Origin of the sequence: Actinomyces bouchesdurhonensis, assembly GCF_963540955.1 — a bacterium.
GTDB lineage: Bacteria > Actinomycetota > Actinomycetes > Actinomycetales > Actinomycetaceae > Pauljensenia > Pauljensenia bouchesdurhonensis.
Map to the genome: position 1 here is coordinate 1 of NZ_CAUTSL010000010.1, position 52,444 is coordinate 52,444.

At 64.6% G+C, this 52,444-nt stretch carries 46 protein-coding genes; 9 read left to right on the forward strand and 37 right to left on the reverse strand.

Annotated features, from left to right (window positions below):
* Nucleotides 1-717 precede the first annotated feature (717 nt).
* Together RYL44_RS02875 and dinB are read right to left on the reverse strand one after the other, a co-directional pair.
* Entirely contained in the window at nucleotides 718-1,143 is a 426-nt protein-coding gene (locus RYL44_RS02875) for a DUF3040 domain-containing protein (protein WP_073983460.1), read from the reverse strand.
* Between the two features lie 66 nt (nucleotides 1,144-1,209).
* Nucleotides 1,210-2,550: a DNA polymerase IV gene (gene dinB, locus RYL44_RS02880; protein WP_314803578.1), complete on the reverse strand. Its 1,341-nt coding sequence runs from the start codon at nucleotides 2,548-2,550 to the stop codon at nucleotides 1,210-1,212.
* Nucleotides 2,551-2,597: 47 nt separating this feature from the next.
* Between dinB and RYL44_RS02885 the strand changes: the two genes are divergently transcribed.
* Entirely contained in the window at nucleotides 2,598-3,419 is an 822-nt protein-coding gene (locus RYL44_RS02885) for a spermidine synthase (protein WP_314975036.1), read from the forward strand.
* Between the two features lie 108 nt (nucleotides 3,420-3,527).
* Here RYL44_RS02885 and RYL44_RS02890 read toward each other — a convergent pair whose 3' ends face one another.
* Nucleotides 3,528-4,604, reverse strand: coding sequence for a PAC2 family protein (locus RYL44_RS02890; protein WP_073983458.1), 1,077 nt, complete (start codon nucleotides 4,602-4,604; stop codon nucleotides 3,528-3,530).
* 178 nt (nucleotides 4,605-4,782) lie between these two features.
* Between RYL44_RS02890 and RYL44_RS02895 the strand changes: the two genes are divergently transcribed.
* From RYL44_RS02895 to RYL44_RS02905, 3 genes are all read left to right on the forward strand, one after another.
* Nucleotides 4,783-7,056, forward strand: coding sequence for a HelD family protein (locus tag RYL44_RS02895; RefSeq protein ID WP_073983457.1), 2,274 nt, complete (start codon nucleotides 4,783-4,785; stop codon nucleotides 7,054-7,056).
* Between the two features lie 60 nt (nucleotides 7,057-7,116).
* Nucleotides 7,117-8,322, forward strand: a complete 1,206-nt coding sequence (gene serA / locus RYL44_RS02900; protein ID WP_314768171.1) for a phosphoglycerate dehydrogenase — start codon at nucleotides 7,117-7,119, stop codon at nucleotides 8,320-8,322.
* Nucleotides 8,323-8,408: 86 nt separating this feature from the next.
* Nucleotides 8,409-10,271, forward strand: coding sequence for an AMP-binding protein (locus RYL44_RS02905; protein WP_314975037.1), 1,863 nt, complete (start codon nucleotides 8,409-8,411; stop codon nucleotides 10,269-10,271).
* A 53-nt stretch (nucleotides 10,272-10,324) separates the two neighbouring features.
* Here RYL44_RS02905 and nrdR read toward each other — a convergent pair whose 3' ends face one another.
* Nucleotides 10,325-10,894, reverse strand: coding sequence for a transcriptional regulator NrdR (gene nrdR / locus RYL44_RS02910; protein ID WP_276738453.1), 570 nt, complete (start codon nucleotides 10,892-10,894; stop codon nucleotides 10,325-10,327).
* A 56-nt stretch (nucleotides 10,895-10,950) separates the two neighbouring features.
* The gene (locus tag RYL44_RS02915) at nucleotides 10,951-11,415 is read right to left on the reverse strand and encodes a LysM peptidoglycan-binding domain-containing protein (protein ID WP_073983453.1); all 465 of its coding nucleotides are present in this window, start codon (nucleotides 11,413-11,415) and stop codon (nucleotides 10,951-10,953) included.
* A gap of 185 nt (nucleotides 11,416-11,600) precedes the next feature.
* Here RYL44_RS02915 and lexA point away from each other — a divergent pair, with 185 nt between their 5' ends.
* On the forward strand, nucleotides 11,601-12,275 hold the full coding sequence (gene lexA / locus RYL44_RS02920; protein WP_314768165.1) for a transcriptional repressor LexA: 675 nt from the start codon (nucleotides 11,601-11,603) through the stop codon (nucleotides 12,273-12,275).
* Nucleotides 12,276-12,342: 67 nt separating this feature from the next.
* Here lexA and RYL44_RS02925 read toward each other — a convergent pair whose 3' ends face one another.
* The 3 genes from RYL44_RS02925 to hflX form a co-directional block, all read right to left on the reverse strand.
* The gene (locus RYL44_RS02925; protein WP_073983451.1) at nucleotides 12,343-13,332 is read right to left on the reverse strand and encodes an L-lactate dehydrogenase; all 990 of its coding nucleotides are present in this window, start codon (nucleotides 13,330-13,332) and stop codon (nucleotides 12,343-12,345) included.
* A gap of 101 nt (nucleotides 13,333-13,433) precedes the next feature.
* Nucleotides 13,434-15,374 (reverse strand): ATP-dependent DNA helicase, encoded by a 1,941-nt coding sequence (locus RYL44_RS02930; RefSeq protein WP_314975038.1) that lies wholly within the window; start codon nucleotides 15,372-15,374, stop codon nucleotides 13,434-13,436.
* On the reverse strand, nucleotides 15,371-16,894 hold the full coding sequence (gene hflX / locus RYL44_RS02935) for a GTPase HflX (RefSeq protein WP_314975039.1): 1,524 nt from the start codon (nucleotides 16,892-16,894) through the stop codon (nucleotides 15,371-15,373). Before hflX ends, RYL44_RS02930 begins: the two co-directional genes overlap by 4 nt.
* A gap of 86 nt (nucleotides 16,895-16,980) precedes the next feature.
* Between hflX and RYL44_RS02940 the strand changes: the two genes are divergently transcribed.
* On the forward strand, nucleotides 16,981-17,595 hold the full coding sequence (locus RYL44_RS02940) for a class I SAM-dependent methyltransferase (protein ID WP_314975040.1): 615 nt from the start codon (nucleotides 16,981-16,983) through the stop codon (nucleotides 17,593-17,595).
* Between the two features lie 69 nt (nucleotides 17,596-17,664).
* Here RYL44_RS02940 and dapF read toward each other — a convergent pair whose 3' ends face one another.
* Nucleotides 17,665-18,588 carry a diaminopimelate epimerase gene (gene dapF, locus RYL44_RS02945; protein WP_314975041.1) on the reverse strand — a complete coding sequence of 308 codons (924 nt, stop codon included), beginning with the start codon at nucleotides 18,586-18,588 and terminating at the stop codon, nucleotides 17,665-17,667.
* A gap of 47 nt (nucleotides 18,589-18,635) precedes the next feature.
* Nucleotides 18,636-19,625, reverse strand: coding sequence for a tRNA (adenosine(37)-N6)-dimethylallyltransferase MiaA (gene miaA / locus RYL44_RS02950; RefSeq protein WP_314975042.1), 990 nt, complete (start codon nucleotides 19,623-19,625; stop codon nucleotides 18,636-18,638).
* Between the two features lie 60 nt (nucleotides 19,626-19,685).
* On the opposite strand from miaA, the gene RYL44_RS02955 reads away from it, so the two are divergent.
* Entirely contained in the window at nucleotides 19,686-20,132 is a 447-nt protein-coding gene (locus RYL44_RS02955) for a histidine kinase (RefSeq protein WP_073983449.1), read from the forward strand.
* On the forward strand, nucleotides 20,125-20,676 hold the full coding sequence (locus RYL44_RS02960; protein ID WP_314975043.1) for a YbjN domain-containing protein: 552 nt from the start codon (nucleotides 20,125-20,127) through the stop codon (nucleotides 20,674-20,676). Before RYL44_RS02955 ends, RYL44_RS02960 begins: the two co-directional genes overlap by 8 nt.
* Before the next feature lie 379 nt (nucleotides 20,677-21,055).
* Here RYL44_RS02960 and miaB read toward each other — a convergent pair whose 3' ends face one another.
* The 23 genes from miaB to RYL44_RS03075 form a co-directional block, all read right to left on the reverse strand.
* On the reverse strand, nucleotides 21,056-22,594 hold the full coding sequence (miaB, locus tag RYL44_RS02965) for a tRNA (N6-isopentenyl adenosine(37)-C2)-methylthiotransferase MiaB (RefSeq protein ID WP_276738478.1): 1,539 nt from the start codon (nucleotides 22,592-22,594) through the stop codon (nucleotides 21,056-21,058).
* Between the two features lie 11 nt (nucleotides 22,595-22,605).
* Nucleotides 22,606-23,100 (reverse strand): CinA family protein, encoded by a 495-nt coding sequence (locus tag RYL44_RS02970; RefSeq protein ID WP_314768153.1) that lies wholly within the window; start codon nucleotides 23,098-23,100, stop codon nucleotides 22,606-22,608.
* Complete coding sequence (locus tag RYL44_RS02975; RefSeq protein ID WP_073983445.1) at nucleotides 23,100-23,732, reverse strand: regulatory protein RecX; 633 nt, start codon at nucleotides 23,730-23,732, stop codon at nucleotides 23,100-23,102. The genes RYL44_RS02970 and RYL44_RS02975 overlap by 1 nt, the downstream gene beginning before the upstream one ends.
* Nucleotides 23,733-23,735: 3 nt before the next feature.
* Complete coding sequence (gene recA / locus RYL44_RS02980; protein WP_314975044.1) at nucleotides 23,736-24,827, reverse strand: recombinase RecA; 1,092 nt, start codon at nucleotides 24,825-24,827, stop codon at nucleotides 23,736-23,738.
* Nucleotides 24,828-25,100: 273 nt separating this feature from the next.
* Nucleotides 25,101-25,325, reverse strand: coding sequence for a DUF3046 domain-containing protein (locus RYL44_RS02985; RefSeq protein ID WP_314975045.1), 225 nt, complete (start codon nucleotides 25,323-25,325; stop codon nucleotides 25,101-25,103).
* Nucleotides 25,326-25,328: 3 nt separating this feature from the next.
* Complete coding sequence (locus RYL44_RS02990) at nucleotides 25,329-25,643, reverse strand: helix-turn-helix domain-containing protein (protein WP_073983574.1); 315 nt, start codon at nucleotides 25,641-25,643, stop codon at nucleotides 25,329-25,331.
* Nucleotides 25,644-25,813: 170 nt separating this feature from the next.
* Nucleotides 25,814-26,518 (reverse strand): CDP-diacylglycerol--glycerol-3-phosphate 3-phosphatidyltransferase, encoded by a 705-nt coding sequence (gene pgsA / locus RYL44_RS02995; RefSeq protein WP_314975046.1) that lies wholly within the window; start codon nucleotides 26,516-26,518, stop codon nucleotides 25,814-25,816.
* Between the two features lie 16 nt (nucleotides 26,519-26,534).
* Nucleotides 26,535-29,384 (reverse strand): DNA translocase FtsK, encoded by a 2,850-nt coding sequence (locus tag RYL44_RS03000; protein ID WP_314975047.1) that lies wholly within the window; start codon nucleotides 29,382-29,384, stop codon nucleotides 26,535-26,537.
* 55 nt (nucleotides 29,385-29,439) lie between these two features.
* Complete coding sequence (locus RYL44_RS03005; RefSeq protein WP_073983573.1) at nucleotides 29,440-30,339, reverse strand: PfkB family carbohydrate kinase; 900 nt, start codon at nucleotides 30,337-30,339, stop codon at nucleotides 29,440-29,442.
* Nucleotides 30,340-30,463: 124 nt separating this feature from the next.
* A complete protein-coding gene (locus tag RYL44_RS03010; RefSeq protein ID WP_073983572.1) occupies nucleotides 30,464-32,155 on the reverse strand; it encodes a ribonuclease J in 1,692 nt (563 codons plus the stop codon).
* A 154-nt stretch (nucleotides 32,156-32,309) separates the two neighbouring features.
* Entirely contained in the window at nucleotides 32,310-33,206 is an 897-nt protein-coding gene (gene dapA / locus RYL44_RS03015; protein ID WP_073983440.1) for a 4-hydroxy-tetrahydrodipicolinate synthase, read from the reverse strand.
* A gap of 101 nt (nucleotides 33,207-33,307) precedes the next feature.
* Entirely contained in the window at nucleotides 33,308-33,841 is a 534-nt protein-coding gene (locus RYL44_RS03020) for a GNAT family N-acetyltransferase (RefSeq protein WP_314975048.1), read from the reverse strand.
* Nucleotides 33,838-34,578, reverse strand: coding sequence for a 4-hydroxy-tetrahydrodipicolinate reductase (gene dapB, locus RYL44_RS03025; RefSeq protein WP_314975049.1), 741 nt, complete (start codon nucleotides 34,576-34,578; stop codon nucleotides 33,838-33,840). The genes RYL44_RS03020 and dapB overlap by 4 nt, the downstream gene beginning before the upstream one ends.
* Before the next feature lie 81 nt (nucleotides 34,579-34,659).
* A complete protein-coding gene (locus RYL44_RS03030) occupies nucleotides 34,660-35,964 on the reverse strand; it encodes a M16 family metallopeptidase (protein WP_314975050.1) in 1,305 nt (434 codons plus the stop codon).
* Nucleotides 35,965-36,096: 132 nt separating this feature from the next.
* A complete protein-coding gene (locus RYL44_RS03035; protein WP_314975051.1) occupies nucleotides 36,097-38,442 on the reverse strand; it encodes a polyribonucleotide nucleotidyltransferase in 2,346 nt (781 codons plus the stop codon).
* Between the two features lie 183 nt (nucleotides 38,443-38,625).
* Nucleotides 38,626-38,895: a 30S ribosomal protein S15 gene (rpsO, locus tag RYL44_RS03040; RefSeq protein ID WP_073983435.1), complete on the reverse strand. Its 270-nt coding sequence runs from the start codon at nucleotides 38,893-38,895 to the stop codon at nucleotides 38,626-38,628.
* Nucleotides 38,896-39,137: 242 nt separating this feature from the next.
* Entirely contained in the window at nucleotides 39,138-40,127 is a 990-nt protein-coding gene (locus tag RYL44_RS03045; RefSeq protein WP_276738503.1) for a bifunctional riboflavin kinase/FAD synthetase, read from the reverse strand.
* A gap of 12 nt (nucleotides 40,128-40,139) precedes the next feature.
* Nucleotides 40,140-41,183 carry a tRNA pseudouridine(55) synthase TruB gene (gene truB / locus RYL44_RS03050; protein WP_276738506.1) on the reverse strand — a complete coding sequence of 348 codons (1,044 nt, stop codon included), beginning with the start codon at nucleotides 41,181-41,183 and terminating at the stop codon, nucleotides 40,140-40,142.
* Nucleotides 41,184-41,187: 4 nt separating this feature from the next.
* The gene (rbfA, locus tag RYL44_RS03055; protein WP_073983432.1) at nucleotides 41,188-41,637 is read right to left on the reverse strand and encodes a 30S ribosome-binding factor RbfA; all 450 of its coding nucleotides are present in this window, start codon (nucleotides 41,635-41,637) and stop codon (nucleotides 41,188-41,190) included.
* Nucleotides 41,638-41,733: 96 nt separating this feature from the next.
* Nucleotides 41,734-44,667 carry a translation initiation factor IF-2 gene (gene infB, locus RYL44_RS03060; RefSeq protein WP_314975052.1) on the reverse strand — a complete coding sequence of 978 codons (2,934 nt, stop codon included), beginning with the start codon at nucleotides 44,665-44,667 and terminating at the stop codon, nucleotides 41,734-41,736.
* Between the two features lie 136 nt (nucleotides 44,668-44,803).
* A complete protein-coding gene (locus tag RYL44_RS03065; protein WP_314975053.1) occupies nucleotides 44,804-45,091 on the reverse strand; it encodes a YlxR family protein in 288 nt (95 codons plus the stop codon).
* A 44-nt stretch (nucleotides 45,092-45,135) separates the two neighbouring features.
* Nucleotides 45,136-46,164 (reverse strand): transcription termination factor NusA, encoded by a 1,029-nt coding sequence (gene nusA, locus RYL44_RS03070; protein WP_314975054.1) that lies wholly within the window; start codon nucleotides 46,162-46,164, stop codon nucleotides 45,136-45,138.
* Nucleotides 46,165-46,429: 265 nt separating this feature from the next.
* Complete coding sequence (locus tag RYL44_RS03075; protein ID WP_073983430.1) at nucleotides 46,430-46,900, reverse strand: ribosome maturation factor RimP; 471 nt, start codon at nucleotides 46,898-46,900, stop codon at nucleotides 46,430-46,432.
* Nucleotides 46,901-46,972: 72 nt separating this feature from the next.
* Here RYL44_RS03075 and RYL44_RS03080 point away from each other — a divergent pair, with 72 nt between their 5' ends.
* Nucleotides 46,973-47,977 (forward strand): hypothetical protein, encoded by a 1,005-nt coding sequence (locus RYL44_RS03080; RefSeq protein WP_314975055.1) that lies wholly within the window; start codon nucleotides 46,973-46,975, stop codon nucleotides 47,975-47,977.
* Between the two features lie 93 nt (nucleotides 47,978-48,070).
* Here RYL44_RS03080 and RYL44_RS03085 read toward each other — a convergent pair whose 3' ends face one another.
* The 4 genes from RYL44_RS03085 to ilvN form a co-directional block, all read right to left on the reverse strand.
* Entirely contained in the window at nucleotides 48,071-49,120 is a 1,050-nt protein-coding gene (locus RYL44_RS03085; protein ID WP_314975056.1) for a 3-isopropylmalate dehydrogenase, read from the reverse strand.
* A 390-nt stretch (nucleotides 49,121-49,510) separates the two neighbouring features.
* On the reverse strand, nucleotides 49,511-50,773 hold the full coding sequence (locus RYL44_RS03090; RefSeq protein ID WP_314975057.1) for a glycosyltransferase: 1,263 nt from the start codon (nucleotides 50,771-50,773) through the stop codon (nucleotides 49,511-49,513).
* Nucleotides 50,774-51,015: 242 nt separating this feature from the next.
* Complete coding sequence (gene ilvC, locus RYL44_RS03095) at nucleotides 51,016-52,041, reverse strand: ketol-acid reductoisomerase (protein WP_073983426.1); 1,026 nt, start codon at nucleotides 52,039-52,041, stop codon at nucleotides 51,016-51,018.
* Nucleotides 52,042-52,043: 2 nt separating this feature from the next.
* On the reverse strand, nucleotides 52,044-52,444 hold a 401-nt coding region (ilvN, locus tag RYL44_RS03100; RefSeq protein ID WP_314975058.1), incomplete at its 5' end, for an acetolactate synthase small subunit.

Here is a 52,444-nt window from a genome sequence, read left to right on the forward strand (position 1 = left end):
CCCCCTCGCGACAGGGAAGAGAGCGGGAAACCCCGTGGGGCACGGTGGGGAGCGCGGTGGGGAGTCCGCGGCGAGGAGGAAAGTGGGGAGCGCCGTGGAGTCCGCCCGGGGCGGATGGGGGTTTTGCACCATTAGACGCATCGCTGCGGCGTGTCGCCGGCGTGTCGCGTCCCTATTGGTGCAATTCCCCCCTCGCGACAGGGAAGAGAGCGGGAAACCCCGTGGGGCACGGTGGGGAGCGCCGTGGGGAGGATTGTGGAGCGGGCCATGAGGCCCGCCCGGGGCGGATGGGGGTTTTGCACCATTAGACGCATCGCTGCGGCGTGTCGCCGGCGTGTCGCGTCCCTATTGGTGCAATTCCCCCCTCGCGACAGGGAAGAGAGCGGGAAACCCCGTGGGGCACGGTGGGGAGCGCCGTGGGGAGGATTGTGGAGCGGGCCATGAGGCCCGCCCGGGGCGGATGGGGGTTTTGCACCATTAGACGCATCGCTGCGGCGTGTCGTCGGCGTGTCGCGTCCCTATTGACGCAATTCCCCCCTCGCGGCGGCCGAAGAGCAAGAAACCCTGCGGACACGCCCAGGCGCAGCTCCCTCACCCGTGGAGCCCGGTGCCGAACACGCGGGAAGCACGGCAGGGAGGTCAGATCATGCCCTCACGGACAGCGAAGCGGGGGCGCGCCCACGCGCACCCCCGCCCCCAACCCGGCAGTCAGTCAGGTCAGTCATCGTTCTTTCGATCATCCCAGCGGCGCTCCTGATCCTGAATGAAAGAATCCCAGCCACCGGTCTCTTTCTCTTTGTCCTTCTTCTGCCTGGGTCGAACCCCGGCCTCGTCAGAAAGCGCCGAACTCGGCCTGGAAAGCGCGTAGAGGATGCCGCCGACAGTAAGTGCGAAGCCAACGACCCCCAGCAGGATCGACACGAGCGAATAGCCGAGGGACACAGCGCCAACGAGGACAACCATACCAAGGACCGCCCCACCAAAACCGAGCGCGATGCGTCGAGGGGCGCGGGGGCCTCGAGCGGGTTCAGCATCCTTCTCGGGAGCGGAGGTAGACATGTGCGAGGCGAGCGCAGGGTCTTCCTCGCGCAAAGACGCCTCCATCTGCTCAAGGACCTTCTTCTCATACTCAGTGAGAGCCATTGCATGCCCCTTTCGGACGACTACTGCCCAAGCTTAGCGTGTGCCTCCCACGGGAGACGAACCAGCTCACAGGAGAGTCCCCTGCTCGCCTTCACCGGCTCGCGAGCCGCTCGCGCGCCTGTCCGAGACACCGGCCACGCGGGTTCCACCAACACTCCCGGCTGCATCTATGCCCGAGGAACGCCTGCCGGGCAGTGTCTTGCCGAGAAGAGTTGCGGGAGCCAGAGCACCCGCACCGAACTTGGAACGAATCTGATCCATCGCACGTTCGGAAGCTGCGGGGCGCTCGTCACGGTCCAGTGTGACGGCGACACCCCCCGCACGCGACTGGAGTCCCTCGACACGCACACCGAAGAGGCGCACTCCCCCGATGGGCATGTCCTCACGGGCAAACAGCGATTGGGCGGCGCGGGCTATGTCACGCCCAGTGTCGGTGGGGGCGACCAGGCTCATGCTGCGCGTGATCGTGTGGAAGTCCGCACCGCGCATCTTGATACCGACGCTCCACCCGACGACATCCCCGGCACGCAGGCGTCGCGCACAGTCGTGGGAGGCAGCCAGAATGAACTCCTCAATCTGAGACCGCGAGCGCACGTCATCCTCGAAAGTTCGTTCCATGCCGACGGACTTCTCAGGTCGGGAGGTTGTGACCGTTCGGGGGTCGATGCCCCACGCTAGGTCATGGAGATGGTGGGCTGAGGCGACGCCAAGGAGCTTGGACAGGCGCGCGACGGGGGCATGAGCGAGGTCACCGATCGTATCGATCCCTTCACGATCGAGGATGGAGCCGGTGCGACCGCCGACCCCCCATAGTGCTCCGACGGGCAGGCCGTGCAGGAATTCCACCGTCGCGTCCTGCGGGATGAGGAGCAGGCCGTCGGGCTTTGCATGTGAGGAGGCAATTTTCGCCACCGATTTGGTGGCGGCGATGCCTACGGACGCGGGCAGGCCGACGCTTTCCCGAATACGGGCACGGATGATGCGGGCGATGCGAGTGGGTGGGCCGAGGCGACGTCTGGCTCCCGACACGTCGAGGAAAGCCTCGTCGATGGAGACCTGTTCGAGCACCGGCGTTATGGTGGCGAGGATCTCCATGACCTGCTGAGAGTAGTGCCGGTAGAGGGAGTGGTTGCCAGGGATGAACGCGGCCGCAGGGCACAGCGCGCGGGCGCGTGACGTGGGCATGCCTGCGCGCACGCCGAGGGCGCGTGCCTCGTAGGTTGCGGAAGTGACGACTCCTCGGCCGGAGGTTCCACCGACGACGATGGGGCGACCAATCAGACTGGGGTCCTCGCGCATCTCAACCTGAGCGAAAAAAGAGTCCATGTCCACGTGCAGGATCGGCGTGGCTGTATCGTCCGATCCCCAATCGCGTTTGGCGCGCGCATCCCTGGGAGCGTTTGACATGTCACCTCCTGACGCCGATGCCCCATCTCACGGTTACAGTGTCCACCATGGCACGCTCATCGTCGTCACGCGACATCTCCTTCGAAACGGATTTCAGCTCCGCGCGCATTCGCTGGGATGGTCCGCGCGCAACTCTCTTCCTGGACGGAGTGGAATCCTCGGCGGTGGACACGTCAGACCCGACGTACTTGGAGTTCGAGTACATGCAGCACATGAGCGTTATCGCGGACTCCTGGCTGGGGACCCTGCGCCGCTTTCGCGCGCTTCACGTGGGAGGTGCAGCGTGCGCGCTGGCGTGCGCGTGGTCCAGGCAATACCCTCAGTCGCGTCACGTCGCGGTGGAGATCGATGGGACACTCGCCGCGCGGGTGCGCCAGTACTTCCCAATCCCGAAGGCACCGCAGGTAAAAATTCGCGTGGGCGATGGACGTGTGGTTCTCGAGAGCACGCGAGAAGGGACTTTCGACGTGATCGTGCGCGACGCGTTTGCGGCCGGGGTGACGCCGGGGCATCTGCGCACGGTGGAGTTTGCCCGCCAGGTTCGCCGAGTGCTCTCTCCCTCGGGCGTCTGCCTGGTCAACTGCGCGCACGGTGGGCCGGCCAATGCTCGCCAAGATGTGGCCACCCTGCAGGAGGTCTTTCCCTTCGTGGCTACCATCCAGGATCCGAAGGTGGGGCGCGGCGGTCGGCGTGGTAACGTGGTCGCCGTTGCTTGCGCAGACGGTGTGGTGGATGCGGACAACATCGATCGTGCACTGCGCACGCTCGCGCTCCCTGCGCGCATCACCAGACCGACGGAGCTGAAGCGGTGGGTGGCGGGCTGCCCGCCCCTGATGGATGAGCAGGTCGGCTATCCGGCTTCTCCGTGACGGGGCCGCCCCACCGGCGCGTGCGCACCTGCTCGTGACAAGGGTCCCGGCACTCCCTTTGGGAGCGTTCCCTTCTCGAGCGTCAATGCTGCGGGGTAGCCTCGCCGCTTAAGCGCGGTGACGCGGCGCAGAGGGTCCTGGATTGCGTCCGTTGCGGCGCGCCTCAAGGCGGGCAAGTACGTCTTCGAGGGTATCGGGCTTGGCCGCTGGCTGCTGGCCGTCGACGCGTGGGGCGCGTTGGATGGACTGGGTCTCTTCCTCCTTGGCGCGCGAGACCTGGGCCAGGTAGGCCTCGATAACATCGCCAATGTCCTTAGCGCCCTTTTCTTCTCCCCGCGTAGTGGCAGATTGCCCCATGCCGGGCAGCGGAATCGCTCCGTCGCCTCCGTTCCAGGCGTCAAAGTGTTCTTCGAGGGCGCTCACTGTGTGGGAGATTTCGGGGCTACCCTCAACGAGCTTCTCGATGCTCTCCTGATCCTGAGCGGCCCCCTGTTCGAGGTCACCCACAGGCAAAGAGAGGTCCGCGAATTTGGCGAGGGAAGTGAGCAGGGCGGAAGAAGCCGCCGGGTAGCCGGTGTCCGCCATGTAATAGGGGACCGCTCCCAACAGCGCGAGTCCACCGATGCCTCGCTGCCCCATGCGAATCTGCACGAAGGTGGACAGCGGCGCGGGGAATTGCATGTGATTCGTGATCTTGGGGCCACTGGTCGGCAGCAGCGACGCGTCGGTGGCCTGCACGTGCACGGGAGTAGGGCGCGTGTGGGGTACACCGGAGGGTACTCCGTGCAGCGAGAAAGTGATCTCAACGCCCGCACGCTCGCAGATGTCGTTGATCGCCTCCGTGAAGGACTCCCAATGAGAGTCAGGCTCCGCGCCGTGAAGGACCAGGATCGGGTTGCCCATGTCATCCTCAACCAGGTCGAGGACAGTCTGGGGCATCACCATGTCCGGGGAGGAGACCCAGTCCTCGACCGTCACGATGGGACGGTGGGAACGGTAGTCCATGAGGGTGTCCGCGTCGAAGGTTGCGACGCGCTCATTGTGCAGTGAGCGCAACATCTGACCGATGGCCATGCGCCCGGCACCGCCGGCGTCAATCGCTCCGTCGAAGTGAATGAGGAGGATTTTAGCCTTCGCGCCTGCTGCAGGCCCATCCTCGTAAAGGTCAGTCGCGGTGATGCTCACGTCTCCTCCTCATCCTCAACCTTCTCCATCATGCTAACGTACCCGCGAGATGCCCAACTCGTCACGTGGGGACACGTTTTGAGCTTGCGGCGAAGTTACCTCGTCTCGTAGTGACTGATCGCAGCGCAGCGACCAAAAGTGAGGAACAATAGAAGGCCACCAACAACGAGGAGGACGTATGACGACGGGCGCGCATCAGGAGCCACGCACGGACCTTCCGTTGCCTGAACAGGACTTTGTCGACAGCGCGTACGCGCGCTTGGACGCGCTGCGCGCCTCTTACCGGGAGCGTCAGGGACGTATCCATTCGACGCACGGGGTTGGGAACGCTCAGGCATGGACGGAGCGAGAGGCTCTCTCCGCGCACCTGGGGGAGATGGCCGCACGCTTGGAGGGTGTCGAGGAGCGCCTCGTCTTTGGTCGCCTTGACATGACGGATTCCTCGACGCGTCACGTGGGTCGACTGTCTTTGTCCCACGAGGATGGCACTCCCCTGCTCGTCGACTGGCGTGCCCCGGCGGCGCGCCCCTTTTACCAGGCGACGTCGGCCAAGCCTGAGGGCGTTGTGCGTCGCCGCCACATTTCGACGCGTGATCGGCGCGTGACGGGGCTGGAGGATGAACTTCTCGATGCTTCTGCCGCGCAGGGACTAGAGCTGCAGGGCGAGGGAGCGCTCATGCACGCTCTCAGCGAGGCGCGCGACGGGCACATGGGCGACATCGTCGCCACCATCCAGTCCGAGCAGGACCGTATTATCCGCGCGTCCGATAAGGGCCTCCTCGTCGTCCAGGGAGGCCCTGGAACCGGCAAGACAGCCGTTGCCCTGCACCGCATCGCCTACCTCCTCTACGCCCACCGCGAGCGCTTGGAACGATCCGGCGTGCTGTTGGTGGGGCCCTCGCGCCTGTTTTTGCGCTACATCGAGCAGGTGCTGCCCTCGCTGGGTGAAACGGGCGTCGTGTCGGTGACGATGGGCGATCTGGTGCCCGGCGTGCACGCCCGGGTCAGCGAGGACGAGGCCGTGGCTCGAATCAAGGGACTGCCAGCGTGGGCGGCACTCGTCAAGGAGGCGGTTCGGGCGCTGGCGAAAGTCCCCAAGGAGGACCAGAAACTGCGCGTATGGAACCGGACGGTCACGCTGACGCGCGCGGACGTCGAAGGCGCCCGTCGCCGCGCCAAGCGCACGGGGCGGCCACACAACGTGGCGCGCGAATCGTTCGCGCGTGAGCTTATGGATGTCTTAGCACTGCGCTTGGCGCGTGAGGCAGGCGACGCGGACTCGAATGGGAACGTTGATCCCGATATTAAACGTTCGTGGCTGATCGAAATCCGCGATTCGGTGGATTGCCGCCGCGCGATCAACACGGCGTGGATGCCGACGAGCGCGCAGACGCTACTGCGCAGGCTCTACGCCAAGCCGGAAGTTCTTGCGGCAGCGAATAGGCGTGCGAAGTCTCCCCTTCGCCCCGACGAGCTAGCGCTCCTCGTGCGGCCACGCTGCGCGCCCTGGACGGTGTCGGATGTGCCGATCCTGGATGAGTGCGAGGAATTGCTGGGCCCCATGCCTCCCGCCTCAGCTCCCTCCCGGGATTCAGACGCCGACGCGATTGAGAGGGCGCGCGCCGCAATCGAGGGGCAAAACCTGGGCGGCGGAATCGTGACAGCTCAGATGCTCGCCGAGCGCAGCGCAGCGCAGGAAGCGTTGGTTCCTCTGTCTGAGCGCGCAGCGAAGGATCGCACGTGGGCCTACGGCCACATCGTGGTCGATGAGGCGCAGGAGCTGTCTGCTATGGCGTGGCGCGCTCTCCTGCGCCGCTGCCCGTCGCGTTCTTTCACGGTCGTCGGTGACCTCGATCAGCGCCGGGGCTCCAAGCGGCCCGCATCGTGGGAGAAGGCCCTGGGCCCCGCAGCACGCGCCTTTGCTGCCGAGTACGCCCTTACTGTGTCGTACCGGACCCCCGCCACGCTCACCGCTCTAGCAGAGGCAGTGGTGGCTCGCGCCGGAGCACCCGTCCTCTATCCGATGACTGCCGTGCGCGACGTGGAAGGATGCTACCGGGTGACCCACGTGGATGTACCCGAGGCCGCCACGGCCTCGTCCCCGCAGGCCGACCCTCTGTGGCAGGCCGCACGCGACGCCCAGCGAATTGCTGAGGAACGCCTCGATCGCGAAGCCGGAGCGTCGCTGGGCCGCATCGCCATCATCGTCGGCACGCAGCGCGCCCGCGCGTGGGGAGCCGATGCGAACGGCGAGAGCGCGCTATCCGAGCGTGTCGCCTTTCTGTCCGCCAACGCATCCAAGGGTCTCGAGTTCGATTCTGTCGTTCTGGTCGAACCCAACGAAATCTTGAGCGACGGCACCGGCGACCTCTTCGTCGCCCTCACGCGCGCCACCCACGACGTCCACGTCGTCCACGCCAGTCCTCTGCCCGCGGGCATGGAAGAGTGGTAGCGGCAGACCACACAGTGACGCGCCCACGCCGGCTTGGCTCCCATCTGCCATGATGGAAGCATGACACGCGCACTGCTACTGGAAAACTCACACCCCATCGCTGACGAGATCTTCGCGAAGTTCGGTATCGAGGTCACCCGCGTGAAAGGTGCTCTGTCCGAAGATAACCTGATCGACGCCCTCGACGGCGTGGACTACCTAGGCGTTCGCTCCAAAACCGAGGTCACCGAACGGGTCCTGCGCGCACGCCCAAACCTGAAGGCCATCGGGGCTTTTTGCATCGGCACCAACCAGATCGACCTGGCCACCGCCACCGACATGGGCATCGCCGTGTTCAATGCCCCCTACTCCAACACGCGTTCCGTCGTCGAACTCGCCATCGGCGAGATCATCGACCTGTCGCGCCGCGTGACCGTGAAGAACTCGCGCCTGCACCGGGGCGTGTGGGACAAGAGCGCCGATGGCGCGCACGAGGTGCGCGGTCACACGCTTGGCATCATCGGCTACGGCAACATCGGAACCCAGCTGTCCGTCCTGGCCGAGGCCATGGGCCTCAACGTCATCTTCTACGACGCCGCCGAGCGCCTGGCCCTGGGCAACGCCACGCAGATGCCCACCATGGAAGCGGTGCTGCGCGAGGCGGACATCATCTCCGTGCACGTCGACGGCCAGGAATCCAACACGAACCTGATTGGGCGCACCGAGTTTGAACTCATGAAGCCGGGCGCCCTGTTCATCAACCTCTCGCGCGGGCACGTCGTCGACGTGGAGGCCCTGCACGCCGCGCTCGTGTCCGGACACCTCGGCGGCGCTGCCATCGACGTGTTTCCCGAGGAGCCGCGCGCCAACGGCGATCCGTTTGCCTCGCCCCTAGCCACCCTCGACAACGTCATCCTCACCCCGCACATCGGCGGATCCACCGAGGAGGCCCAGTACGACATTGGACGCTTCGTGGCCGCGAAGATCGGCGAATACCAGGCAAGCGGCTCCACCGATATGAGCGTGAACCTGCCGAACCTGACGATGACCCCCGGCAAGCGTTCGCGGTACCGCGTGCGCCTCATTCACCGCAACGTCCCTGGTGTCATGGCGCGCGTCAACCAGATTTTTGCTTCCTCCGAGGCAAACGTCGACGCTCAGATTCTGGCCACCGTGGACGAGGTCGGCTACGTGCTCACCGACATATCTGCCGGCCTGGGCCGCGAGGCCCTCGAAGAGCTGACCCACCTGCCCGAAACGGTGCGACTCATCGCAACTCCGCTGTAAAACTGTCGTATTCGTCGCGTTCCTCAGTGGTCTAACAAGACCGTAACTTACGGTATCGTAAGGGGGACATCTCCACAGGAGGACAGATGGACCTGACGTCGAAGCTGCGCGCACTGTACGCGCCCGGAGTCGCCTACGAAATAGCCACTCCCGACCAGCCGATCCCCGACATGGTCATGGAGGTCGCCTCCCGGTATCCGAAGCGTGCGGCCATCGACTTTTTCGCGCGTCAGCTCTCCTACGAAGAATTAGCCGAACAGATGCGCCGGTGCGCGGGAGCACTGCACCAGGCGGGCGTGCGTCCCGGCGACCGCGTCGCCCTCGTCATGCCCAACTGCCCCCAGCACGCGGTCGCGGTGCTGGGTACGATGATGCTCGGCGCCATCGTCGTCGAGCACAACCCGCTTGCACCCTCCGGCGAGCTGCAGGGCGAGTACGAGCGTCACGGTGCCCGGGTCACCATCGCCTGGTCGAAAGCTTTGGAGAAACTGACGTTCCTGGGGCGGGGGCACACCACCTTCTCCATGGACCTCACGACGGCGCTTCCCACGGCCTCGAGGATGGCGCTTAAGCTCCCCTTGAAGGCCGCGCGCGCCAAGCGCGAACAGCTCGCGAGTCCGCGTCCCGCCTGGGCACGCTCCTGGACGCGCGCGATGCGCGCGGCGGCGCCGTGGGAGGGACAGTGTCCCTCCCACATGGACGACGTCGCCCTGCTCATCCACACGGGCGGTACGACGGGCGTACCGAAGGCCGCCGCCCTCACGCACGCGAACCTGCGCGCCAACGTCGAGGAATCCATCGCGTGGGTGCCCGTCCTCCACGAGGGTGCCGAGGTTTTCTACTGCATCCTGCCTCTGTTCCACGCCTTCGGCTTCACGATCGGTTTCCTGGCAGGCCTGCGCCTGGGTGCGACCGTCGCCATGTTCCCGAAGTTCGACACCGCCCTGGTCTTGGCCGCGCAGCGCCGACTGCCCTGCACTTTTTTCCTGGGCGTACCCCCGATGTATGAGCGGCTCTTGACTGCTGCCGAGGGCACGGACGTGGACCTGTCCTCCATCCACTTCTCACTGTCGGGCGCTATGCCCCTGTCTGCACCGCTGGCCCAGAAGTGGGAGGAGGCGACCGGTAGCCTCATGATCGAGGGCTACGGTATGACCGAGGCCTCCCCGATCCTCCTCGGCTCACCCCTGGCGTCCTCGAGGGCTCGAGGGGCGCTGGGTATCCCCTTCCCCTCCACGCAGGTGCGCATCGTCGACTCCGAGGATCCCGGGCGCGACGTCGAGGAGGGAGCGGTCGGAGAACTCATCGCGCGCGGCCCACAGGTATTCTCCGGCTACTGGAACCAAGACGATGAGACCGCGGAGGTCTTCACAGCCGACGGATGGCTGCGCACGGGTGACCTGGTCCAGGTACGCGACGGTTTCATCTTCATGGCAGACCGGCGCAAGGAGATGATCAACTCCTCCGGTTTCAACGTGTACCCCTCGCAGGTAGAAGAGGCCGTGCGCTCGATGCCGGGTATCGCCGATGTTGCTGCCGTGGGTGTCCCGGCTGGCGAGAGCGGCGAGGACGTCGTCGCAGCCGTCGTTCTCGAGTCGGGCGCGTCCGTCACGCTCACCGACCTACGCCAGTGGGCAGAAAAGTCTTTAGCGCACTACGCCCTGCCCCGACAGCTCGTCGTTATGACGGAGCTACCTCGCTCTCAGCTGGGCAAAGTCATGCGCAAGCGGGTACGCGAGCAGATCGTGGGGGCTCGCGGAGCGACTTCCGAGGCCGTGGCGGGGGCCCGCGAAGCGGTGTCCGAGGCCGTGGCGGGGGCCCGCGAATCCGTGTCTGAGAAGGTCGCCGGGGTCCGAGTGGCCGCGTCGGAAGCATCCAGCGAGGCAACGGCTGCCGTGCGCAAACTCGCGACGCATACGAGTGAGCGTTTCACGAAGGGTAACAAGTAGGACCAGCGTTATCGCTTGGACGATTCCTCCCGTATCCCTTGTGGACGCGGATGCTACTGGTCTCCAAGCAGGGTTGGGCCAACGGCTGGCCGCCTGCGGTTCGCGCGCGTCTTGCGAGCCTTCTTCGGGGCGACAGGCTCCTCGCCCGGTTCTTCCTGGGTTCGAGAAACGACGCCCTGGGAGCGTTCGCGCAGAGCACGAATTGCTTCTTCGAAATCTTCGAGCGTGTCGAAGGCCCGGTACACGGACGCAAAACGCAGGTAGGCGATGACATCCAGGTCGCGCAGGAAGGGCAGGATCGCCTTACCGACTTCGTTGGTCGATACGTTTGATACGCCGGTCGAACGCAACTTCTCTTCCACTTGCTGGGCGAGAATCGCGAGCTGGTCGTCGGAAACCGGCCTGCCTTGGCATGCCTTTTTCACGCCGGAGACAACCTTATTGCGGGAGAAAGATTCGACGACGCCCGAGCGCTTGACGACCTGAAAGGACGATGTCTCCAAGGTCGTAAAACGCTTCTTACAGTGCGTGCACTCGCGACGGCGCCGAATCGACGCACCGTCGTCGGCGATGCGCGTATCGACGACGCGCGAATCAGGGTTATGACAGAAAGGGCAGTGCACCCTTCAACGGTACACGTTGAAGTCCACCCTTGTCACAAGAGTCCCATCCGCCACCGCTATCGAACGGGCACAACGATGCGCTGTCCAGGCTGAAGAGCACCGTCAATGTCGTTGAGGCGCTCAATGTCCGCAACAATGTCCTCGAGCGGTCGCTCGCTTCGAACAGACTGTGCGAGCGACCAGACGGAGTCCCCACTAACCGCCGCCTTAATGACTGTTGGCCCATCGTACGCTGCGGGCTGAAGGGCCAATCCCAGGGCCCCTGCCCCCACCGACAGAGCGATCGTGGCGAGGACCCCCACCACAAGGGTACGACGGGAGGCACGCACCACGCGACGAGGTGCCACAGGTGCACGAAGGAAGGAGGGGTCATCCGCGCGCTGGGCTTCGACGCGTCGGCGCGCGGAAGGAGCGGTGGAAATGTCTCTCACCGTCGCTAGGGGCGCATCCGTCACAGGCCGCTTCGATGAGCGACGCGCGGGGAAGGAAACGGTGGACGTGGCAGCGTAGGAAAGACTCATGGCAACCTCCAGAACGACGGATCGAACACATGTTCGTCGAACACCTGTACGATAGCATGCGCGGGCGACAATGTCGAGGCACACTCGAACATATGTTTCATACTCGCGCATTTACGGCTTAAACTTGACATCACCAGTGGACAACCACCCATGCACATCTGCATCCGCCCACACAGGAGGACCCCATGACCGACCGTCCAATCACCGATCGGCACCGCGCAATCCTGCGAGTTATCAACGACAAGCTGGAGGCCAGCGGCTTCCCTCCTTCAGTGCGCGAAATCGCATCCGCAGTGGGCCTCGCATCCCCTTCCACCGTCAAACACCACCTCGACGCACTCGAGGCGCAGGGCTACCTCGCACGCGAACCCGGCCTACCGCGCGCCCTCGACCTAACCGACAAGGCGCGCAGCGAGCTCGGCATCGAGGTGCCCGCCCCCTCCCCCGTCGTCCGCATTGAAATCCCCTTCTCCCACGTGGCGGAAGAGGGCACGGCGATCCCGCTCGTCGGCCGCATCGCTGCGGGTTCACCCATCACTGCCGAACAGCACGTCGAGGACGTGTTCCATCTACCCACCTCCATGACGGGGCACGGAGACCTCTTCATGCTCGAAGTCAGCGGGCAGTCCATGATAGACGCCGGCATCTTCGACGGTGACTACGTCGTCATCCGCTCCCAAAACGATGCGCGCAACGGAGAATTCGTGGCCGCCATGATCGACGGCGAGGCCACCGTCAAGGAACTGTCCATCACGGGCGGCCACGTGTGGCTCCTCCCCCACAACCCGGACTACTCTCCCATTCCCGGCGACGAGGCCACCATCCTCGGCAAGGTCGTCACCGTCATCCGCTCCCTCTGACCCCCCGCACATACCAATGGCGCCGACCCCAGACGGGGTCGGCGCCATTAAGGAAAGCGAAGAAGGCTCAGAAGCCCAGGTCGCGGGCCACCTGACGCAGGCGCTCGGCCGAGGCGGTCAGGCCGTCGCGCTCGTTAAGGGTCAGCGGCGGATTCAGGACTCGTCCCGCGCCGTCGCGTCCAACGATCGTCGGGGCGGCCATGACGACATCCGAGATGCCCTCCCAGTCCTCGAGCAGCGTCGAGATAGTGAGGACGCGCTGCTCATCGCGCAGTACCGCACCCGCGATGTTCGCAGCGGACAGGCCGATCGCGTAGTTCGTTGCTCCCTTGCCTTCGATGATCTTGTAGGCGGACTGGACGACCTCCTGCGCAATGGAGTCGCGCATGGCCGAGTCAAAGACGCGACCGCTCAGCGTCGGACCCCACTGGGAGAGCGGCACATTGCCGATCTCGGCGCTGGACCACAGGGCAACCTCAGAGTCGCCGTGCTCACCGGCCACGTATGCGTGAATGTTTTGCGTGGCTACGCCGGTCTCACGCGACACGAGGTAGCGCAGGCGAGAGGTGTCCAGCACAGTGCCAGAACCGAAGACCTGGTTGCGGGGCAGACCGGTCAGCTTCAGCGCCACGTAAGTGACGACATCCACCGGGTTGGTCACGAACATGAAGCGAGCGTCAGGAGCCACATTCTGCAGGTTCGGAACGATCTTCTTCATCAGGTTGACGGTCGAGCCGGCCAGCTCCAGGCGGGACTGCCCCGGCTGCTGCTTCGCGCCAGCCGTCACGATAATGAGGTCGGATCCGCGGACGATCTCAACATCGTCGGATCCTTCAATGGAACCGGCTGGGGTGAACTGGATGCCGTGGGCCATATCGAGGGCCTCGGCCTCAACCTTAGGCTTGTTGATGTCCTGGAGGACGATCGAACGCGCGTCGCCACGCATCGCACACGCGTACGCGACAGCGGTACCAACGGCGCCAGCACCGATGATGGCGATCTTTGAGGGTCGTCCAGAGGACTTCGAGGGGTACAGGGTCTGCGCTTTGTTTTCCACGTGTCTCTCCTAGTGTGAGCAGGCGCTTCCGTTGTTGCAGGTCATGGAAGGCCTGATGGCTAATTTACACGATTTTTCGCGTGCGCGAAACCACTTGCCACCTATTGATCACCGGCACCATTTAAACGTCGGAGTGCTCCTCGCACGACGTGCGGATCCGTGGTCGGCCACAGAGGAGGTAGCGACGCCAGGATGAAGGCGCCGTAGCGCTTCGTCAAAGCACGTGGGTCGAGAATGGCCACGACTCCGCGATCCTCGGTTGAGCGCAGCAAGCGCCCTGCTCCCTGCGCCATCATGAGGGCCGCATGAGTGAGGCAGACAGACATGAAACCATTACCCCCTCGGCGCTCAACGGCCCTGGAGCGGGCACGCGAAACAGGGTCATCCGGTCGCGGAAACGGAATCTTATCGATCACGACAAGCCGACACGCATCCCCAACAACATCAACCCCCTGCCACAGGGACATGGTTCCCACCAGACACGAATCGCGTTCCTCACGGAAACGCCCAATCAGCTGTGCGAGCGTCTCCTCCCCCTGGAGGTAGACCGTCAGCTCGGTACGCTCGCGCAGCGCCTGCGCCCCCGCCTGAGCACCCCGGAGCGAGGCGAAGAGCGCCAGGGCCCCGCCCCCCGAGGCCTGGGCGAGCTCAACGAGTTCGTCCAGTAGTTGCTCCGAGGGGCCGTCGCGTCCCGGCGGAGGAAGGTGCCTCGCCACGTAGCGGATACCCTGACGGGCGTGGTCAAAGGGCGACCCCACGTCGATGCCATGCCACGGCACGCCCGTCAGGGCCATGCCCGTGGCTTGGGCCATGTAGTCGAAGCTGCCACCCAGAGCCAGGGTTGCGGAAGTCAAAATCGCGCCGCGCTCACCGATGCCGACCCCGCCGATCGCCCCGGACACGTCGAGGGGTCCCACCGTCAGGCGGGCGTTATCGGCATCGTCCCTGGTGATGTAGGCAATCGACTGATCGGGGTCGCGTCCCCACGCATCCAGCGCACCAATCAGCTCATCGATGGCTGCTCGTGCCAGCTGTTTTGCGGCTCCATCCCCCTGCGCTTTGCCCACCTCAGTACTTGCGCGACGAGCCGCATCATCCAGGACCGTCATCGCGTCCAGGAGCGCAGAGGGGCGGTACTCCAGGAGTCCCTCCTGCACAGGTGCCATCGCTGCGCCCAGCCCAGCCCCGGCCTCGTCCAAGTCCGTGGAGTCGATCGACAGATTCGAGCGCAGGGAACGCGCCACGCGACTCACGCGCGCCACCGACAGGTCGGCGGCCGCCTGGGAGCGCACGCGGTCGGCCAGCTCGTGGGCCTCGTCGATGACGACGGCATCGTACTCGCCGAAAAGCTCGCCCTCCCCGCACGCGTTGATACCGAACAGTGAGTGGTTCGTGACGACCACGTCGGCCTCGGCGGCCTCCAGGCGCGCGGCCTGCGCGAAGCACTCGTCGATGAGCGGGCAGTGCTTGCCCAGGCACTCGGGCTTCGCGACCGACGCGTGATGCCACGCCCGATCCGACACGCCTGGCACTAAATCATCGCGGTCCCCCGTCGTGGTTTCGCTGATCCAGTCGCGGATACGCAGAATTTCCTCGCCGAGTTCGCCCGTGGGTCCTGCTCCGATGTCCCGGTCTTCGAACAAGGTGCCCTCCGTGGGGTACCCGCCGTCCAGCTTGTGCAGGCACGCGTAGTTCGACCAGCCCTTGAGCACCGCGACCTTCAGGCGCACGCCCGTCGCCGAGGCGACCGCGTCGACGGCCACCGGCGCATCCTTGACGAGGATCTGGCGCTGCAGCGCCAGCGTCGCCGTCGAGACGAGACCGCGCGCACCACTCACCGCGCAGTGCGTCAGCAGGGGCACCAGGTAGCCCAGCGACTTGCCCGTGCCGGTGCCCGCCTGCACCAGCAGGTGCTCGCGGTCCTCCAGCGCGGCGGCCCCTTCGGCGACCATCGATGCCTGCCCCTCGCGCGCGGACCCGCCCATCGAGGAGACGACCGCGTCGAGGACGCGCCCCGAAGCCTCGACCAGGTCCCGGCTCACTGCCCACTCACCGTCGCATCACCCACGGTGCCGCCCACCGCCGCGCGGGCGATGACGGCTGCTAGCGCCTCGTCGACGCGAGCCACGATGCGGGTTCCGGCGTCCACGTATTCCTCGCGCTCCACCTCGCCCTCCTCGTGGATCCTGTGCACGAGGGAGCCCGCCGAGTACGGCAGGACCGCGTCGACGGCGACCCGAGGCCGGGGCAGCATATCCTCCAGCGCAACGCGCAGCGCGTCCACGCCCCATCCGGTGTAGGCGCTCAAGGGAACCGCGCCGGGGAAGACCGTGCGCAGCAGGGCGATCTGCTCGGGCGATGCCAGGTCGGCTTTGTTCAGGGCGATCAATTCGGGGATGTCCGAGGCCCCCTCGATCGTGTCGATGACGGCGCGCACGGCCTGCACCTGAGAGACCGGGTCGGGGTGCGCGGCGTCCACGACGTGGAGGATCACGTCGGCCTGGCCCACCTCTTCCAACGTCGAGCGGAAGGCCTCGACCAGCTGCGTGGGCAGGTTGCGCACGAATCCGACCGTGTCGGTGAGCGTGTACTCGCGCCCGTCGGCGGCGCGTGCGCGCCGCACGGTCGGGTCCAGGGTGGCGAACAGCGCGTCCTGGACGAGCACCCCCGCATCCGTCAGGCGATTGAGGAGCGTCGACTTGCCGGCGTTCGTGTACCCGGCGATCGCCACCGACGGCACGCCCCCGCGCCGACGCGAACCCCGCTGCGTGCGCCGGGCCGGCTCCATGCGCGCGATGTCCGCGCGCAGCTTCGCCATGCGCGTGCGGATGCGGCGCCGGTCGAGCTCGATCTTGGTTTCGCCCGGGCCCCTGGAACCGATACCCGCACCGCCCGCGACGCGGCCACCGGCCTGACGGGACATCGACTCGCCCCAGCCGCGCAGACGCGGCAGCAGGTACTCCAGCTGGGCGAGCTCCACCTGCGCCTTGCCCTCACGGGACTTGGCGTGCTGGGCGAAAATGTCGAGGATCAGGGCGGTGCGGTCGACGACCTTGGCGTCGACGACGTCCTCCAGGCCGCGGCGCTGGGAGGGGGCCAGCTCCTCGTCAACGATGACGGTGTCGGCCTCCACGGCGCGCACGATGTCGGCCAGCTCGCGCGCCTTACCCGACCCCAGGTAGGTCGCGGGGTCCGGCTTCATGCGGCGCTGGATGATGCCGTCGAGCACGCGCGAACCCGCGGTCTCCGCGAGCGCGGCGAGCTCGCGCAGCGAGTTCTCCGCCTCCTCCTCGCTCTGGGTGGTGCGCAGTCCCACGAGGACGACCTTTTCGAGTCGCACCTGGCGGTATTCGACCTCGGAGATGTCCTCGCGGTCGGAGGCTCCCGTGTCGACGCGGCGCGTTCCCGCGCGGGCCTCGCGTTCGAGCGCACCGGCGTCCCCCGAGCTGTCCTGCCCCGCGGTCGATGCGAGCGCCGTTCCCGAGCGCGCGAGGATGCGCGCGACGACGTCGTTGACGCGCTGGTCGCGTTCCGCGGTCGAATCGGTGGGGGTCGTGTCCATGTCCGTCCTTCACGTGGGGGGCTTCCAGTGTCGCACGACGGGCCCTCATCTGCGTCTGCGCGCGCGGGCGCGATAGGCTTTCTTTCGTGGATGAACAGTACTTCACCGACTCTGCCCCCGCGAGCGCCGACGAGACTCGCCTCATCGAGGTGAGCGCGCGGGGTTTCGATCTGTCGATGCGCGTGTCCTCGCGCGTTTTTTCCGGGTCTAAGCTGGACCTGGGGACCCGTCAGTTGCTCTCGGTCGCACCCGACCTGCCCGAGGGTGGGACTTTCCTGGATCTGGGCTGCGGCTGGGGTCCGATCGCGACCGTCATGTCGCGAGAGTCGCCGCAAGCCACCGTGTGGGCCGTCGACGTGAACTCGCGCGCCCTGGATCTGACGCAGCGTAACGCCGCCGCCAACGGCGCGCGGGGCGTGCGCACCCTCAAGGCTGATGAGGCGCTCGCCGCCTCCATCGAGTCGGACACGCGCTTTGACGTCATCTGGTCGAACCCGCCCGTGCGCATCGGCAAGGAGGCGATGCACGAGATGCTGGCGGCGTGGCTGGGCAGGCTCGCAGCCACCGGCGTCGCCTACCTGGTCGTCCAGCGCAACCTGGGCGCGGACTCCCTCATCACCTGGCTGAACGGTCAGGGCTTCGAGGCCTCAAAGTTCGCGTCGAAGAAGGGGTTCCGCATCATCGAGGTGCGCCCCGCGTAAAGCTCTCCGTCGCTTCGACGAGGCCGGGGTCCCGTCACGCTCTTCGGCGCCGGTGTCGCGGGGCCGCCGTCAGGTGAGGCGGATCTCCGCGACCCGTGTCGCGGGGCCGGTGAGGAACACCGAGGCATCCGTGATGCGCGGGGCGTTGCCGCTCCAGTCGATGACACCGTCCAAGCCCACGTTCACCCGTCCTCCGGGAACGTCGACAACCCACTGGGTGGGGGCATCGGGTCCCCTGCGCAGGGCGGTGGCCAACGCGGCCGCGCAGCATCCGGTGCCGCACGCCTGAGTCTCCCCCACGCCGCGCTCCAACACACGCATCGCGATGTGTCCGGTGCTCTGCCCGGGTACGCTCAGGTCCACGACCAACTCCAGGTTCGTGCCCGAGCGCGGCGCCGGGTCGTAGGCGGGGCGCGCCGCGGGCGGGATGAGGGAGACGTCGACGGTGGGCAGGAACACCCCGCGCAGGGTGTCCTCATCGGCTAACTCAACGACCGTATGCGGGTTGGGCATTTCTACCCAAATGCCACCGAGAACCCCGTCGATGCCGGGGATGCTCACCTTGATTGTCTCGCGCGCCGGGGAAGCCGCCGGACCCATGTCGACGCGGTAGCGCGCTCCCTCTCCTTCGTCCTCCACTTCCGGTGTCACGCGCTTGATACCGCCGCGGGTGGCCACTTCCAGCGTGGCACCCACCGGCAGGTCGACCAGGCCTTCACGGCGCAAGTGATCGACAAACACGCGCACCCCGTTGCCGCACATCTCCGCCTTCGACCCGTCGGCGTTGCGGTAGTCCATGAACCACATGCCATCACGCTCAACAGCCCGAATGAAGCCATCCGCGCCGATCCCGAACGCCGAGGAACACAGGGCCGCGACCTGCTCCTCAGAAGGATCGTCTTCATCGAAGCGGTCCGTAGCCACGACGAAAGAGTTGCCGGCGCCGTGAGCCTTCACGACGCGGGCATGGGAGGGAAGCTGCGAGTTCACCATGCCCCCACGGTAGCGCCCACACCCCCTCCTCGCAGCCGCCGACCGCGCTACGAGCGCGCGAGCGCCGCCTCAGCTTCCCGCTCCACCAGCTCAACCACGCGGGTCGCCACGGCATCGTCCGAGGCAAACTCTTCCACGTCCAGCCAATGCACGCGCGGATCCGGTCGCAGCCACTTGACCTGCCGGCGCGCCAGTTGACGGGTGGCCAGCGCAATAGAGTCCACGGCCTCGTCCTCAGTCATAATCCCATCGATGACCGCGAGTGCCTGTGCATAGCCCGTCGCCCGGGAGGCGGTCTTAGCCTCACGCAGCCCTTCGTCAATGAGAGCGCGTACCTCCTCAATGAGGCCGCCATCCATCATTGCGCGAGTGCGCGCATCGATGCGCGCATCGAGGCTCTCCGTCGAACGACGCAGCGCCACCATGAGCGCAGGAGAGACGAATTCGTGCCGGGGCATCGAGGACGAATAGGGCCTCCCCGTCAACTCGATGACCTCCAGGGCGCGCACGATTCGACGCGTGTTGTGCGGGTTGATGCGCGTCGCCGACACCGGGTCCAGAGCCTTCAGACGATCGTGAAGGCCGCGCGAACCCGCCGCCCCCTCCGCCTCCTCCTCCAGGCGGGCACGCAGGACCGGATCCGTCCCCGGGAACTCGATGACGTCCAGGAGCGCACGCTGATACAAGCCCGAACCCCCCGCAACCACCGCGACTCCCCTGCGCGCATGGATGTCCGCCACGTCAGCGCGCGCGTGACGCTGATAGGCGGCCACCGACGCCTCGTCTCGCACCTGGAGCACGTCGATCTGATGGTGAGCGATCCCCCGGCGCTCATTCACCGGAGTCTTCGCCGTGCCCACGTCCATGCCACGATAAAGCTGCAGCGCGTCGGCAGAGACAATCTCGCCAGCCCCGCCCGCTCCCAGTACACCCGGAAGGCGGCAGGCCACCTCGAGCGCCAGATCCGACTTACCCGACGCCGTGGGTCCCACAACCGCGCACACGAGGTCCGACGCACACGTCACACAAGACTCCATGGCCACCAGTGTACGGGCGCTAGCACCCAATACCACCCACGTGCCGCTAGGCTTAACACCATGAGCACAACTAACACCCCACCGGTCACCCTTGATCGCGTCACCCAGGCAGTTGAGGCCGTCGGCCTGATCCCCTTCGTGTCCGCCACCGGGCAGATCGCAGCTATCCTGCCAGGACGCACCGTACGCATTGCGGTGCCCGAGGGGCGTCCCGCGCAAGGCGTCGCGGACTACCCGCGGTTCTTCGCCCCCTCGCACGCCGATCAGATCGCATCCGCGGTTCGCCGCCTCAATGCCTCGACCTACGTGCCCAAGATCACCTCCGTCACGACCGACTCGGGCGCCATCTCCCTGCAGCTTCAGCACACTTTCAACTGGGTTGTCGGCGCATCCGAAGCACAGGTCAACGCCGAGGTCTCCCAATTCATCATGGCTGCCATTTCCATGATGAACCAACTCGATGTCATGTTCCCCGACCAGTGGACCAAGGAGGCCGACAATGCCTGAATGGAAGAGCTTCACCTTCGGTGAGGACGGGGAAGCCACCCCCGCCCCCGAGGCCACCAAACCCAGCGCCGCAAACCCCGCCATGGAACCCGACGAATACGCCGCCAAGTGGGGCACCGAGGTCTTAGAGGTCACCATCGAACGTATCTCGACCGTCCTCGACGGCGATGGCCTGCCGCACGCCACCCATGAATTCATCGTCGCGGCACAGCTCAACGATGTACCCTTCCAGATTCACCGTGAACCCGCCGACGCTCCCTGGGTGCAGATCGAGACACGCATCGTACCCCCAGGAGATGACCACACCGAGATTTCCCTGCAGGCCATCGCGAACCGCTGGAACTCTGAACACCTGCAGCCAACCGTCTTCCCCATCGAGTCCGACACGGGCTGGATCCTGGTCGCCGCCTCCCGCTTCTTCGTCGGCGAAGGACTCTCAGACCGCCAGATTCACGTCATGGCGCGACGCGGCCTGATTATCGGTTTGCAGGCCGCACAGGAACTGCCCACCCTCTTCGATACGCCCGAGGAATCCGCAGAATAATACCCCGTCGGATACCAAACGACGTGCCCCGTTCCTCGCTTGGAGGAACGGGGCACTCTCGGTGAGTGTGCGCCGACTACATGCGACGGCGCAGCGTGTACCACCTGCGCGGTGGGGCCACGGGTCGCATAGGGGACTCGAATCGACCCGCACTACCGAGAGTGCTCCCGCATGCCGATCATCTCAACATCATGACGATCGCCACGACTCAAAGGTAGCGCCTCAGACGCACGTCACACATGCGTTCGCCTGAGACATTTTCTCAACTTTCACCTCTGCGATGCGCAAACGTGCACACCCTTTTCCTTTCGATGCAGCTGACGCGATGTAGTCGCGCAAATCACGCGCGAGTATTCGCTGGAACACCCTGGCGTGCTCGTCAGCGCGGAGCACCCACGCGCACAGTCGGAATACCCAACGACACTGCCGTGTCGGGTTCCGGCGGGACTTGGCGCGCCTGCCAGGCATCACCGGCGCGCGTGCGACGCACCTCAAAGAGGCCACCCTGCGCGCCAGAATCAGCGATCAGATGATGAGGCGCACCATAGGTCACCGTCGCACGAATCATGTCGCCGGGGCGCGGGCGATCAGTCTCACTCATCCCCTCGGGCAGGGCCACGTGCACCAGGCGATTGTCGCGGGCGCGGCCCGAGATACGATGCGTCGCACCATCTTTACGTCCATCACCCTCGCAGACGAGGACCTCAACATCGGTCCCAGTCAGCGCCGCACTATCCTCAGCGCAAATTCGCTCCTGAAGCTTGATGAGGCGCTGGTAGCGCTCCAGCGCGACGTCGTCGGGCACCTGGTCCGTTCGATCGGCTGCGGGCGTACCGGGCCGACGCGAGTACAGGAACGTGAAAGCCGACGTGAAACGAGCCTGTTCCACGACATCAAGGGTCGCCTGAAAATCCTCTTCAGTTTCGCCGGGGAAGCCGACAATAATATCCGTCGTGATAGCCGCTTCGGGGATCGCAGCACGCACCCGTTCGAGGATACCCATGAAACGCTCACGGCGATATGAGCGACGCATCTGGCGCAGCACGGCATCAGAACCCGACTGGAGCGGCATGTGCAGGCTCGGCATCACCGTCGGAGTCTGCGCCATCGCAGCAATCACATCGTCAGTGAAGGCCGCGGGGTGAGGCGACGTGAAGCGCACACGCTCAATGCCTTCAACGCGACCAACAGCACGCAACAAGTCCGCGAAAGCACCGCGCTCACCGAACCCCACACCGTAGGAATTGACGTTCTGACCCAGCAAAGTCACCTCGATAGCGCCCTGCGACGCAACAGCCTCAACCTCAGCCAGAATGTCGCCGGGACGTCGGTCGCGCTCTTTGCCACGCAGATGCGGCACGATACAGAACGTGCACGTGTTATTACAGCCCACAGAAATCGACACCCACGCCGCAAACGCACTCTCCCGGTGGGTAGGCAAGGTCGAGGGAAACACTTTCAACGATTCCTCAATCTCGACGGCAGCCTTGCGGTTATGCGCGGCGCGCGCCAACAATGCGGGAAGCACATCAATGTTATGCGTGCCAAAAACAGCATCGACCCAAGGCGCCTTGGTGACGATACCATCGCGCATCTGCTGCGCAAGGCAGCCCCCGACGGCGATCTGCATGCCGGGACGCTCACGCTTGACAGCAGCCAACTGACCGAGGTTACCGAACAGGCGAGTCGCCGCATTTTCACGCACGGAGCAGGTGTTGATGACGACGACGTCGGCTCCCATATCGCCAGCGTCAGTCGCACGCGCGGCGGCTTCGGGAACGGTGTCAACGGGGACGAGGCCAGCCTGCTCGAGCAAACCCGCCATACGTTCGGAGTCGTGTTCATTCATCTGGCAGCCGAGCGTTCGCACCGCGTAAGTGCGAGGACGCACACCAGCCTGCGTCATCGTCGTATTCATCGCACTAAAGTCTAATCGCCCCTAAGGTCCCCAGAGAAGTCGAGCACATCACGCAGTAGAGCAAGCGCCGCATCAATCGTACCCTGGCGCACCTGAGCTCGATCGCCCTCCAGGTGGAGTAATCGGTGCTCCGTCCCACGTTCATGCGCGCAGGCAATGTGAACGGTTCCAGCGGGGTATCCGTCCGCGGGACCCGGCCCGGCCACGCCCGTCGTCGACAGCCCCATGGAGGCCCCGAACAGACGCCGGGTCCCCTCGGCCATCTGGCGAGCCACCTGCTCATCGACTGGTCCCGTCAGCGCCAGTCGATCCGATGAAACCCCCAGGACCGAACACTTGGTGTCAACCGCATACGTGCAGGCACCGCCACGCACGACGTGAGAGGCACCAGGAACGTCAACAAGACGCGCAACGAGGCCCCCTCCCGTGAGCGACTCAGCGGTCGCGACGGTCAGCCCACGGCTCGTCATTTCCTCGACCAGTGCTCCAACCTGCACGTCATCCATCACACGGGTACCTCCCAGCTCCAGCGGTCCTCATCCTCCGCACCACCAGCATGCCATTCGTCGAGAGCATCACGCACGACATTCGATGCCACAGACGAGGAATAGCCCTTACGAGCCAGCATCGAGCACAGTCGGCGATAAGCGGTGTCGCGGGGAACTGCTGCGAGAGAACGAGCCTTGCGAGCGACCAGCTGCCGGGCCCGCTCAGCCTCATCATCACGATCAATCTGCGACAGGGCACACTCGATCGTGTCACTGTCCAACCCCTTGCGCCTAAGAATCTCACGCAAAGCACGCCGCGAGACACCAGTGGCAGAAAAACGAGAGCGAACGAACGCATCCGCATACGCCTGATCATCGACCAATCCCACGGCCTCGAGACGATCAACGACCCCGAGAGCCAACTGAGGACTAAAGCCACGTGTCTCAATAGCTGCCGTAAGTTCGGCGCGCGAGCACGCGCGCACGTCAAGCTTACGCAGTGCCACTTCTCGCGCCGCCTCAATCGCTTCAGCCCCCGTCAGGGCGGCGTTACGTTCGCGCGCTCGGGCGAGCCGCTCACCCGGGGAGGAGCGACGGTGTCGTTCCTCCCCCAGCTCCGGATGGTCCTCCGGGTCCAGGTAGCGAACCACGACTCAGAAGCCCGCATCCTCGTCGGGATCAACAGCGGATGCCTTCTTCGTTTTCTTCTCCGGCTCCGTCTCCTCCGCGATACCCAGAGCGACCAGGATCTTCTGCTCGATCTCGTTGGCCAGCTCGGGATTGTCCACCAGGAATTGCCGCACGTTCTCCTTGCCCTGACCCAGCTGATCATCACCGTAGGTGAACCACGAGCCGGACTTACGAACAATTCCGGCCTCGACGCCCATGTCAATGATCGAGCCCTCACGTGAAATGCCCTTGCCGTAGACGATGTCAAATTCGGCCTGCTTGAACGGCGGGGCCATTTTGTTCTTGACGACCTTGGCACGCGTACGGTTACCGACGGGCGCCCCCGCTTCCTTCAGAGTCTCAATCCGGCGCACGTCGATACGCACCGAGGCGTAGAACTTCAGAGCCTTGCCACCAGTCGTTGTCTCTGGGGAACCGAAGAAAACGCCGATTTTCTCACGCAGCTGGTTGATGAAGATCGCAGTCGTGCCGGTGGCGGACAGAGCCCCCGTGATCTTACGCAGGGCCTGACTCATGAGACGAGCCTGCAGGCCGACGTGCGAGTCCCCCATCTCTCCTTCGATTTCGGCCTTCGGCACCAGGGCCGCAACCGAGTCGATGACGATAATGTCGATGCCACCCGAGCGGATCAGCATGTCAGCGATCTCGAGGGCCTGCTCGCCCGTGTCGGGCTGAGAGACCAGGAGGGAGTCGGTGTCCACACCGAGGGCGCGAGCGTAGACGGGATCGAGTGCGTGCTCGGCGTCGATGAAGGCAGCGTTGCCGCCAGCCTTCTGCGCGTTCGCCACAGCATGCAGGGCGACCGTCGTCTTACCTGACGATTCGGGACCGTAGACCTCAATGACGCGACCGCGGGGAAGGCCCCCAATGCCGAGTGCAACGTCAAGGGCAAGCGAACCGGTGGGGATCACCTGAACTGGAGGACGACTATCGTCTCCCAGGCGCATCACGGACCCCTTACCGAATTGCTTGTCGATCTGGGACAGTGCAACTTCAAGCGCCTTATTACGGTCGTTTGTCACGTTCTTCGCTGCGGGTGCTTTACGGGCTGCCATGATGGTCCTTTCATGCTGAGGCCTCTCCGGCCTGCGAGTGTCCTGGCCTAAATGACGCCCCTCTCCGAGGCGCCATGACGAGTATGCGACCGGCCATCGTCATCTACGTCCCGCACGCGCCTTCCCTGTGGACGACACGCACAAAAATTTCGTCGTCCACTAGCTTAAATGGAACAGGTGTTCGATTCGCGGGCGACACGCCGAGCCTCCCGGCAAACGGATGGCGATCACGAGCAGCGACGGTAGACCACACAGGATACTCACCGCCGCAGGCTAGCGGCCTCGCTCGCGCGGATCAATGCGATGAATCCAACGCGCGTCCTCACGACCGGTTTCTTCGCAGAGTCGAGCCCACACCTGGTCTGGGTTCACGCCGACCGCCAGCGCATCGCTCGCCGTCCCACCCAACGACGAGAGATACAGGTCAGATACGTACGAACGGCCGAGAGCAGACCCAAAAGTCGCCTCGACCGCTTCGTAGAATTCGGAATGCTTCACGCGTCAGGAAATCAGCGTAACGGGCATGATCTCATCGGGCACCGCATCGGGGACCACGGCGCCGTCGATGATCGCCATGCGTTCGGAAACCTCGCGCAGCACATACCACAGCGGTACGCGCAGGGCAGAGGTGATTGCTTCGAGCAGTTCAGAGGATGCCTCCTTCTGCCCACGCTCAACTTCGGAGAGGTAACCCAGGGACACCTGCGCCTCGGAAGAGACCTCGCGCAGGGTTCGACCCTGGCGCTGGCGAATGCCGCGCAGAACATCGCCGAGTTCGCTGCGCAGCAGCGGGGTTTCACTCCGTGTCTTTTCCATATTGCTACTGTAGCCGTTCCTGTTCGTCGAATGCATCGTCAGTTCGCGCATCGGACCGGTGTAACCGGCTGGGCGCGTCCCTCGGATCGCCTGCATACCCGTTCAACGTACACCAAACCGAACATATTCCACCGCAGGGGCACTTCTTACGTGGGTTGCTTCACCGAGACTCAAGCCTGAACGTGCTGGCCTGCGAGAGGCGTCGACGATTTCTCGCCTTCATCGTCGCCACTGTCATCGTCACCTGATGAGGCGGAGGTAGCGCGCATGAGGCGCACTCCATCAATGACGTAGACGATGCCGGAGTAAAGGGTCAATGCGAGGGCTACACCAGCGAGAGCCCAACCAAAACGAATCATCATGACGACCCACCACTCGTTCGCCATCTGGTCCATCGCGACGAAATAGCCCCACGGGATGAGCAGTACCCCCAGCGCCATAATCTGCATGAAGGTTTTGAGCTTGCCTGCCTGATTCGCGGACACGACGACGCCGCGACGCAGGAAGACGGCTCGCATTGCGGTAATGCCCAGCTCGCGCACGGCGATGAGGATCGTCACCCACCAGGGAAGATTAACGAGCCAGGACGCCACCGCAAAGCCACACAACGTCAGGGCCTTGTCGGCAATGGGGTCGACAATGCGCCCGAAGTCAGTGATCTGGTTCCACGAGCGTGCCAGATGGCCATCAAAGCGATCCGTGATCGCAGCGAGCGCAAAGACAACGAAGGAGGCCCATCTCATAGCCCAGGAGTCTTGCAGGGCCAGAATGATAAAAACGGGAACAGATACGAGTCGCGCCACAGTCAGCGCATTTGGCAAGTTCCATACGGAAACTTTACTATTGCGCTGCACGCGCGACACGTTACCAGTCATCGCTGATACCTCTCTCTTAGCGACCGGTGAGCTGCCAAGCATCCTCGTCCTCGTCTGGCTCCTCATCCACCCAGTCAGGCGAGGAACCACCAAAGTTATGTCCAGAGTACGGGTCTACCTTGCTCTCGCGCGAATCGCCCGTACGTCCCGTTCCCGATTCGTAACCAGAGGGCGGCTGCGCGTCACCCGAAGAGGAGTCCCCCTGCCGGGCGCTGGCGGCACTCAGCGCGCCGGTGGCCGGGTTGGACGCTGCCGCGGATGCGATGGCAGGAGCGGCGGACTCAGGCTCGGCAATGCTGGCGGATTCGCCGCGCAGCATGGCGAGAACCTCGGGCAGCTGCTCGGGGGTGACGAGCACCTGGCGCGCTTTCGACCCTTCGGAAGGACCCACGATGTCTCGCGATTCGAGGAGGTCCATGAGGCGACCAGCGCGCGCAAAGCCGACGCGGAGCTTTCGTTGGAGCATAGATGTGGAACCCAGCTGGGTAGAAACAACGAGTTCTGCTGCCTGTAGAAGATCGTCGAGGTCATCTCCGATGTCTTCGGCGACCTTGGCTTCTTTCTTGTCGGGCACGACATCGTCACGGTAGTGCGCTTCCATCTGGCTCTTGACGTGGGACACGACCTGATGAATTTCAGATTCGGAAACCCAGGCGCCTTGGACACGCATGGGCTTGGAGGCGCCGGCGGGCAGGTAGAGGGCGTCACCCTGGCCGATGAGTTTCTCCGCACCCGGTTGGTCGAGGATCGTACGCGAGTCGGTCAGCGAGGAGGTCGCAAACGCCAGGCGTGAAGGAATGTTGGCTTTGATGAGGCCGGTGACGACGTCGACCGAGGGGCGTTGCGTGGCAAGGACCAGGTGGATACCGGCGGCGCGTGCCAGCTGGGTGATGCGCTGGATGGAGGCTTCGACGTCGCGGGGGGCAACCATCATGAGGTCTGCGAGTTCGTCGACAACAACGAGTAGGTACGGGTAGGGATGCAGGGTGCGGTTGAGGCCGGGCTTGGCCTGCACCTGTCCGGCGGCCACTGCCTTGTTGAAGTCGTCGATGTGCTTGAAGCCGTAGTCGGATAGGTCGTCATAGCGCGCGTCCATTTCCTTCACGACCCATTCGAGCGCCTCGGCTGCTTTCTTGGCGTCGGTAATGATGGGAGAGATCAGGTGCGGGATGCCCTCGTAGATCGTCAGCTCGACGCGCTTAGGGTCAACGAGGATCATGCGCACCTGCTGAGGCGTCGCACGCATCATGATCGACGTGATCATGGAGTTGACGAATGAGGATTTACCGGAGCCCGTCTGGCCGGCTACCAGCATGTGTGGTGTCTTGGCCAAATTGGTGACGACGTAGCCGCCCTCGACGTCCTTGCCGACGCCGACGACGAGCGGGTGATGATTGCGGCGCGCAGCAGCGGAGCGCAACACGTCACCCAGGGCAACGTTTTCGCGGTCGGCGTTGGGGATCTCGATGCCGATGGCGCTCTTGCCGGGGATGGGTGCAAGGATGCGCACGTCCGCGGATGCGACCGCGTAGGCGATGTTTTTCGACAGGTTCGTGAGTTTGTCAACCTTCACGCCAGCGCCGAGGACGACCTCGTAGCGGGTGACTGTCGGGCCGCGTGAGAAGCCGGTGACACGGGCATCAATATTGAAGTCGGCAAAGACCTGACAAAGGGCCGCGACAACCTGGTCGTTGACGGCGGAGCGGGTCATGTGGGGTGGCCCGGACACGAGGAGATCCTCCGGCGGCAGCGTGTAGGTGATGGAATCGTCCAGGTCGGGCTGGAAGGCGCCGGCGGGTTCATCGGTGATCGGCGGGGGTGTCGGCTCGTCGACGGGCTCGGTCACGTGCCCAGTCGGCTGTTCGTGTACCAGCGCGGGGCGCATCTGGGTGAGCATCTCGGTAGGTGCGTCGGGCGTAGTGGGACGAGGCCGGGGCGCGGGAGCTGATTCAGGAGCAGCCACGGGGACGGGGCCGGATTGCAGGAGGCGTGTCTTATCAACGGATTCCGTGTCGGCTGCCTGCCGGAAGGACTCGTCGCCGTCGTACTCGTCGAGGAAAGCATCGTCGTCGGCGGCCAGGTTTTTGCGGCCCTGACGCCGCGCGTCTGTGGCTTGGTCGGATAGTGCCGACTCGCCCGATGCCCCGTCCTTGTCGCGAGTGGAGTCTCCACTGAGGTGTGCGGCGAGGTCGCGCAGCCGGCTTGGAACGTCGGCAACTGCAGTGCGAGTGGCCAGTAGGATCGAGTAGACCAAGAGCAGGAGTAGGAGTGCCCCCGCTCCCCACCCGGACAGGAGGAGCACCAGGGGACGTGCGATGAACCAGCCAATGAGGCCGCCGGCTGCGTCGATACCAGGTTCCTCCCCCATGCCGGGATTGCCGCGTGACACGTGGACCAGGCCGGTCAGCGCCATCGTGATGCCGACGCCGCCGGCCACGTGGTGGGGCAGCGCGGATCGCCCGGAGCGCGCGGAGACGAGTTCGCACGCTAAGGCAACCAGGAGGAGTGGCAGGACCACTGAGAAGATTCCGAAGAGGCCTGCTGAGGCACGATGAATGGCGTCACCCGCTTCACCGGAAATCTGGAACCATTCGCGCAGAGCGATGACGATCGCAGCGGCGACAGCGACGAATGCCGAAGCGTCGCGCTTAACCTGCGGGTCGGTAGCTTTCCATGCGCGTGCGACACCGACGGCGGCGCGTGCGACGGCGGAGAAGAAACGCGCCAGGAAACCCGGCTGCGTGGGTTCGGGGGCGCCCTGGGCGTGAGAGGACGCGGCCTTGGAGGCACCCGACTTGGAGGTTCCGGCCTTCGAACGTGGCCGCGCGGGTGCTTTACCGGAGGAACGGGAAGACGATTGTGCCATGATCGTTCCACCATATCGCCCACGCAGCGCCCCGGCAGGAGGCGCGCCGCTCCCCTCAGCGCACGATGTTGGTAACAACACCGCTTTCGAGCAGCTTTTCAACCTGTTCGCGTGTGGGAACAGGAAGGGCCGACTCGTGGGAGACAGCCAATGCCGCACCAGCGTTCGCCATAAGGCACGAGGTTTCCAGGTCATAACCCAAGAGGATGCCAGCACACATTTCAGCAATGTGCGTATCCCCAACGCCAGCGGTGTCCGCGACTCGCACATCGAAGGCGGGGACGGAAATTACGGAGCCGTCCGCGCAGGTCTGCAGCTCGCAGCCCCGGTCGCCCGTGCGACGCACGGTAGCAGCGTCGGGACGCATGTAGGTGCGGATCGTGGAGCCGTGGCAGCGAGCGTCCAGGATGCCGGCCAGCGCCGAGGCCTCCCAGCTGTTCATGGTCACGATGTCAGCGCGCGGGAGGATCGTCTCCCAGGCTTCAACGGGCACTTGGACGACCGCGGGAGAGACGGAGACGACCAGGGTCACGAAAGGCGGCAGGGCGGCGGCCCACTCGCTCAGTTCCACCGCGGCATGATCGTTCGTCATGTCTGAGGCTGCCACATGAACCAGGTCACCCTCACGCAGTTCGATGCGGTCAAGAGTAGCGCGGGAAGGCTCGGACTCAACACCCGCCGTGACAACGGAGCGCATTGACCCGTCCTCGACGATCAGCTGAATGACGACGCCGATGTCACCGACCAACTCTGGAGTCAACACCTCCACCCCGGCCTCAACCAGCTGTTGGCGAACAGCGAAGGAGTTCGGGCCTGTGCCCAGCGGTGAAGCCGCCGCAGCCGGAACACCCATGGCTGCCGCCGCACACAAGGTTGTAAAACCGCCGCCCGGACGCGAACTCGCCGCGTCGGCGTGCACGGAACCCCCACGATCAGGCATGTACTCGATGTGCATCGGCAACACCAAAGCGACGGAGTGCGTGGAAATAAAACGGCCCGACACGAGCTTTCCTTCCCCTGCGGCTCTACGTCCCTGCCCGGGCGCAGCCACAGCCTCGTCAGTGACGGGACCCGAGCGACTACTGCTCGGTGACCACCGGAACGATCATAGGACGACGACGCAGACGCCGCGCAACCCAACGCCCAATCACTCGGCGCATTGCCTGCTGCAGGACGTAGGGGTCCTGTCCGCCCGGCGCAGCCGCGTCCTTCAACGCCTTCGTCACGTCGGGCAGAATTTCCTCAAAGACCGCGTCGTCCTCGGCCATACCGATCGCGCGAATCTCGGGACCCGCCAGCACCATACCGGAATCGTGCTCAACGACCGCGAAGATCGAGATGAAGCCCTCCGATCCCAGGGTGCGGCGCGTCGCCAGCTCGTCCTCGGAAATCTCTCCGATCGAGCGTCCGTCGACGTACACGTACTCGCAGGGCACGACGCCCGACACGCGCGCGACACCATCCTTGAGGTCGACGGTCACGCCGTCCTCGGCCAGGACCACGTTCTGCGGGTCGATGCCGGTTTTGACGGCCAGCTGCCCGTTACCCACCAGGTGACGCACCTCGCCGTGGATCGGCATGACGTTCTTCGGCGCAACGATGTTGTAGCAGTAGATGAGCTCGCCGGCGCTCGCGTGGCCAGACACGTGCACCTTCGCGTTCTCCTTCGACACGACGCGCGCGCCCAGGCGGGTCAAGTCGTTGATGACACGGTACACAGAGTTTTCGTTGCCGGGGATCAGCGAGGAGGCCAGGACGACCATGTCGCCCGGTTCAATCTGAACTGAACGGTGTGATCCCACCGACATACGTGACAGGGCTGCCATGGGTTCTCCCTGCGAGCCGGTCGCCATGTAGACACGCTGAGAGGGCGCCAGCTCGCCGATGTCCTTCAGGTCCACGGTGACGCCCTCGGGGATCGACAGGTACCCCTTTTCTTCCGCGATGCGCATATTACGTTCCATCGAACGACCCACGAAGGCCACGCGGCGCCCGTGGTGTGCAGCCGCATTGATGACCTGCTGGACGCGGTGCACGTGCGAAGCGAAAGACGCGACGATGATCTGGCCGCTCGCCTCACCGAAAACCTGATCAAGGACCGGGCCAATCTCACGCTCGGGCGTGATGAAGCCGGGCACCAGAGCGTTCGTGGAGTCCACCATGAATAGGTCGACACCTTCCTCGCCCATGCGAGCGAAGGCGCGCAAGTCGGTGAGGCGACGATCCAGTGGCAGCTGGTCCATTTTGAAGTCACCCGTGATAAGGACCTTACCCGCTTCCGTGCGCACAAAGACCGCGAGCGCGTCGGGGATCGAGTGGGTGACGGAGACGAACTCCAGGTCGAAGGGGCCGACTGTCAGGCGATCGCCCTCTGCGACGACGTTCAGGCCCGGGTCGGCCAGGCGATGTTCGCGTAGCTTGGGGGCAACGAAAGCCAGGGTCAGGTCAGAACCGTAGAGGGGAATGTCACCGCGCAGTTTGAGTAGGTAGGGCACGGCGCCGATGTGGTCCTCGTGTCCGTGCGTGAGAACGAGGCCGACGACGTCGTCCATGCGGTCCTCGATCCAGGAAAAATCGGGAAGAATCAGGTCAACGCCTGGCTGGCTTTCCTCGGGGAAAAGGACACCGCAGTCCACGACGAGGAGCTTACCCCGGTACTCAAGGACGTTCATGTTACGGCCGACCTCGCCGAGGCCTCCCAGCGGGATTACACGCAGGGCACCCTCTTCCAGGGGCGCGGGTTCGCTGAGATTCTCGTACAAAGACTTCATAGTGCCAGTCTGCCACGTCAGGGGGGTTTTGCCCGTATCGGGGAGCTTGAGAAGCGGGTCGGCCCCCTCACACTTGAGTGCGAGAGGGCCGAGAACAGTGCCAAGACGACGCCGCACCTGGGCGCCGTCACAGGGATGATAGATGAGTGGCGACTCACAGGAGATCGGCGAGGCACAGGGCGCGGCGTAGCGCTGAAACCTCGTCATCGCTGATACCGACCATGGGCAGTCGCACCGCGGGACTGTCGATGACGCCCTGGAGCCACAGCGCATACTTGGCTAAGACGGCACCCTGGCCACCCCCCATGATCGCGTGAACCAGGGGACGCAGGGAATAGGAGAGTTCGCGCGCCTCCCACACCTGGTCACTGTCGAGCAGTTCAATCATGCGGCGATACTGCGCGGAGGCCACGTGCGCGACGACAGAGATGAAACCGGAGGCACCGCCCGTCATCCACGCGAAGTTCAGACCGTCGTCGCCCGAGTAGTACTCCAGACCGGTGCGGTGCATGCGCTCCACGCCGGTCTCGACGTCGCCGGTGGCATCCTTGACACCGAGGATGCGCGGGTGCTGAGCGAGGATGTCCAAGGTCGCATCCGAGAAGGCGATGCCCGTACGACCGGGGATGTCGTAGAGCATGACGGGCAGATCAACCGCGTCGGTGACGGCACGCACGTGGGCGCGCAAGCCCTCCTGGGAGGGGCGATTGTAGTAGGGGGAGACAACGAGGAGACCGTCCGCTCCGTGCTCCTGAGCACCCTCGCCGATACGCACCGCGTGCGCGGTGTCGTTCGAGCATGCTCCACACAGGATGAACGCGCGGCTCCCCACGGCCTCGCGGACCGCGTCTGTCAAGTCATTCTTTTCGGGCTGGTGGGTCGTCGGTGACTCGCCCGTCGTTCCAGACAGGAGGATCGTGTCGCAGCCTTCGTCGACCAGCTTGGTCGCCAGGCGCTGCGCGGAGGGCAGGTCAATCTCGCCGGTTGCCGTCATGGGGGTGATCATGGCGACGGCCAGGGAACCGAAACGGCGGGGAGGAATGTTCGTCATGCCTCCATCTTACGCAACCTGTGCCCAGCAGGACCCGCTCCCCAGGAACGAGTGTCCACGGCGCGCACGACGCGCCGATCTACCCTCACCTGGGTAGGTCCTTAGTCGCGCTGAGCCCACCACATGTGCTGCGTCTGATCACTCAAGGTACGAACGGCACCCGATGGGGCAAATCCAGCGGAGGAGTAGAAGCGCTGGCGTTCCTCGTCATCCGCGCCGACCCACACGCGCAGCTGCCCGCTCGTCAGGTCGGCGACGGCAGCGAGCAGACGCGACGCGTGTCCGGTACGACGAAAGCTCGGATCGACGACCAGTTCGTAGACCTGCGTGGCGCGCACACTCTCCCGCTCATCACAGGTCGGTGCGCCCGCATATGCCCCGGCCTCGTCGGGGCCGGCGAACGCAAAGCCGACGGTCGTGTGCGCGTGCAGGGCGACGAGGAGGACAGTCCCCTCGGGCCGAGGCGACCCCAGCGCCACTTCCCACTGGTGGGCGACCATCTCCTCGGTGATTCCCTGGGATGCGAGGGCTGCATCTCCCATGAGCGCACGCCAGGCACGAACCTGTAGACGCGCGATAACCTCCTCGTCGCCGAGCTGTGCGGGCCTCACCGAGCAATCGGGAAGAACGCTCACAGCCCCATGACCCGGTCAAGTCCGATCGTCAGACCTGTGCGACCGATGACGCGACGCACGCCGAGGAGCACACCGGGCATGAAGGAGACCCGGTCAAAGGAATCGGTGCGAATCACCAGCTGTTCGCCCGCGTTACCCAGCAGGATTTCCTCGGAGGCCGTCAGGCCGCGCAGACGCACGGCGTGGACGGGGACCCCATCAACGTGCCCGCCGCGAGCGCCCAGCTCGTCCGTCTCAGTAGCGTCGGGCATGTCCCCCAGGCCCGCCTCGGCCCGAGCGCGAGCGATGCCGCGCGCGGTCGCGACAGCCGTACCCGAAGGGGCATCCACCTTACCCGGGTGGTGCATTTCAATAACCTCGGCGGATTCGAAATAGGGGGCGGCCATCGCCGCGAACTTCATAGCTAGAACGGCACCCATCGCGAAGTTCGGGGCGATCAGGACCGCGCGACCCGCTTCTTGTGCATGAGTGCGCACGCGCGCGTAGGATTCCTCGGTCCATCCGGTCGTTCCTACGACGACGTCCACGCCAGCGTCGATGAGCGCATGCACGTTCGCCTCGGTCACGGTGGGGACAGAGAAGTCGACGGCGACCTGGGCACCGAATACGGTCTGCGCGGTAATCGGGTCGCCCGCGTCGAGTTGGGCGACAACCTCCATATCGGGGGCGGCGCTCACCGCTGCAACGACCGTTGACCCCATACGACCCTTGGCTCCGGTCACTGCCACTCGAATCATCACTCTCTCCTTGTGCGCGTTCACTGTTGATCTCACGGTAGACCACTCGCCGTGCGCGTGAAGGGGGGCGCACCGCTTGTCTTATTCTGCGGGCAGGACGAGCGCTCGGCAGTCCAGCTTGGCGAGGAGGGACGCGGCCAGCGCCCGCACGTCGGCGCCGTCCACCGCGTCAAACTCCGCGAGGGACTCGTCGATGGGACGGTAGCGTCCGACGATCTCTGAACGTCCCAGCCGCATCATGCGCGACCAATTGTCTTCCAGACCCAAAACGACGCCGCCGCGCACCTGTCCGCGCACGCGCGTCATCTCCTCCTCGGTAGGTCCATCCGCGGCCAAGTCCTCGAGCTGGGCGCGCATGATGGCTTCGACGTCGGTGACCTTGTCGGGGCTGCACCCCGCGTACATGCCGAAGGTACCGGTGTCAGAGTAGGCGACGTCAAAAGCATAGGTGGTGTATGCCAAGCCGCGTTTTTCGCGCACCTCCTGGAAGAGGCGCGACGACATGGATCCGCCCAGGACCGACAGCAGGACGCTCATCGTAGGACTGAGAGGATCGGTGGCCGACAGGCCTTCGCAGCCGATGAGCACATGCGCCTGTGTGACATCACGCGTGCGGGTGATGTGGCGCTCGTGATCCTCGATCGCAGTGGCTAGCGTCGATCGACGAGGCCGGGGTGCGGCCTCGCTCGCATGGTCCCACGGGGAAGCCTCCAGGGCGGCTTGGACGCGCTCACACACCTGGTCGTGGTCCACGTGCCCTGCGACCGCGACAATGAGCGAGGACGGCGCGTAGTGGTCCTGGTAGTGTTCCCACACGTCGGCACGGCCCACCTCGCGGATCGCCTGGGGTGTTCCGCCGACGGGGCGACCGATGGGACGGTCGCCATGGACGGCCAGCTGGAAAGCATCGTGGACGGTCTCCGTGGGCGAGTCCTCCCCCATGGCGAGCTCGTCGAGGATGACACCGCGCTCCATCGCGAAATCATCGTCGTCGAGGCGCGAGTCGGTGACCATGTCGGCCAGCGTCTCGATCGCCATGTCCAGGTCGGCGTCGCGCACGCGCGCCCAGTATGCGGTGTGCTCGCGAGCGGTTTCCGCGTTCGATTCGCCGCCGACGGAGTCGAAGGCGACAGCAATGTCCAGGGCGGAGCGCTTGTTCGTCCCCTTAAAGAGCAGGTGTTCGAGAAAGTGTGTCGACCCCGCTGTCCGCGGCCCCTCATCGCGCGAGCCGACGGGAACCCACAGGGACACGCCCGCGCTCTTGGTCGCTGGGATTGACTGGGTAAGAACGCGCGTCCCCGCGCCCAGGATGGTGCGATCGATACGGGTGTCACCATCCTCGATGGACAGGCGCGCCTCGTCGAGCGGCAACGGCTTGGGGGTCATTTTTCTCCTCTTGCGTCCCCTGATCAGGGCTTGGCACGAAACGTACACAGTGTAACCGTCAATGGGCCGGTGGCCGGGGCGGAGCACACGCTCTACCCCGGCCACCTGACCGTGTCGACTATCGGGAGCTACTCACTCCTCAGAAATGCCTTCCTCACGCTCGTCGTCGCGGCGACGACGAGTACGAGTACGGGGACGACGCTCGCGACGCTCGAAACGATCGCGACGCTCGCGGCGCGGCTCAGCGGATTCGCCCTCAGGCAGTTCCAGTTCACCGGCCTCGCCATCGATGACGGCGTGTAGGCTCAACTTGCCACGGTCACCGATCTCGTTGATCTCAACCTCGACTTGCTGGCCGACCTGAAGCACGTCATCGACGGAGTCGATGCGCTTGCCACCCACAAGGCGACGGACCTGCGAAATGTGTAGGAGTCCGTCCTTGCCGGGGGTCAGCGACACGAAAGCGCCGAAAGAGGTGGTCTTGACGACCGTGCCGACGAAGCGCTCGCCGACCTCAGGCATCTGCGGGTTCGCGATCTGGTTGACCATCGTGCGCGCGGCCTCAGCGGAGGCGCCGTCGGAGGAGGCGATGTAGACGGTTCCATCGTCCTCGATAGTGACGTCAGCGCCGGTCTCGTCCTGGATCTGGTTGATCATCTTGCCCTTGGGGCCGATGACCTCGCCGATCTTATCGACGGGAACCTTGACGGTGATGATACGAGGAGCGTTCGGACTCATCTCATCCGGCCCATCGATCGCCTGACCAATCAGATCGAGGATCGCCAGGCGGGCGTCGCGGGCCTGGGCCAGCGCGCCGCGCAGCACCTGGGAGTCGATGCCGTCGAGCTTAGTGTCCAGCTGCAGGGCCGTGATGAAGTCACGGGTGCCGGCAACCTTGAAGTCCATGTCGCCGAAGCCGTCCTCGGCACCAAGAATGTCGGTCAGGGTGACGGCCTTGAACTGGCCATCGACCTCGCCGGTCATGAGGCCCATCGCGATGCCAGCGACGGGGGCACGCAGCGGCACGCCGGCCTGGAGGAGGGACAGGGTCGAGGCACACACGGACCCCATCGATGAGGAACCGTTAGAACCCATGGTCTCCGACACTTGGCGGATCGCGTAGGGGAACTCCTCACGCGAAGGCAGGACCGGCACCAGTGCACGCTCAGCCAGGTCACCGTGACCGATCTCGCGGCGCTTCGGGGACCCGACGCGCCCGACCTCGCCGGTGGAGAACGGCGGGAAGTTGTACTGGTGCATGTAGCGCTTGGAGTTAACAGGCGACAGATTGTCGATCTGCTGTTCCATGCGCAGCATCGCCAGCGTGGTCACGCCCAGGATCTGGGTCTCACCACGCTGGAAGAGGGCGGAGCCGTGCACGCGAGGAAGAACCTCGACCTCGGCGGAAAGAGAGCGGATCTGGCGCGGAGTACGACCATCCATGCGGATCTCTTCGCGCAGGGTGCGGTTACGAATCGTAGCTTTTTCAAGCGACCGGAAGGCGGCCTTGAGTGCCTTCTCCGACTCGGGGAATCGCTCGGCCAGGGCACCGAGCATCTCTTCCTTGACGGCGTCAACGGCCTCGTCACGGGCGAGCTTACCCTCAGTCAACAAAGCCTGAGCGACCTTCTCGGCCGCGAATTCCTCGACCGCCGCGTATTCCTCGTCAGTGTAGTCCAGGAAGAGCGGGAAGTCAGCGGTCTCCTTAGAAGCCCTCTCGGCAACCTTGATCTGCGCCTCACACAGGGCCTTGATGAAAGGCTTGGCGGCCTCGAGGCCGTCGGCCACGACATCTTCGGTGGGGGCGGTAGCACCGGCCTGGATGAGTTCCCACTCGTTCTTGCCGCCGCCAGCCTCGACCATCATGATCGCGACGTCGTCGGAGCCATCTGCCTTGGTGACGATACGGCCCGCGACGACGATGTTGAAGACGGAGCGCTCGAGTTCACTCCAGCGCGGGAAAGCAACCCACTGGCCGTCGATAAGTGCCAGGCGCGCGCCTCCGATCGGGCCTGTGAAAGGAAGACCGGCGATCTGGGTGGACATGGAAGCCGCGTTAATCGCCAGAACGTCGTAGGCGTCATCCGGGTCGATCGTCAGGACAGTCTCGACGACCTGGACCTCGTTGCGCAAGCCCTTGACGAAGCCAGGACGCAGCGGGCGGTCGATGAGGCGGGCAGCCAGGATGGCCTCTGTGCCCGCGCGGCCTTCTCGGCGGAAGAAGGAACCGGGGATGCGACCGGCGGCGTACTGACGCTCTTCCACGTCGACGGTTAGCGGGAAGAAGTCGAACTGATCCTTCGGGTTCTTGCCCACCGTCGTGGCGGACAAAACGGTCGTAGAATCATCCAGGTAAGCTAGGGCAGAGCCGGCAGCCTGCTTAGCGAGACGACCGGTTTCGAAGCGCACGGTGCGCTTACCGAAACGACCGTTATCAATAATCGCCTCTGCGGCGACGATGTCGGAGCCTTCCATCATGGGGCGTTTCTCCTTGGTTTGTTGGTGTCGCGCTCCACTTCGGCCTTCGATCGAAGCCCACGGATAAACGCTCCGTAGGCCACTGTCGAAAACCGGCGGCTTTCGCGCGAAAATAACGGTTTGCCCGAGGCGGGCGTGTGAAAACCGGCCCGTCTCCGCTACGGGAGGCGGGCCGGCCCAAAATCAGCGGCGCAGGCCGAGACGCTCAATGAGCGAACGGTAACGCTCAATGTCGATGTCGGCGAGGTAACCCAGCAGGCGGCGGCGACGGCCAACCAGCAGCAGCAGGCCACGACGGGAGTGATGGTCGTGCGTGTGGGTCTTGAAGTGCTCGGTCAGGTCCTTGATGCGCTGGGTCAGCAGCGCAATCTGCACCTCGGGGGAACCGGTGTCGCCCTCGTGGGTTGCGTACTCGGCGATGATCTGGTCCTTGACGTCCTTGCTCAGCGGCACAGGCTTCTCCTTTGTATTCGTTGCGCGGGGCATCCGAGCTTCTCCCGGGTGCTGACGATCCGCGGCCGATCTACGGCTTTTCTACAGTATCACGTCTGGGATGCGCGTCCCCTCGTGAGCGACGAAGCTAACGATTTGGCCGGACGCGGAAGAGGCAGGCATCCCTCCCCCATCACCTGTGTACACGTGTGAGTGGAATCGGGCACCCCAGCGGGTGGGTGACAGGTGAGGTCGGGGGCGCGTTAGGATGCGGTGACGGAGTCCGGGTCGACGCGTCCGGCGACGCCGATACCGAGGACTGACGCGGTCTGACGCAAGTCGTCGTCCATCTGGCTCAGCAGGTCGTCAAGTGTGTCGAAAGAGAGCATGGGGCGGATACGCGACACGAAGGTGACCGCAATACGTTCACCATACAAGTTCAGATCCGATCGCCCCAGGACGTGGGCCTCGACGGTGCGCTCTTCACCGTTGAACTGGGGGTTAGAACCCACGGAGATAGCGGCAGGGAGGAACTCGGCGGATTGGGTACCGGGGACAGCACGCACAACCCAGCCGGCGTAGACGCCATCGGCGGGAATGACGCCTTCGACGTCTCCGGACAGATTCGCTGTGGGGAATCCGAGTGTGCGACCGCGTTTAAAGCCGTGACACACAGTCCCGCGGATACGGTGGAGGTGACCCAGGACCCGGGCGGCACCGGCGACGTCGCCTGCGGCCAGGAGTTCGCGCACCCACGAGGAGGACCAACGCCTACCTTCGGGAGCCTCAATGTCAGTGACGGTCAAGACATCGAACCCGTATTGGCGGCCCAGTGCCCGCAAGGTGTCGATCGTGCCACGGTTACCGCGCCCGAAATGGAAGTCCTCACCGACGACGACCTCGCGCGCACCGCAGCGTTCGACCAAGAATTCGTAGACGAACTCGTCGGGCTCGAGGCTGTAGACGCTCTTGTCGTAGTGGGCGACGAGGGTTGCGTCCAATCCCGCCGCTGCCATGGCATCGAGGCGATCACGCAGCGGCGAGATGAGCTGGAGGCCCACCTCGGGCTTGTGCACCTGAATGGGATGCGGATCGAAAGTAATGGCAACGGCGTCCACACCGAGCTTGTGAGCGCGCTCCACACAAGTCTCGATAACTTTCTTATGCCCGTTGTGCATTCCATCGAAGTTACCGATGGTCACGACACTGGCCTCGTTGCCGGGGATGTCGATGAGGGATTGCCAAACGTTCATTGTTTCTCTTTCTCAGAAAACCAGGATGGTTCGCAGGCGGAAATCATCGATGCGCAGCAGGCCAAGAACGTCGCCCGACTCCGACGTGGCAGCAATCGGCGGGGCCTCACCCTCCGCAAAGTTCGGCGCCGCATAGCCGACCTCGCTCATCCACTGGGTGAGCGCATCGGACGAGCGCCTGGGTGCTTGACCATGCGCGAAGGCGCCCGCCTCGGCCTCGGTCAAGGGCAGTGAGGGAAACATGGCCAGCGCAGCGCGACCCAGGGGAATCAACGGTAAGACGGGTTGGGCGCCCTCCCCCGCATCCGTCTCTTCAACGACGGCGTCAAGCTCGTCCAGGGTGAAGGCCTCATCCAGCGTAAAGTCGCCGACGCGCGTGCGGCGCAACGCGCTCAGGTGAGCGCCAACCCCCAATGCCTTCCCCGCGTCGCGCGCGAGAGCACGCACGTAGGTACCCGAGGAGCACTCGACGTCCACATCAACGTCAACGACGGGGACCAACCTCGGAGCGCACACTGAACGCCCCTCCTGCACCCCGGCCTCGTCGACGACGTACTCGCCACAGCGCGGGGGCGAGAGGACTTCCAAGCGCGAAATACGCACCGGGCGGGCCGCCAGCTCAACGTCCTCACCTGCGCGGGCCAGCGCGTAGGCTCGCTTACCGCCCACCTTGATCGCTGAAACAGTCGTCGGCACCTGCATGATGTCCCCGCGCAGGGGCGCTAGCACCGCCTCAACGTCCGCCTCGGTCAGGAAGACACAACCCCGTACCGCACAGGGCGCACCCTCGGCATCGTCCGTGTTGGTAGCGACACCGAAACGAATCGTCGCCCGATATTCCTTCGAGTGCCCACTCACCCAGGTGAGCAGCTTCGTCGCCCTGCCGATGCCAAGGACGAGGACTCCCGTGGCCATCGGGTCCAGCGTGCCACCGTGCCCCACCTTGCGAGTGTGGGCCAGGCGTCGCACGCGAGAGACCACGTCGTGGCTGGTGATCCCCTGCGGCTTGTCAATAACAACGAGGCCGGGGCGGGGATTATCAGGACGCCGAGCCATGAGGTCAGGCCCAATCCTTCTCAGCCTGGTCCTCTTCGTCGTCGTGACGATAAGGGTCCTCCTCGCCGGCGTAGGCGGCTCCGACAGAGGCGACCGCGATGGCTTCGTCCTTCGCCTTAGCCTTCGCCAGAGCATCCTCAAGCGCAGCTGCGCTCTCGGGCAGCGCATCAGGAATGAACTCCAGGGTCGGAGTCAGACGCAACCCCAGGGCCTTGCCGACGCGCGAACGGAACAGACCCTGTGCGGACGTGAAGGCGCGCGCCGCCTTCTCGCGCTGCTCATCATCGCCGAACACCGTGTAGAAAACAGATGCGTGCTGCAGGTCACCCGTCACACGCACGTCCGTGATCGTCACCATCTCCAGGCGAGGATCCTTCACGTGGCGCCCAATCATCGACGCGACAGTTTGCAGGATTCGCTCCTGCACCTTACGAACGCGGGCCTCATCAGCCATCGCGCCCTCCTTTCGGGCCTATACGCCCACGTAGAAACACTTCATACGACAGATCGGGGTCCGAGCGTGCCCGGACCCCGACTTCAATCCACGCGATCAGTCACGAGCCTTCTCGCGCATCTCCCAGGTCTCAATGACGTCGCCCTCAGCGATGTCTTTGTAACCCAGGGTGATGCCGCACTCGTATCCCTCACGGACCTCAGTGACATCGTCCTTCTCGCGACGCAGGGACGCGATCTCGAGGTTGTCGGCCACCACGACGCCGTCGCGCACCAGGCGAGCCTTTGTGCCACGCTTGATCGTACCGGAGCGGACGAGCGACCCTGCGATGTTGCCGAACCTGCCGGAGTGGAAGACCTGTCGAATCTCAGCGGTGCCCAGCTGGACTTCCTCGTAGATCGGCTTGAGCATACCCTTGAGGGCTGCCTCAATGTCGTCGATCGCGGAGTAAATGACGTTGTAGTACTTAATCTCAACGCCCTCGGCGTCCGCCATCTCGGCCACGCGCTCGGCGGGACGAACGTTGAAGCCGATGATGACCGCGTTGTCGACGGTCGCCAGATTGACGTCGTTCTGCGTGATCGCACCGACGCCGCGGTGGATAATACGCAGCGCGACTTCGTCTCCCACGTCAATGCGCAGCAGCGAGTCTTCCAGAGCCTCGACGGCACCGGACACGTCGCCCTTGATGACCAGGTTGAGGGTGTCGACCTCGCCCTCGGCCAGGACCTTGTCGAAGTCCTCCAAGGAGACACGCTTGCGGCGCTTTGCCAGCAGGGCTTGGCGCTCGGCGGCCTCACGCTTGTCAGCGATCTGGCGGGCAGTACGGTCGTCGGCGGCAACCAAGAAGGAGTCACCTGCACGCGGAACGGAGGTCAGGCCCAGGACCTGAACCGGCATCGAGGGACCGGCCTCGGACACGTCCTTTCCGGCGTCGTCGAACATGGCGCGCACACGGCCATACGAGGCACCGACTACAAGGGAGTCGCCGACGCGCAGCGTGCCGCGCTGGACCAGCATGGTCGCGACGGCGCCACGGCCCTTGTCGAGGTTCGCCTCGATGGCGACGCCGCGGGCGTCCGTGTTTGGGTTGGCTTCAAGAGTCAGCGCCGCGTCTGCAGTCAACAGGACCGCTTCGAGCAGCTCGCGGATACCCGTGCGCTGCTTGGCGGAGATGTTGACGAACATGACGTCGCCACCGTATTCCTCCGCGACCAGGCCATATTCGGTGAGCTGCGAACGAATCTTATCCGGGTTCGCGCCTTCCTTATCGATCTTGTTGACCGCGACGACGATCGGCACGTCAGCTGCCTGGGCGTGGTTGATGGCCTCAACCGTCTGGGGCATGACGCCGTCATCGGCGGCGACCACGAGGATCGCGATGTCGGTGACCTGGGCACCGCGGGCACGCATGGCCGTGAAGGCCTCGTGACCGGGCGTGTCGATGAAGGTGATCGGGCGGCGCGTTCCATCCTCGGCGGTGACCTTGACCTGGTAGGCACCGATGTGCTGTGTGATACCACCGTGCTCGGTGTCGACAACATCGGTGTGACGGATAGCGTCAAGCAGCTTCGTCTTACCGTGATCGACGTGACCCATGACAGTCACAACCGGAGGACGGGGTTCCATGTTCTCAGCATCGTCGAGTTCTTCGGCCTCGAGGTCGATGTCGAAGGATTCGAGGAGTTCGCGGTCCTCGTCCTCGGGGGAGACGACCTTGACGTCGTAGCCGAGCTCCGCGCCCAGGGCTTCGAAGGTGTCCTGGTCGAGGGACTGCGTGGCGGTGGCCATCTCACCCAACGCGAAGAGGACGGTCACCAGCGCTGCGGGATTGACGTCGATCTTCTCAGCGAGATCGGCCAGAGATGCGCCCTGGCGGATGCGGATCTGCGCGCCGTTGCCGCGTGGGATCGCGACGCCGCCGATGACGGGAGCGTTTTGCTGCTCGTACTCTTGACGCTTCGCGCGCTTCGACTTGCGTCCGCGCTGCGAGCGACCGCCTCCACGGCCGAATGCTCCGGGAGTGGAGCCACGTCCGCCGCGACCGCCACCCCGGGGGCCGAAGCCGCCGCCGTTGTTCTGCGCTGCGCCGCCACCTGCGCCCGCACCAGCACCTGGACGGGCGCCGCCGCGACCGCGACCACCGCGGCCACCGCTGCGCTCAGCGGTTGCTCCGGCTGCCGAGTTGCGAGCAAAGTTCGCTTGCCCGGGCATCATGCCCGGGTTGGGACGGTTGCCTCCTGGGCGGGGTGCACCTGGGCGGGGTGCGCCGGGGCGGGGGCCACCATGGCTCGAACCACCGGGGCGAGGTGCGCCGGGGCGGGGGCCACCATGGCTCGAACCACCGGGGCGAGGAGCGCCCGGACGAGGACCACCATTGCCCGAACCACCGGGGCGAGGAGCGCCCGGACGAGGACCACCATTGCCCGAACCACCGGGGCGAGGAGCGCCCGGACGTGGGCCGCCGTTCCCTGAGCCGCCCGGACGGGGCATGCCTTGGGAAGAAGCGTATGGGTTGTTACCGGGGCGCGGTCCGCCGGGGCGGGGGCTGCCTGGACGTGCCTGGCGCGATCCGTCGCCACGACGGGGTGCGGGCTTGGGCGCGGACCCATCTGCGCCCTTGCGACCGGTGGGCTTTGGCGAACCTTCGGGTTTCTTACCACGAGGCTTGGACGTCGCCTCGCTCCTGCGTGCGCCGGGCTTGGGGGCGCCGGGCTTGGGCATGTCAGCCTTGGGGGAGGGAGCCTTGGGGGCAGCCACGGTCGAGGCCTGTTCGGCTGGCGCTTTGGCGGCGGCGGGCTTCTTCGGCATCGGCTTAGCCGCGCCCGGCTTGGGGGCGAGTTTATTCTCCGCCTTCTTGTTTGTCTTGGGTGCCGCCGTGAACTTCTCGCGCATCTGCCGCACGACGGGCGGCTCGAGCGAGGACGAGGACGACTTGACGAATTCACCTGCTTCCTTCAGGTGACCCATCAGTTCTTTGCTGGTGATTCCGAGCTCTTTGGCGAGCTCGTGGACACGCAACTTTGCCACATTTCTCCATTCCGGAAGCGCCTCCGGTGTGGAGACGCCTTACTGATATTGCTGGCAGCTCATCGCTGGGTACTCATCGGGTGCCCATCAGCTTCCAACCCGCTTCCATTATCTCGGCGTTGATGGCTCGTGGCCATCAGTGAGTAGTGATCAACTCCTCCACCTCGTCCCACACATGTTCGGGGAGGTTTCCCGTGCGTAGTGCTCTCGCGAGGCCTCGTCTGGCTCGGGCGCGTTGGATACACACCACGTCAGGGTGAATCCATGCTCCTCGGCCTGGAAGAGTCGCCGTCGGGTCGGGACGAACCGCACCGTCGGGCGAGCGCACGATTCGCACGAGTGCGTGTCGATGCGCGTGTGCGCCGCATCCAATGCAGGTACGCTGAGGCCCGGTGGAGGGTTCAGACGGCACAGAATACGACACAATCCCTTAGCTTAGTCCAGCTAGGGGATTGCTCGTCTCAGAATCTATGAGCGACTTGTCACGTCATCGGGTGTGGAGACTCGCGAGACTGTCGCGTCGTCGCCTGTTTCCGTGTCGGAATGAATGTCGATGTGGTAGTTGGTCAGGCGCGCCGCGAGGCGGGCGTTTTGTCCTTCCTTACCAATAGCGAGCGAGAGCTGGAAGTCGGGCACGATCGCGGTCGCCGTGCGATTGTCAACGGAGTGGACAACCACACGGGTCACACGCGCCGGAGACAGCGAGTTGGCAACAAAGCGCGCCGGGTCGTCAGAGTAATCGACGATGTCGATCTTTTCTCCGCCGAGTTCCGCCATGACGGAGCGCACACGCGCACCCATGGGGCCAATGCAAGCTCCCTTGGCATTGATGCCGTCACGGGTCGCGGCCACGGCGATCTTTGTGCGGTGGCCGGCCTCGCGAGCGATTGCCTTGATCTTGACGAGTCCCTGCTGAATTTCGGGGACCTCGCGTTGGAAGAGGCCGGCGACGAGGTTGGGGTGGGTGCGCGAGAGGGTGATACGAGGCCCACGATCGGTACGTTCAACGCCCACGATGTAGGCGCGGATGCGGTCACCGTGACGGTAAGACTCGCCGGGGACTTTCTCGCCGTCAGGCAAAACTGCCTCGAAGTCATCGGAAACCTGGACCATCGTGGGACGACCGGGACGCGGGGCCTGCACGGTGCCGGTGATGATCTGGCCCTCGCGACCGGCGAAGTCACCGAAGACACGCTGGTCGTCGGCGTCGCGCAGGCGCTGCATAATGACGGAGCGCGCGGTGGATTGGGCGATGCGTCCGAAGTTCTTGGGCGTGTCATCGAATTCGCCGATGGGGTTGCCGTCCTCGTCCTCATCCATCGCCATGACGGTGACGCGCCCTGTCTTCTTATCGATTTCGATGCGGGCCTGAGAGATAGCTCCGGGCAGGTTATGGTACGCCTTAAGCAACGCCTCTTCGATGGCGTCAACGAGGGTTTCGAGGCTGATGCCCTTCTCGTTTTCCACCATCCGCAGAGCGGTCATATCGATTTCCATGGTCTCCTACTTCCCCGTTCCAGAGTCGACGCGGGAGCGCGCCTTCCTCATGTCCTGATAGCCAATGGTAGTCGATTCATCGTCATCGGTGGTCGTTGTGCTGGTCTCGCCACACCTTCCTCGGGGTAACCTCGCTAAGGGGTGCGTCCGACCGGGGACCCTGTACCGCCTTTCGCACCACCCCTCACCGATAACTCTATAGCACGGCTCATACTCACGCGGTTAGCTGTTTCACGCAGCCACACGCATAAGAGATGACGGGCAATTATTTCTCCGACCCAAAGTCGATGCGGGCGCGCGCCTTACGTATGTCTTGATAGTTAATGACCCTCGACTCACCATCAACGTCGATTGTTACTCTCGTCTCGTCCGCGGCAACAACGCGACCCGACACATACCCACCGGCGCGCAGCTTGATACGCACGAGACGTCCAACCTGTCGCATCCAATGCCCGACCTTGGTGAGTTCGCGCTCGGCTCCGGGAGTGGAAACTTCCAACAGGTACTCGCCGTCGATCGGATCTGCGACATCCAGGGTCTTGGAGATGGCGCGGGACACGTCCGCAAGGGTGTCAGAGTCAATGCCTTCGGCACCGATCGGCGCCTCGACAACGACCCGCAGGAGCGGCATCGCGTTGGAGCGCGTGCGGGTTACCGAATCCAGTTCCAGTCCCGAGGCGCTCACCACTGGAGCCAGTAGTTCCTCGAGTGCTCCGTCTGTCGTGGGCGATCCCATGTATCTCTGTCTTTCTTCTCGCGTACGCGGGTCAGTTACCTATCCTAGCTTGGGGTGTGGGATGATGCGGGGGTGCATTGTGCAAGACTGACTGTAACCACACCTCGTTTCACGGGGGTCGTTGTCGCCGGCGCGATGGTGTTCGCGTTGTCCGCCTGCTCCTCGTCGTCCCTGCCGGCCCTGTCGGGGTTTGCGGCAGTGCGCGACCAGGCCGCGCGCACGGAGGCCGCTGCTTCTTCTCGCGCAACTCAGCTCGCTGAGGCCGCAACTGACTGCGCGTCATGCTCGAGTGCTCTGCGTGCGCTCGCCTCAGCGTCGGATCAACGCCTTGAGACACTCGGAGGGCTGTGGAACCCATGGGGAGGCGCGACCCCTGACGGAGCGAGCGCCCCCGCACCCGTGTCCGAGGCTCCCACTGACCTGTCTGCCTTCGTCTCTTGGCTGGCCCGCACGGCCACGCGCGATCTGGAGATTGCCGCAGACCCTGACCGCTCCGACACGGATGAGGCCCGCACGTTGGCGGCCTCCGCGCTCGGACGCTACGCGGGCGCTGTGACCCTGGCCGGTGTTTACGGCATCAACCTGGATGCGGGCGATTCGCAGGCAATGCTCGTCAACGATCACGTGAACACGGCGTCTCGAGGGGGCGTTCAAACCTGGTCGATCGATCTCTACGATGAAACCACCATTTCCTCTACCTTCGCTCCATCGGGCAAGGATCTTGCATCCTCGCCGGAGCTGTCCCAGGCCGTGGCCGTGTGGGATTGCACGGCCTCCACGCTCCCGAAGGCACAGGTGAGCGCCGGAACGCTCAACGACGCCTACGATGTGTCGGGCCAGCTACTGACCCGCTCACAGGTCGCCCTGCGGGCTGGCGTCGCCGACACGCGCACACCTCGCTGCGCGCTTCCCGACCTGGATGCCGCCACCCTGGCTTCTAACCTACTGGCGGCAGATGCAGCTCTGCTGACTTCCGACTCCAAGCAGGTGCGACTGGCAGGCGCCAGCGCCGCCCTAGCGGACATTGAGCAGTGGGCGACTCGCACGACCTTGCCCGCACTCATCGGCACCCGCTGAGGCGCGCCTCGCGCGTCTTCGCACACCACCCGGAGATTACAACAGGGCCGCTCCCCGGCGGGGAGCGGCCCTGAGTTGTGTCGTCTGCCGATGTCAGAGCTGAGCGGCGATGTCGTCGCCGATCTGGGAGGTCGAGCGCACGAGCGGGTTGCCGTCCGCCGCGGCCTGGGCACGCGCAGCCATGTCGGCGTCGATCGCGTCGCGCACGCGACGGGCTTCGTCCGCGTAGCCCATGAAGTCAAGCATGAGCGCCACGGAAGAGATCGTTGCGGTCGGGTCTGCCTTGCCTTGCCCGGCGATGTCGGGGGCGGAGCCGTGCACGGGTTCAAACATGGAGGGGTACTCCCGCGAGGGGTTGAGGTTGCCCGACGCGCTCAGGCCGATGCCGCCGGTGACCGCCCCGGCCTCGTCGGTGAGGATGTCGCCGAACAGATTGTCGGTGACGATGACGTCGAAGCGCGCGGGGTTGGTGACCATGTAGATGGTGGCGGCGTCGATGTGGCAGTAGTCGACGACCACGTCCGGGTACTCCTCCCCCACCTCGTCGACGATGCGGCGCCACATGTGGCCGGCGTTGACCAGCACGTTGTGCTTGTGGACCAGGGTGAGGTGTTTCTTGCGCGAGGTTGCGGCTTCGAAGGCGTAGCGCACGACGCGCTCGACGCCGTAGGCGGTGTTGACGCTGACTTCGGTGGCGATCTCGTGCGGGGTGCCGACGCGCACGGCGCCGCCGTTTCCGCAGTACAGGCCCTCGGTGCCCTCGCGCACGACAACGAAGTCGATGTCGCCGGGGTTGGCCAGGGGGCTTGGGACGCCCTCGTAGTATTTGGAGGGGCGCAGGTTTACGTAGTGGTCGAGGGCGAAGCGCAGCTTGAGGAGGAGGCCGCGTTCGAGGACGCCGGAGGGCACGGAGGGGTCGCCGACCGCGCCAAGGAGGATGACGTCGTGGGCCTTGACGGCCTCAAGGTCCTCGTCGGTGAGTGTATCGCCGGTGGCGTGCCAGCGCGCTGCTCCCAGGTCGAAGTGGGTCGTGGAGTACTCGATGCCCTTATCCGCCAGGACGCGGTCCAGGACTTTCAGGCCTTCGGGGACGATTTCCTTGCCGATCCCGTCGCCGGGGATTACTGCGATATTCAGTGTCATGGCTCCATCTTCCCCTGCTCGCGTGCGCCGAGTTGGCCTCGTTCCAACCCGTGGTCCCTTTGCGCCGTGACGTGCCCCATAGACGAGGCCTGGGCCGGGCAGGCGGTGATGTTTCCCCGCCCCAGCCTCACGTCTCATGCGGGTCAGGTCGACACCCTCGGAGGGTGCGACGTAGCACCAGCATCCGACAACGCCGCGTCAGCCGGTCAGCATCGTTGCGGAAGAGGAAAAGAGGTGGGAGGCGGTGCCGTTCGTTCACGCGTGGCCAGAGGGTGACAGAAAGCCATCGTTGGTGTTTCCCGGCGGAAGAGCGGCGTCAATGCGTGGCAACCGAGTCTGATCGTACCCACCGCTGGATTCATCATTCGCGTTGAGATGCTGGCTGGTCACTTATCGGAGACATGTCGACTTACTCGTCGACTGATCAACCGTCACACCACGCTGTTCGCGTTCCTCTCGTCGCGCTCTGTTATTCGACACACCCGCAGAAACTAACCGCCGGTAAGTCTCCTCCAGGACATCCACACAGGCCCGAATGTCATACATGTCCCCCGCACACCGATAGCGGTGCGCCTCTCGCCGCCGCTCGCCCCCACCTCGCTCAATCCACGCGTCGACGGCGCGGGCAAGTGCGCGCGCATCACCTACCTCGTACACACTGTCCTCACTGAGAGCGAATTGACTGGTCGCCGTCAGGGGTCCGCGCGCGATGATGGGCACGACGCCGCGGCGGAGCACTTCTAGAGCACTCAACCCCTCCACCTCAATTCGGGCCGCGTGCACATACAGATCAGAGCACGCCGCCTCGCACGCAAGCTCATCCGCATTCATGAACGCGAAGCGGACGGGATGAGCGATGATACCGTCACGCAGAAGGCGTGACGCCTGGGCGCGCAGGGAACGCTCGGTCGGCCCCCGCCCCGCAAGGGTCAACTGGATCGAGCAAGCATGAGCACTGTGACGCAGGGCACGCACAATAGTTACTTGGTCTTTCTCACGTGAGAACCTCCCGACCGCGAGGATACGAATGGTCAAAGAATCCCCCGCCTCCTGACACGCGCCGCATTCCTCGCCCTGAGGCGGCACTCCATTAGAGAGCAACAGCAGCGGTGGAGAAAGATTCAGCGTCGCCACACGGTCTGCAACGGAGCGCGAGGGACACTGAACGAGGTCACTGCGATTGAAGATCGCGCGCTTCCACAGCTCAAGGATCACACGATTCAGAAGGGCGCATCTATCGAGATACACCGAGGCTGTCAAGTTTTCGGGGTGGATATGATAGGTCACCATCGCGGGAACCCCGCATCTGCGAGCGCAGCGCGCGGTAACTGCCTGCAAGAAAAAAGGTTCTTCAAGATGGACAACGTCTGCCCAATCAAGGGCCCGTTTAATCTGGGCTCGGTCCACACGCGCGAACGCATATCCCTGCGAGGCGATTAATGAAGCGATAATGGGGACACGCAGGGGTGGCAGCGGATAGTCGGGAAAGCCAATGCCACACTCATCGCCACCGCGGGGAGGAGCCGACAAGACACGAACGTGATGCCCGCGCTCACGCAGGAGAGCAATCGTTCGCCGCGCGGAGGCAGCCAGGCCGTTCCCGCGAGTATACAGATCGTTGATAACAAACAGGATCTTCAGCGGCTTACCCATTGCCCCTCCCCGAGTAGGCTGATCAGCAGTATAGCTCTACCTGACGGTCAGCCACGCGCGCTTCGAGTGAACGAACAGGCGCTGCATCCGATCACGTTCACTGCGCCTGGCAACATCGCCGCGAGAAAAACACCGCCCCCGGGCAATCCACGCGCTCCCCATGCACGCACAAACCAGCCTCGGCCTCGTCCCACGTGAGGAACGAGGCCGAGGCTCAGCTCTATCCGAAAAGGAGCGTAAGATCAGCGCGCGGCGCTGCCCTCAGTGTAGTCCGCATCCGAATCGGCCCAACCGAAAGCCTTACGCAGCTTCTGGCCGGTCTTCTCAATCGGGTGCGACTCTTCCTCGGCACGCAGCGCCTTGAACTCGAGCGCGCCGTTATCCTGGTCAGCGATGAACTTGCGGGCGAAAGTCCCGTCCTGAATGTCAGAAAGAATATCCTTCATGGCCTGCTTAGAGGCCTCCCCGATGACGCGCGGACCGGAGACGTAGTCGCCGTATTCAGCCGTGTCGGAGCAGGACCAACGCTGCTTGGTGATGCCACCCTCGTTGATCAGGTCGACGATCTGCTTCATCTCGTGGCAGACCTCGAAGTAAGCAATCTCGGGCTGGTAGCCAGCCTCAACCAGCGTCTCGAAGCCAGCCTGGATCAGGTGCGACACGCCACCGCACAGCACAGCCTGCTCACCGAAGAGATCCGTCTCAGTTTCCTCAGTGAAGGTCGTCTTGATAACACCCGCGCGGGTACCGCCAATGCCCTTCGCGTACGACAGGGCCAGCTCCCAAGCCTTGCCGGAAGCATCCACCTCGACAGCGACGACGTCTGGGGTACCCTTGCCCTGCACGTAGGTCTCGCGGACCTTGTGGCCCGGACCCTTGGGGGCAACCATGATGACATCATGGCCGGCGGGGACATCAATGTAACCGAAACGAACGTTGAAGCCGTGCGCGAAGAGCAGCGCGGCACCGTCCTTCAGGTTGGGGGCGATCTGCTCGGCGTAGACGAAACGCTGAACCTGGTCCGGCAGCAGCACGGAAACGACGTCGCCCTCGGCGACGGCCTCGGCCACGTCCTTGACCTCCAGGCCAGCGGCCTCAGCCTTGGCCCACGAAGAGGAGCCAGGGCGCAGGCCGACGACCACGTCAACTCCGGAATCCTTCAGGTTGAGCGCGTGCGCGTGTCCCTGCGAGCCGTAGCCAATGACGGCAACCTTCTTGGACTGAATCAGCGACAGGTCTGCACCGTCGTCGTAGATGATCTCTGCCATTTTCATTTCTCCTTCAGTTGATCCGTGATCGAGCGTGATCCGCGACCAATGGCCACGGCGCCCGACTGGACGAGTTCGGTGACGCCGTAGGGTTCCAAAGCCCGCAGCAGCGCCTCCAGTTTGGGTAGAGAGCCGACCGATTCAATGACGACCGACTCAGGTTGAACGTCGACGATGTGTGCGCGGAACAGATCCACGATCTGCAGGACGGAGGTACGACGGGTTTCGTCTGCCTGGACCTTCATGAGCAGCAGGCGCCGTTCGACGGAGTCTTCGGGTTCGAGCTCGACAACTTTCAGGACGTTGATGAGCTTATTGAGCTGCTTCACCACTTGTTCGATGGGCGCAGAGTCGGCGTCCACGATGATGGTCATGCGGGAGATCTCGGGGTGTTCGGTCTCCC

Excerpts from the sequence above, each read along its gene's own strand:
- truB (WP_276738506.1), bottom strand. The coding sequence starts at position 41,183 with ATGGCTCGGCGTCCTGATAATCCCCGCCCCGGCCTCGTTGTTATTGAC.
- RYL44_RS03075 (WP_073983430.1), bottom strand. The coding sequence starts at position 46,900 with ATGGGATCGCCCACGACAGACGGAGCACTCGAGGAACTACTGGCTCCA.
- rbfA (WP_073983432.1), bottom strand. The coding sequence starts at position 41,637 with ATGGCTGATGAGGCCCGCGTTCGTAAGGTGCAGGAGCGAATCCTGCAA.
- RYL44_RS03005 (WP_073983573.1), bottom strand. The coding sequence starts at position 30,339 with ATGCACATCGAGTACATGCCTGATCGTGGGGGTTCCGTGCACGCCGAC.
- RYL44_RS02875 (WP_073983460.1), bottom strand. The coding sequence starts at position 1,143 with ATGGCTCTCACTGAGTATGAGAAGAAGGTCCTTGAGCAGATGGAGGCG.
- RYL44_RS03030 (WP_314975050.1), bottom strand. The coding sequence starts at position 35,964 with ATGACCCCCAAGCCGTTGCCGCTCGACGAGGCGCGCCTGTCCATCGAG.
- serA (WP_314768171.1), top strand. The coding sequence starts at position 7,117 with ATGACACGCGCACTGCTACTGGAAAACTCACACCCCATCGCTGACGAG.
- nusA (WP_314975054.1), bottom strand. The coding sequence starts at position 46,164 with ATGGAAATCGATATGACCGCTCTGCGGATGGTGGAAAACGAGAAGGGC.
- miaB (WP_276738478.1), bottom strand. The coding sequence starts at position 22,594 with ATGAATACGACGATGACGCAGGCTGGTGTGCGTCCTCGCACTTACGCG.
- RYL44_RS02955 (WP_073983449.1), top strand. The coding sequence starts at position 19,686 with ATGAGCACAACTAACACCCCACCGGTCACCCTTGATCGCGTCACCCAG.
- dapB (WP_314975049.1), bottom strand. The coding sequence starts at position 34,578 with ATGATTCGAGTGGCAGTGACCGGAGCCAAGGGTCGTATGGGGTCAACG.
- RYL44_RS03035 (WP_314975051.1), bottom strand. The coding sequence starts at position 38,442 with ATGATGGAAGGCTCCGACATCGTCGCCGCAGAGGCGATTATTGATAAC.
- dapF (WP_314975041.1), bottom strand. The coding sequence starts at position 18,588 with ATGGTGAACTCGCAGCTTCCCTCCCATGCCCGCGTCGTGAAGGCTCAC.
- RYL44_RS02885 (WP_314975036.1), top strand. The coding sequence starts at position 2,598 with ATGGCACGCTCATCGTCGTCACGCGACATCTCCTTCGAAACGGATTTC.
- RYL44_RS03010 (WP_073983572.1), bottom strand. The coding sequence starts at position 32,155 with ATGAAGTCTTTGTACGAGAATCTCAGCGAACCCGCGCCCCTGGAAGAG.
- miaA (WP_314975042.1), bottom strand. The coding sequence starts at position 19,625 with ATGGAGTCTTGTGTGACGTGTGCGTCGGACCTCGTGTGCGCGGTTGTG.
- RYL44_RS02915 (WP_073983453.1), bottom strand. The coding sequence starts at position 11,415 with ATGAGTCTTTCCTACGCTGCCACGTCCACCGTTTCCTTCCCCGCGCGT.
- RYL44_RS03000 (WP_314975047.1), bottom strand. The coding sequence starts at position 29,384 with ATGGCACAATCGTCTTCCCGTTCCTCCGGTAAAGCACCCGCGCGGCCA.
- RYL44_RS02990 (WP_073983574.1), bottom strand. The coding sequence starts at position 25,643 with ATGGAAAAGACACGGAGTGAAACCCCGCTGCTGCGCAGCGAACTCGGC.
- pgsA (WP_314975046.1), bottom strand. The coding sequence starts at position 26,518 with ATGACTGGTAACGTGTCGCGCGTGCAGCGCAATAGTAAAGTTTCCGTA.
- RYL44_RS02895 (WP_073983457.1), top strand. The coding sequence starts at position 4,783 with ATGACGACGGGCGCGCATCAGGAGCCACGCACGGACCTTCCGTTGCCT.
- RYL44_RS03090 (WP_314975057.1), bottom strand. The coding sequence starts at position 50,773 with ATGGGTAAGCCGCTGAAGATCCTGTTTGTTATCAACGATCTGTATACT.
- RYL44_RS03045 (WP_276738503.1), bottom strand. The coding sequence starts at position 40,127 with ATGAACGTTTGGCAATCCCTCATCGACATCCCCGGCAACGAGGCCAGT.
- dapA (WP_073983440.1), bottom strand. The coding sequence starts at position 33,206 with ATGACGAACATTCCTCCCCGCCGTTTCGGTTCCCTGGCCGTCGCCATG.
- recA (WP_314975044.1), bottom strand. The coding sequence starts at position 24,827 with ATGGCAGCCCGTAAAGCACCCGCAGCGAAGAACGTGACAAACGACCGT.
- dinB (WP_314803578.1), bottom strand. The coding sequence starts at position 2,550 with ATGTCAAACGCTCCCAGGGATGCGCGCGCCAAACGCGATTGGGGATCG.
- hflX (WP_314975039.1), bottom strand. The coding sequence starts at position 16,894 with ATGGACACGACCCCCACCGATTCGACCGCGGAACGCGACCAGCGCGTC.
- RYL44_RS02905 (WP_314975037.1), top strand. The coding sequence starts at position 8,409 with ATGGACCTGACGTCGAAGCTGCGCGCACTGTACGCGCCCGGAGTCGCC.
- RYL44_RS02960 (WP_314975043.1), top strand. The coding sequence starts at position 20,125 with ATGCCTGAATGGAAGAGCTTCACCTTCGGTGAGGACGGGGAAGCCACC.
- lexA (WP_314768165.1), top strand. The coding sequence starts at position 11,601 with ATGACCGACCGTCCAATCACCGATCGGCACCGCGCAATCCTGCGAGTT.
- ilvC (WP_073983426.1), bottom strand. The coding sequence starts at position 52,041 with ATGGCAGAGATCATCTACGACGACGGTGCAGACCTGTCGCTGATTCAG.
- RYL44_RS03085 (WP_314975056.1), bottom strand. The coding sequence starts at position 49,120 with ATGACACTGAATATCGCAGTAATCCCCGGCGACGGGATCGGCAAGGAA.
- RYL44_RS02970 (WP_314768153.1), bottom strand. The coding sequence starts at position 23,100 with ATGGATGACGTGCAGGTTGGAGCACTGGTCGAGGAAATGACGAGCCGT.